The following is a 55962-nucleotide window of genomic DNA, read 5'->3' on the forward strand; positions in this document are numbered from 1 at the left end:
CCGTCCGGCTGAATCGTGAACTGCTCGGCTGGCGTCTTTGCGCGCAAGTCCTGATTGGTGAAGTCGAAAAAGCCTTCGCCCTCGAACCGGTTGGTGCCCGATTTGGTGATCGCGGTGATCGCGACCGATCCGACCTGACCGAATTCGGCCTTGTAGTTGGAACTGATGACCCGGTATTCCCCGACCGCAAGCTGCGGGAACGGGTTGCCCTGCGACGAATCCTGGCCGGTGATCCCGTTCTTCAGGACGAAATCCTTCTGGCTGACGCCGTCGATATAGACGTTTACCGTGCTGGGCGAGTTCGCGCCGCCACGCAGGCTGCTGTTGCCTCCGCCATCGGTGTTGAACTGAACGCCGGGCGCCAGATCGGCGAAGGCCAGGAAGTTGCGATTGTTCTGCGGAAGCTGGTCGATCAGCCGCTGCGAAATGGTGATGCCGACTTCGCCGCCTTCCATTTCGCGGATGCGCGTGCCGGTGACGACGACGTCGCCGCCTTCGGCACCCAGATCGGCTTCGGTGGTGTCTCCGCTCGGCGCGGCCGTGGCGTCGATCCCGCCTTGCGAGAAATCGAAATCGAGTTGCGCGTTCTGCGCCACCGACAGGGTGAAGGCGTCAGTGGTGCGCGGACCACTGGAAAGCACGAATTCGAGGCGATATTCACCCGCACGCAGCGAAGGGAAATTATAGGCACCCCCAGCGCTCAGCGTCGCATTGCGACGAATATTCGTAGCGATTTCGATAGCTGTCACGCTGGTGACCGTCACGCCGCCATCGGTGGTGACCGTCCCACGCAGCGATGCGTTCGACTGTTGCGCATGGGCGGGCGCGATCGCGATGGCGGACGCCGCGGTGCCCAGCATCAGCGCGGCGGCAAGGCGTACCGCAGACGTGCGGTTGCGGTTGTGGCGGCGGTCAACTCGTTCGAACGTCATCGAAAACTCCCCTGTGGCTCTTGTTAGCGCGAACATCTTCAGCGTGCCGCTTGTGACATACGTATGCCCGTTTAATCCCCGCTCTACCCCTTATTGGTCAAGCAGATTTCGCCGGAATATGCCGCTAGCGATTCGACTTAGCAAAAAGCCAATAAAAACATCGCGTTAACCGAAAACAATGGGACTGCACTTGCCAATGCCGGGCTTGATTGGCAAGACCAAGGGGCCTTTTCGAGCCGCATTCCACGTCGATTGCGGGATTTTAGTCACACCTGCCATTCGTCTTTTCAGGAGAAGGATCCCGCATGATCGCGCGTCCATATATCGGGGCCGGGCTTACTGCCCTCGCCGCCGCACTCGCCCTTTCCGCCCCGCTTCAGGCCCGTCCATCCGACGACCAGCAGCGCCGGACCTCCTCCACAAAGCAAGTCGATGCAGCCAGTTGGCAACGCGATGATAGCGCTAAGATGGACAAGTTCATCGCCGACCTGATGGCCAAGATGACCTTGGAAGAAAAGATCGGCCAGATGACGCTGCTCACCAGCGATCTGGAATCGACCGGCCCCACCCTTCGTGAAGGCTATCGCGAGGATGTTCGCGCGGGCAAGGTCGGCGCGCTGTTCAACGCCTATACCGTCGAATATACCAGCGAACTCCAGCGCATGGCGGTCGAGGAAACGCGGCTGAAAATTCCGCTGCTGTTCGGCTATGACGTGATCCACGGCCACCGCACGATCTTCCCGATTTCGCTGGGCGAATCGGCGTCGTGGGACTTGGTCGCGATCGAACGCGCGGCGCGAGTCGCGGCCGAGGAAGCGACTGCGGAAGGGCTGCACTGGACCTTCGCACCGATGGTCGACATCTCTCGCGATGCGCGTTGGGGCCGGGTGTCCGAGGGGTCGGGCGAAGACGTCTATATGGCGAAGAAGATCGCCGAGGCGCGCGTTCGCGGGTTTCAGGGCGACGACCTGTCCGCGACCAACACGATGCTGGCGACCGTCAAGCACTATGCCGCCTATGGTGCCGCGCAGGCGGGGCGCGATTACCACACGGTCGACATCTCCGAACGCGTGCTGCGTGACACCTATCTGCCCCCGTTCAAGGCAGCCATCGATGCCGGTTCGGCCTCGATCATGACCGCATTCAACGAACTGGACGGCGTGCCTGCATCGGGCAGCAAATATCTGCTGACCGACGTGCTGCGCGATCAGTGGAATTTCCAGGGCTTCGTCGTCACCGATTACACCTCGATCAACGAAATGATCCCACACGGCTATTCCAAGGACCTGAAACAGGCGGGCGAACAGGCCGCCAATGCCGGGGTCGATATGGACATGCAGGGCGCCGTCTTCATGGGCAGCCTGGCGCAGTCGGTGAAGGAAGGAACCGTGCCGATGGCTCGCGTCGATGCCGCGGTGAAGGGCATCCTGGAGATGAAGTACCGGCTTGGCCTGTTCGAAGACCCGTTCCGCTATTCGAACCTAGAACGTCAGAAGACAGGGCTCTACAAGCCCGAATATCTGGAGGCTGCACGCGACGTCGCGCGCAAATCCATGGTGTTGCTGAAGAACCAGAACAACGCGCTGCCGCTTGCAGCGTCTGCAAAGCGCATCGCCGTCATCGGCCCGCTGGGTAATTCGAAGACCGACATGATCGGTAGCTGGTCGGCCGCGGGCGATCGCCAGACCCGGCCCGTGACCTTGCTCGAAGGATTGCAGGCACGCCGGAACGCACCGCAGATCACCTATGCCAAGGGCGCGGCGTACGAACTGGGCAGCACCGACACGTCGGGCTTTGCCGAAGCGATTGCGGCGGCGCAGAATTCGGACGTGATCGTCGCCGCGATGGGCGAGAAATGGGATATGACCGGGGAAGCGGCGAGCCGCACCGATCTGGACCTGCCGGGCACGCAGCAAGCCTTGCTCGTGGAATTGAAGAAGCTGGGCAAGCCGATCATCCTGGTGATGATGTCGGGCCGTCCGAATTCGATCCAGTGGGCGCACGACAATGTCGATGCGATCCTCCACGCCTGGTATCCAGGCACGATGGGCGGCCATGCGATCGCCGACGTGCTGTACGGCGACTACAACCCGTCGGGCAAATTGCCGGTCACCTTCCCGCGCAATGTCGGCCAAGTGCCGATCCATTACGACATGAAGAATACCGGGCGTCCGTACAGCGAGGATAACAAGGAACAGAAATATCTGTCGCGGTATCTGAACACGCCCAACTCACCGCTCTACGCATTCGGCCACGGGCTGAGCTATACGACGTTCAACTATTCGCCGGTGACGTTAAGTGCGGCAACGGTGCGCAAGGGTCAGCCTCTTACTGCGACCGTGACGGTCACCAACACCGGCAAGCGCGCGGGCGAGGAAGTCGTGCAGATGTATGTCCGCGATCTGGTCGGATCGGTCACGCGGCCGGTGCTCGAGCTGAAGCGCTGGGACAAGATTGCGCTGAAACCGGGGCAGAGCCGCCGGGTGACGTTCACCATCACCGATGCCGACCTGGCGTTCACGCGCCAGGACATGAGCTGGGGATCGGAAGCAGGCGACTTCAAACTGTTCGTCGGCACCGCTTCGGATCAGCTTCAGGAAGCGAACTTCACGCTGACCGAGTAAACCACCCCTCATCTCCCCTCCAGCGCCCGGTCGGATTGGTCTGACCGGGCGTCTTTTTTGCGCGACGCAGGCGGGTTGGCTTGTTAGGGTCGCGTGAAAGTAAATTGCGTCGCGCAAGTGGCGGGCTTGGTCTTCAACGACTTAGCGCGATCGATGCACGCGAGAGGGGTGGGAATGCGGCGGTTATACCAGCAGGTTGCGGAGCATTTGCGCGAGCAGATCGCGTCCGGCACCTATACGCTGGACCAGCGGATGCCCGCCGAACGCGATCTTGCCAAATTGTTCAACGTGTCGCGCCCCACCGTTCGCGAAGCCATCATCGCGCTGGAAATAGAGGGCCTGGTCGAGGTCCGCACGGGTTCGGGCGTCTATGTGATCAGCACCGAGCCGACCAGCGCAGGCCCGACCGATTACGATGTCGGCCCGTTCGAACTAGTCGAGGCGCGGCGCGCGATCGAGGGCGAGATTGCGGCGGCCGCAGCCGTCCACATCAACGACACGCAACTCGCGCGACTGGAACATTTGCTCCACGAAATGCAGGTCGAATATGCCACGCCGACGATCGGCGAAAATTCCGACCGCGATTTCCACATGACGATCGCCGATGCGACGCAGAACCCGGCCTTCGTCGCGGCGCTGGAACAGTTATGGAAGATGCGCGACACCAGCCCGATGCTGATCGCGATGCGCAAGGCACGCCAGGGCGGCATCGCCCCGCGTTTGCGCGATCACGAGAATATCCTGCGCGCATTGAAACGTCGCGATCCCCATGCGGCGCGAAACGCCATGCATTCGCACCTCAACCGCGTGCTGGAAAATCTGCTGCGCCAGACCGAGGTCGAGGCGATGAAGCGCGCCAAGGGCGAAGCCAATGCGCTGCGCAACCGATTCCGGGTGCCGCCGAAGAAAACTGAGGCCAATGACGCGGCTTGAGGATGGGCGAGCGGTCCGCGACCGAGCCTCAGCTCCACGTCCGCTCGAAACAAACGGGTTTGGGTTTTGCGCGGCCGTGTGGATCCGCAAACCCTAACCCCCGTTCGCACTGAGCTTGTCGAAGTGCTGCCCTTCTTCGTGCCGAACAGCGCGTGGCACGAAGAAAATAAGGACAGTGCTTCGACAGCGCTCAGCACGAACGGGGTTAAGGTAGCGTGCCTTACCGCTCGTAAGCCTTGGGCAGCGCGCCCTCCGCGGGGTTCAGATACCGTTGCAGCAACCGGTCCTGGCGATCGACCGTCGGCTGTTCCACGCCGTCGATGAACACCAGTTGGGCCGCGGTGCCAACCTGGAGCGGATCGCCGTCCCAGATCACCACGTCGCCGCGGCGACCGGCGCGCAGCGATCCGAATTCGCCGCCCATGCCCATCGCCTCTGCGGGGCGCGAACTGATGGCGGCAAAGGCTTCACCCCATTCGACCCCGGTCGCGCCGGGCACTTTGGTCAGCGCCACCAGATTGCCGGCATATTGTTTGACCAGCCGGGCCTGACGCGTCTCGTCGTCGTTGATCATGCCGATTCCGACCAGCACGCCCGCCGCCTTCATCCGCCCGACGTTCGACTGAGTGGCGCCGAGTTGCTCGAAGCTGTTGGGCAGGTCGGTCAGCGCGCTGGCGATCACCGGCACTTGTGCGGCGGCGATGTCGCGCGCCACGGTCCAGCCTTCGCTGGCGCCGACGAACACCAGATTGAGCCGAGGCATTTCGCGCTTCAGGTCGATCAGGGTCAGCATGTCGGAGCCGCGTTCGACATGGATGAGCAACGGCACGCGACCCTCGACCACCGGCACCAGAGCGTCGGCGTCGGCGCGGGTGAGCAGCGATTCCTTGCCACGGTCGAGAAAAACCGATGGGTTGCGGGCATAGGCAGCGACTTCGAACAACGTGTTCCGCAGCGACGCAAAGGCTGCCGGACGGCTTCCGCCTGCCGCACCCGCACCGGTTTCGCCATATTCCATAAACTGGAAGGCGCGCGGTCGAGTGACTGCGTCCATATCGGCCGCAAGATCGATGACTGCGCCCTGCCCGCCAAAGATCGCACCCGATGCACGCGGTGCGACGACCGCGCGGGTCAGACCCTCCGCCCGGCTGATGCCGATCGACAGGTTGCGCGGATTGACTGCAGGCACGACGTCGAGCGCGGCGTTGAACGGTGACGTGCGCGCGCGGCTGTCGTCGGTTTCCTGCACGCCGTCGACATCGACGATGCCCAAGCGGCTGAACCCGGCGAAGATACCGGGTGATACCCAGCGTCCCTCCGCGTCGATGGTGCGGACCCCTGCGGGCACCGCGACGCCGGTGCCTGCCGCAACGACGCGACCGCCGCGAATGACGACGGTGCCGCCCTCGACCGGACCCGATCCGTCACCGATGACCAGGCGGGCGTTGGTGATCGCGACGTCCTGCGCAGCGGCGGGAAGTGCGAATGCAGTCGCGGTGAGAAGCGCGGCCAGTTTCAGCTTGAAGCGGCTCATTTCACGTCTCCCTCGCCGGGCTGGCCCAGCTCGAAATCGGATACCGGGCGCAGGCGCGGGTTATTGGCGTCGAACAGCAATGCACCATCGACCCAGACGCGGTCGGGGCGGGTATAGACGCTGAACGGATCGCCGTTCCACAGCACGATATCGGCCATCTTGCCCGCGCGCAGCGAACCAGTGACATCATCGATGCCCAACGCCTTGGCGGGCGTGATCGCTGCCCAGCGCCAGGCCTGTTCCTTGGAGATGTTGATGCCCGAACGCGTAGCCGCCGCGACGACCTTGGCGATCTCCTGGTTCAGCCGCTGGATGCCGTTGGCGTCGTCCGAATGGATCAGTCCGCACGCGCCCTCTTTTTCCAGGATCGCGAGGTTTTCGGTGATCGCGTCATAGGACTCCATCTTGAAGCCCCACCAGTCCGCCCAGACCGCCGCGCAGGTGCCGTTGGCCTTCAGCAGGTCGGCGATCTTGTACGCCTCCACGGCGTGGTGGAACGCCGTGACCTTGTACCCGAACTCCTTGGCCATATCCATGACCAGCGCCATCTCGTCCGCGCGGTAGCAATGATTGTGGACGAGGATGTCGCCGTCGAGCACGCCGCGCAGCGTTTCCATCTGGAGGTCGCGCGCCGGGGCAGTGCCGCCGTCTTCCTCATACTTCACCCATTTGGTGCGGTATTCGGCTGCCTTTGCCCAGGTCGCGCGGTTTACCGCCATATTGCCCATCCGGGTGGAGGGCATCCGACCCTTGCCGCCATAGACGCGCTTGGGATTCTCGCCGCACGCCATCTTCATGCCATAAGGCGCGCCGGGGAATTTCATCGCCTGAACGGTGCGGCCATACACATTCTTAAGCGTCACCGAGCGACCGCCGAACAAATTCGCCGATCCGGGAAGGATTTGCAGCGTGGTGACGCCGCCATTGGCGAGCGCGCGGGCGAAGCCGGGGTCTTGCGGCCAGACGCTATGCTCTGCCCAGACCTCTGCCGTGACCGGGTTGGTCGCCTCGTTGCCGTCCGAATGCGCGGCAACACCGGGAGAGGGATAATTGCCGAGATGGCTGTGGACGTCGATCACGCCGGGGGTCAGCCACTTGCCTTGCCCGTCGATCACCGTCGCGCCGTCGGGTGCGGCAATCGACTGCGCGACCTCGACGATCTTGCCGTCGGCAAACAGGATCGATCCGTTATCGATCCGACCGCCTTCGCCATCCAGGATCGTGACGTTGGTGACCAGGGTCGGCTGGCCGGGAAACACACGGTACGTGCTGGGATACGGATCGCGTGCGATCGGCGTACCCTTGGTCCGGGTACCGGAATTGGACGACGCGGATTGCGTGCCCGTGTCCGGATTGGCGCAGGCGCCCAGAGCCAGCACGGCGGCCATCGCCGCGGTGGCGGTGAAACTACGAATCACGCGAAACCCCCTTATCCCTGCAGTTGGGCTTTTTCCGAGCGCGGCCATCGAACCACGCGCTGCCCTTTCCCCTAGGGTAAGCGCGAAAGGCGTTGCGTGCAAAGCGCTGATTTGCTCCAGTCGTCGCGACCGGACGGTCGGGGGGTGAATGGCGTTTCAGGGTCGATTGCCGGAGGAAAGCGCGGATACCGCGCCACCCGAAGTCGATCCCGCCGCGATTGCGACCGCACACGATGCGGTGAGAGCCGACGACACCATCCAGTTCGATCTCGCCGACCCGCCGGTTGAGGAGCCGCCGCCCGACTGGTTGCTCGCGCTGTTCAACTGGCTATCCGAATTGGGGCCGGTGTGGCGGGTGATCTTCTGGGGGCTGATCGTGCTGGCCGTGGTCGCGCTGATCGTGGCATTGGTGCCGCCGCTGCGCGCATGGGTATTGGACCGCTGGACGGGGCGACCGCGCGACGTTGATGAGGCAGACGGCGGCGAATGGATGCCCGAACAGAACCGCGCCCGCGCGCTGCTCGCCGATGCCGATGCGTTGGCGCAAGCCGGGGATTATGATGCGGCGGTCCACCTGGTCCTGCTGCGCAGCATCGATGATATTGAGGCGTGGCGCGGTGACCGGCTCGCCCCTGCCCTGACCGCGCGCGACATCGCCGCTGCGCCCGACTTGCCGGGCGCAGCGCGCGGCGTGTTCGAACGTCTGGTCGCGGCGGTCGAACGCAGCCTGTTTGCCGGTCACCGGCTCGGCGCAACCGATTGGGAAAACGCTCGCGCCGATTATGCCGCAATCGCGCTGGGCACGCCATGAGCGCTTCCGCCGCTGCACCGTTCGGAGGTCGCGCGCTTAGCGTACTGATCGCGCTTGGCGTGTTGCTGATGCTCGGCTTCCTGCTGATCAGCGGGTTCGGCAATGCGCTGACGCCGGCCAATCCGCTGCATCCCAGCGCTACCTCGCGCGCGGCGATCGGGTTCGCCGGCGTGCGCGATCTGGTCGAGCGGCTGGATCTGGCGGGTGAGGACGGCGATGCGATCGGCGACTGGGATCATCCCGGCCTGCTGATCCTGACGCCGCGGGTCGATACCACCCCCGAACAGATTACCGACATCATCACCTATCGCTCGTCATCCGAACTTGCGACCTTGGTCGTGCTGCCGAAATGGGCGGTTTCCCCTGCCGAGGGGAATAGCGACTGGGCAGAGGGACACGGCCTGCTGCCGATCGGATCGATCAACGCGATCTTTCCTCAGGTCGATGACGGGATGCGGTCGACCATCGGTCGAACCGGTCCAGCCGAAACGCTTGGACCGGAAGGGTTCGTCCTCCCCGCCACCGTGCAGGCCACCCCACTCGATCCGTTCAACGAAACCGAGGCGCGCAACACCGTCGTCATCCTGACCGATCATCCGGGCGAGGTGTATTTGATGACCGACCCCGACCTAATCAACAATATCGGAATGAAATCGGCTGCCAACGCTGCAGCGGCGATCCGGTTGTTCGGGGAATTGTCCGAACTGTCCGGACCGACCGAGATCGCATTCGACCTATCGTTGCCCAAGGGTGCGGACGAGCGCAACCTGATCCAGTTGATGTTTACCCCGCCCTTTCTTGCCGTCACGATCGCGGTGTTCGCCGCCGCCTTGCTCGCCGGTCTCGCCAGCGCCAACCGGTTTGGACCCGTGCGCCGCGAAGCGCGCACGGTCGCGTTCGGAAAGGCTGCGCTGATCGACAACATCGCCAATCTGACTCGCGCCGCCGGGCGAGTCACGGGCGGCGGCAGCGCCTATGCCGATGCGTTTCGAGAGCGGATGCGAACGCGACTGCACGCCCCGCCCGCGCTCGATGGCGATGCGCTCGATGCCTGGTTTGACGCGCGTCATCCGACGCGGCGCTATAGCGAGATCGACCGGCGGCTACGCGCCGCCCGTACCGAAGCCGCGCTGCTGAATGCGGCGCGCGACATGCACGATTGGCAAAGGGAAGTTCAGGGATGAAGGTTGAAGACGTCGCCGCGCTGGGACGCGCGATCGAGGATGAGGTCGCAAAGGCCGTGATCGGCCAGGCGCCCACCGTCCGCTTCCTGAGCATCGCGCTCTTGTCGATGGGGCATGTTCTGCTGGAAGGCCCGCCGGGCACGGCCAAGACGTTGCTCGCGCAGAGCTTTGCGCGCGCGCTTCATCTCGATTTCGGGCGCATCCAGTTCACCCCCGATCTGATGCCCGGCGACCTGATCGGATCGAACCTGTTCAATTTCCAGACCAGCCAGTTCGAACTGACGCGCGGGCCGGTATTCTGCGAAATCCTGCTCGCGGATGAAATCAACCGCACCCCGCCCAAGACGCAAGCCGCGCTGCTGGAGGCGATGCAGGAACGCAGCATCACGCTCGACGGGCGGACCGAGCGATTGTCGGATCGCTTCACCGTGATCGCGACGCAGAACCCGATCGAACAGCAGGGCGTCTATCCGCTGCCCGAAGCACAGCTCGACCGCTTCCTGTTCAAACTCTCGGTCGATTATCCCGATGCCGATGCCGAGCGCCAGATCGTCGCGCGGTACGGCACGCGCAGCGGCACGCCCCGGCCGGAGCAAAGCGGCGTGGGGGCAGTCGCCGACGCCGCGCAGATTGCCGCTGCGATCGACGCGGTGGCAGAAGTGCGGCTGGCGGATGAAGTGATCGATTATGTCGTGGCGCTGGTCCGCGCCACGCGGTTGCATCCCGACCTGACATCGGGCGCATCGTCGCGGGCGGCGGCGGCGCTGGCGGGGGCGGCGCGAGCGGCGGCAGCGCTCGACGCGCGCGATTACGTCATCCCCGACGATGTGAAGGCGCTGGCACCCGCATTGCTGCGCCACCGGCTGATCCTGTCGCCCTCGGCGGAAATCGACGGGCGACGGATCGACGACATCGTCGCCGAACTGATCGACGCGACGGAAGCGCCGCGTTGATCTATCCCACCCAGCGTGCGGTGGTGCTTGCCGCGCTCGGCGCGCCCGCCGGGCTGGTCATCGGCGTGGCGTCGCCGGGCGGCTGGGCAGTGGCCTTGTTATGGGTTCTGTTGATCGTCGCGCTGACTGTCGTCGATGCGGTGATGGCACGCCCGATCGCCGGCACGCTGGCGGTCGATATGCCGGGCGTTGTCGGGGTCGGCGATCGGTTCGACGTGCGTCCCTCGCTGGTGGGCGGCGATGCTCAGCGAAGCGCATTCGCGGGCGATCTCGGCCCACCTGCCGAACCCGCCGATCGGACGACCTACCGCGCGACGCGTCGTGGTACGGCACGGCTGAACGCCGCATGGGCGCGGCGCGCGGGGCCGTTGGGGCTGGCATGGCGACAGAAACGCGCACGCGGCGAAGGCAGCGTCGCGATCCTCCCCAATCTGCGCGCGGTGCGCGAACAGGGCATGAAGCAGTTCCTGCGCGCGCAGCAACACGGCCTGCGGATGCGGCCCGAAGCGGGCGACGGCAACGAATTCCAGGCGCTGACCGAGTTTCAGCCCGGCATGGCGCGGCGCGCGATCGACTGGAAGGCATCGGCCAAGCATCTCTCGCTGCTCGCCCGCGAATACCGCACCGAGCGTGCCAACAATCTGGTGTTCGCGATCGATGCTGGTCGCGCGATGAGCGATCCGGTCGGCGACGTGCCGCGCATCGACCGCGCCGTGTCCGCCGCATTGCTGTCGGCATTCGTCGCGCTGCGGTCGGGCGATCATGTTCGCCTGTTCGGCTTTGCCGGGCGGCCCAGTATCGATAGCGGCAATCTGGCGGGGATGCGCGCCTTTGCCCAGCTGCACCGCGCCGCTGCCGAGATCGATTATGCCGCCGAGGAGGCGAACTACACATTGTCCCTGGTGACGCTCGACCAGCGATTGCAGCGCCGATCGATCGTGCTGCTGTTCACCGAATTCACCGATCCGACCAGCGCCGAACTGATGATCGCAGCGGCGCGCCGGATGGTCCGGCGACACCGGGTGGTCTTCGTCCTGTTCGCGGACACCGAGCTCGACGATATCGCGACTGCCTATCCCCAGGCTGCCGACGACATCACGCGCGCCAATGTCGCGGCCACGCTGCTGCGCGAACGCCGCATCGTGATCGAACGGTTGAAGCGGCTGGGGATCGACGTGGTCGAGGCGGCACCCGATGCGATGCCGCTGGCGCTGGTCGAACGCTATCTGACGTTGCGGGAACGCGCATGACCGACGCTGCCCGCCCGCTTTTTTCCGCCGCGCTGTTCCGCGCCGAGCGCGAGGCCGATTGGTCGCGGCTGGAGGCATTGCTCGACCGGGTCGAGAAAGGATCGGCGCGGCGCTTGTCCGACGACGACCTGACCGATTTGCCGCGGCTCTACCGCGCGACGCTGTCGGCGCTGTCGATCGCGCGCGAAACCTCACTCGACGCAGCCCTTATCGCCTATCTGGAGTCGCTCAGCCGACGCGCCTATTTCATCCTCTATTCGGCGCGCGAGCCTTGGGGGGCAAAGCTCCGCAGCTTTGCCGCACGCGGGCTGCCCGGTGCCGTGCGCGCGATCGTGCCCGAGACGCTGGTCGTCGCCCTGCTGTTCTTCGCCAGCGCGCTCGGCGGCTATTTCCTCGTCACCGCCGACCCCGAATGGTTCGGGGGCATCGTGTCCGCCGACATGGCCAGCGGACGCGATATGGAGGCGAGCGCCGACTATCTCCGTTCGACGCTATACGATCCGCCCGAAGGCGGCGGGCTGGAGGTGTTCGCGACGATGCTGTTCACCAACAATGCCGGGGTGGCGATCCTGGCATTTGCGCTGGGCTTTGCGTTCGGCGTGCCGACCCTGTTGCTGATCGCGGCCAATGGCGCGCTGATCGGCGCGTTCTATGCAGCCTTCGTGCCGCACGGACTGGGACCGAACCTGACCGGATGGCTGATGATCCACGGCACCACCGAGATATTGGCGATCATCCTGTCGGGTGCGGCAGGTCTGCATATCGGGCGCGCGGTCGCCTTTCCGGGGGATCGCACGCGGATGGCGGCGGCGTCGGATGCCGGACGGCGCAGCGCAAAGGTGATGATCGGCGTGGTCGCGATGATGGTCGTCGCCGGACTGCTCGAAGGGTTCGGACGTCAGCTGATCAGCCAAGATTTGCCGCGTTATGCGGTCGGGATCGTGATGCTCGCGTTCTGGACGGTCTATTTCTACGGACAGCGCAGCGCGCGCGATCATGGCTAGGCCGCCTCGCACCCTGGACCGCGCACTGGTGACGCCGGAGGGCGTGCGGCTCGACATCCGCCTGGCGAGCGTATCGGCACGCGCGGGCGCATTGCTGATCGACCTGTTGCTGATGGTGGTCATCCTGGCGCTGCTGACCTGGGGAGCGGTGTCGCTGGCGCAGACCGGCACCGCGCAAAACCTGGTCCAGATCATCTGGATGCTGGGCTTCTTCACGCTTCGGAATTTCTATTTCATCGCCTTCGAAAGCGGCGCGCGCGCCGCGACGATCGGCAAGCGACTGGTGAAATTGCGCGTCGTTGCGCGTGACGGCGGGCGGCTGACGACCGGCGCGGTGGTGGCCCGCAATTTGATGCGCGAGATCGAGTTGATGCTCCCCCTCCTCACCATGCTCTATGCGATCGGGACCGACAATGCGGCGGGCTGGTTCGCGCTCGGCTGGTGCCTGTTGTTCGTGGCATTGCCGCTGTGCAACCGCGACCGCCTGCGCGGCGGCGATATCGTCGCGGGCACCTGGGTCGTCGAACATGAGCGGCACAAGATCGGCATCGACCTGCTCGATCGCGTGACCGAGACTGACGACGCGCCGCGATTCAGCGCCGAGGACCTCGCCGTTTACGGCGCATTCGAACTCCAGAAACTCGAAGCGGTGCTGCGCCGAAACGACGAAAAAGCGATCGAAGCGGTGGCGACGACCATCCGGGGGAAGCTGGGACGGACCGACTGGGGCGACGACCGTTTGTTCCTCGATGCCTACTACGCAGCGCTGCGCGTCGAGCTTGAGGGCGGATTGCTGATGGGACGCCGCAAGATCGACAAGTTCGATACCACTTAACGCCTCGCCCTCCGGGAGAGGGCGCGCACGCCAATCGCGTATTGATCGCGGTCGATGACGCGACACCGCAGATGCTGCCGCCACACTCGGGGTTGATTATCGACCTTGGCGCGTGAACAGATAGGCCTGACCAATCGACACAATGACCAGGGAGAGTGAACGAGTGATCCGCACCCTTTTGCCGCTTGCGGCGATGACCATCGCCAGCCCCGCGCTTGCGCAAATCGACCAGGGACCGGCGGCCGCGCCGGTGCCGCCCGAACGGATGGCCAGCGCAACGTCGCCCGACGGACAAATTCGGGTCACGCTTGTTATCGATAACGAGGGCCGTCCGCATTACTGGGTAACCCGCGCGGGCAAGCCGATCATCGCGCAGTCCGCACTCGGCTTCCTGTTGGCGGACGCGCCCAAATTGCAGCGCCGCTTCGCGATCGAGAACCGCACGACGCTTAGCCGCGACACGACATGGGAACAGCCTTGGGGCGAATGGCAAAATGTCCGCGACAATCATGTCGAACTGAAGGTGCGGTTGAAGGAAACCACCGCGTTGGCGCGGGTGATGGATGTCACGTTCCGCATCTTCGACGACGGGGTTGGCTTTCGCTATGAGATCCCCGACCAGCCGAACCTCAAGACCGTCAATATCACCGACGAGCTGACCGAATTCGCAGTCGCCGAGGATGGCGATGCATGGTGGATTCCCGGCGGCGAGTGGAACCGCTACGAATATCTCTACAACAAGACGCCGATCTCGGGCGTCGGCACCGCGCACACGCCGATCACGGTGCGGTTCAAAGACGGCACGCATATCGCCTTCCACGAAGCGGCTTTGGTCGATTATTCGGGGATGTGGATGCGCCGGGTCGAGGGGACGAAATTCCGCGCGCATCTGTCGCCAGCGGCCAAGGGTCCGAAGGTGGTTCGCAACACGCCCTTCACCACGCCGTGGCGGACGATGCGGATCGCCGACTCCGCGCCGGACCTCTATATGTCGCAGCTCGAATTGAACCTCAACGAGCCCAACAAATTGGGCGACGTCAGCTGGGTGAAGCCCGGCAAATATGTCGGCGTGTGGTGGGAACTGCACCTCGACCAGACCAGTTGGGGCGGCCCGAAGGTCGGCGCGACGACGGACAACGTAAAGCGCTACATCGATTTTGCGGCAGATAGCGGCTTCGACGGCGTTCTGGTCGAAGGCTGGAACGTCGGGTGGAACAGCGACTGGTTCGGCAATGGCGATGCGTTCGATTTCGCAAAGCCCATCCCGCAATTCGATATGACCGAACTCAGCCGTTACGCGACGGCCAAGGGTGTTCACCTGGTCGGGCATCACGAAACCGGCGGTTCGATGACGCATTACGAACGCCAGGCCGACCGCGCCTATGCCTATGCCGCGAAGAACGGGATCGAGGTCGTCAAAACGGGTTATGTCGCAGACGCAGGCAGCGCGCGGCGGGTCGGCCCCGACGGCAAGCTGATGATGGAATGGCACGACGGCCAGTATGCGTCGAACCACCATCTCAACATCGTCAGGATCGCGGCCAAGCACAAGGTATCGGTCAATCCGCACGAGCCGATCAAGGACACCGGCCTGCGCCGCACCTATCCCAACTGGGTCACGCGCGAAGGCGCGCGCGGACAGGAATACAACGCCTGGGGCGAGCCGAAGAATCTGCCCAATCACGAAGCGAATTTGATCTTCACGCGGATGCTGTCGGGACCGTTCGACTTCACACCGGGCGTGCTGAGCCTGGAGGGCAAGGGCGGGACGCCGATCCTGTCGACCATCGCCAAGCAATTGGCACAATATGTCGTCCTATATTCGCCACAGCAGATGGCAGCGGATCTGCCAGAGAATTACGCGAAATATCCTGAAGCGTTTCAGTTCATCAAGGACGTCCCCGCGGACTGGTCGGACACGATCGTGCCGAACGGCGAGGTCGGCGATTACGCGACGATCGTTCGCAAGGAACGCGGCGGCGACGGCTGGTATCTGGGTGCGGTCGGCGACGAACAGGCCCGGCGGTCGAGCGTGAAGCTCGACTTTCTGGATGCCGGGCGCACTTACCGCGCGGAAATCTACCGCGACGGCGAGGATGCGGATTACCGGACGGACAAGCGGCATTCGATCCGGATCGAGCAGCGCAACGTGCGCAAGGGGGATACGCTGGACATACGGCTCGCCCCCGGTGGGGGTACGGCAGTGCGGATGGTGCCGGTGGGATGAGGTTGCCAGGGCGGGCTTCGGTCCGCCCTTTTTTTGCGCACACAAAGGCACGAAGGCGCCAAGAGGCTGTGCAGCTTTCCGCGTAGCGGCTTTATCTCAAGCGCGTGCCGCGCTGCGTCGGTTGGTGATTGGAAGGCCGCTATCGCGGCAAGCGAAACCTCTTTGCGCCTTTGCGCGAACCACTCCTTCTTACTTGTTCGTGCCTTCGTGTGAGCAAAAACCAAAAAGGCCCGGCATCGCTGCCGGGCCTTTTCGTTTGCACGTCTGCCGAAGCGATCAGTGTCCGGCGGCAACCACGCGTTCGCCATCGCCGATCGCATGGATCGGCGCGCGCTTGGCCGAGATCGCGAACAGGCAGATCAGCACGTAGCAGATCGCAGGCACCACGAAGGCGAAGCCGTATCCGGTCGCGCCCGACACCAGCCCGACGACCGGCGGGATCACCGCGCCGCCGACGATGCAGGTGCACAAGAAGCCCGAGGTTGCCGCCGCACTGGCGCTCGAGCGTTCCAGCGTCAGGGTGAAGATGGTCGGGAACATGATCGAGTTGAACAGGCCGATGCCCAGCGCGATGAAACCCGCGGGCACACCGCCGACGCCGAAGATATACACGCACATCGCCGCGGCGATCGCGGTGAAGATCGTCAGCAGCGTGGCGGCATGGACCCGCGCGAGCAGTGCAGTGCCGATGATACGGCCGACCATCGCCCCGCCCCAATAGAGCGACACCGCCTTGCCCGCCTCTTGTAACGAAACACCGGGCGTCGAATCGAGCGCCATGAAACGGGCGAGCGCTCCGACCGTGCCGGGGGCATCGGACTGGCCCCAGACTTCGGGTGAATTGAGGAACAACGCCATCTGGGTGCCGATCGCGACTTCGGCGCCGACATAGAGGAAGATCGCCGCACCGCCGAGGAGCGCCCAGCGTGACGACAGCGCATCGCGCAGCGTCTCTGCGATGCCGACGCGCGGATCGCCGATCGGCGGGGCGACCGCATCGACGCGCTTCTTTTGCAGCATGAAGAACACGAACAGCATGACGATCAGGCCGGCGAGCCAGAAATAGGCGATGTCGATGCCAATCAGGGCGTTCGCGCGCGCGGCTTCGCTGACGACTTCGCCTTCCTGAACTTCAAGCCCCTCAAGGAACAGCACCGCGCCGATATAGGGGCCGATGAACGTACCCAGGCTGTTGAAGGTCTGGCTGAGCGTCAGGCGGAAATGGCTGTATTTCGGATCGCCCAGCGCCGCCGCCAGCGGATTGGCAGCGACCTGGAGGATCGTGATCCCCGCCGCCAGGATGAACAGGCCGAGCAGCACCAGCGCATAGACCGCGACATTGGCCGCCGCCAGCATCACCAGACAACCGACGATCATCATCGCCAGCGCGATCAGGATCGACGGCGCGGCGCGTTTGCGCGCGACCAGCACCGCCGCCGGTAGCGATACCAGACCATAGGCAATAAAAAAGGCCGAGGCCGAAAGCTGCGCCTGGAAATCGCTCAGGCTGAACACGCCCTTCACTGCGGCGACCAACGGGTCGATCAGCGAGGTGATGAACCCCCAGGCGAAGAACAAGGTCGTGACCGCGGCGAATGCGCCGATGGTCGATTGGCGTTGGGCTGTCATGCACGCTCCCCGAAACGATTTTACCGAACGGTCAGGCCGGTTTGCCGCCGCGCGAATCACAGCGGTTTGCAACAGAAGATCGGCGATTGCCAGCCTTTGTACGCTGGCGTTCGGGCAGGCGGCTCAGCGCCATTGGTCTTACCGCCGCGAATCAGGGCTGAATTTCACGCCCGTCCCAGGCGAACAAGTGCCCATTTGCGGCCACGTCCAGCCCGTCGATCACCGACAACAGGGCGTGTACCGATCGTTCGGGGGTGAACAGCCTGCCCGCGGGGACGCCCGTCTGAAACGGGGTACTCAGCGCCGTATCGACGGTGCCGGGATGTAGTCCGACGACCAGCGCCTTGGGCCGCGAACGCGCGATTTCGATCGAAGCGGAGCGAACGAGCATGTTGAGCGCCGCCTTGGACGCGCGATAGCCGTACCAGCCGCCGATGCGGTTGTCCGATATGCTCCCCACCCGCGCCGACAGCGCCGCGACGACGCTGCGTCGATCGCGCGGCAGGCGGGGCGCGACATGCTTGATCGCCAGCGCCGGGCCGATCGCATTGACGGCGAAATTGCGCGCCATCCAGTCGGCGTCGAGTTCGCGCAAGGACCGTTCCGGTCGGCGCGCGCCATCGTGCAGGATACCGCTCGCGATCAGCAACAGGTCGATGTCACCTGCCATGCGATCGAACGTGGCGGCGATGCTCGCTTCGTCCGTCAGGTCGATGGTGCCCGGTATCGCGCCGTCCACGCCCCCGTCGCCGCGGCGCGACAAGGCATGGACGGCGGGGTAGCGCGCGTCGGCAACCAGCGCGCGCACCAACGCCGTGCCGATTCCGCCGCTTGCGCCGATCACCACTGCCGATCCGGTCATTCTTCTCGCTCCTGCTCGTGCCAACCGGTTGCGATCGTCACGAACGCCCTTGTTCGCACGGAACCGCTTCGCCAAGAAGGGGACAGAGAATTTGAGGGGATATTGTCACATGAAACTGATCGCACTGCCGCTTGCCGCGCTGACGCTGATCGTCGCCGTCGATGCCGATGCCCAGCGCATGGTCGAATTCGCCGCGACCGCGCCGACCACCGGCACGCTGGTCCTGCCGCTGTCGAGCGCTGCCGATATCGCCGCCCGCGTGCCCGGCCTGGATGCCGCCGCGCGCGACGCGGTGGCGCGGGCGCTGACCGCGCAAGAATTCGACTTCGATCAGGGATCGACTGTCACCGTCCCTGCTGCCGGAGGGTATCGATCGATCGTCGTGGTCGGCATCGGCAGCGACGCGCTGGCCGCGACCGACCTGCACCAATTGGGTGCAGTGGCAGCGCGCGAAACCAAAGGCATGACCGGCCCGGTCGCGATTGCGGCGGGTGGGCTACCTGAAGGTGCCGCTGCTGAAATGGCGCTTGGCGCGCGTCTGGGGGGCTATTCGTTCGACACGTACAAGGCGAAGGACGCCGATGCGACCGCGCCTGGCGCGATCACCGTGATCGGTGCGGGCGGTGCGAATTGGGACCGGCGCAATGCGGCGCTCGCCGACGGCGTGGCACTGGCGCGCGACCTGATTTCGGAACCCGCCAACATCATCTATCCCGAAAGCTTCGTCGAACGGACGCGCAAGGCGTTTGCGAACACACGGGGCGTCACCATCGAAGTGCTGGACGAAGCGCAGATGGAGCGGATGGGGATGGGCGCGATCCTGTCGGTTGGCAAGGGATCGGCGCGCCCGCCGCGGATGCTGGTGGTGCATTATAGGGGGTCAAGCGCGCAGCCGATCGTGCTCGCCGGCAAGGGTATCACGTTCGACACTGGCGGGATTTCGATCAAGCCAGCGTCGGGGCTGTGGCGGATGAAGGGCGATATGGCAGGAGCCGCCGCGGTCGTCGGCACGGTCCATGCGCTCGCCAAATCGGGCGCACAGACCAACGTCGTCGCAATCGCCGCGCTGGCCGAAAATATGCCCGGCGACGCCGCGACGCGCCCCGGCGACATCGTTCGCGCGATGAATGGCAAGACCATCGAAGTGCTCAACACCGATGCCGAAGGGCGTATGGTGCTGGCCGATGCAGTGGCGTACGGCGAACGCCAGTTCAAACCCGCCGCAATCGTCGATATCGCGACGCTGACGGGGGCGAAGGTTACGGCGCTGGGAACCGATCACGCGGCGCTGTTCGCGCGCAACGACGGACTGGCCGACCAGTTGGAAGTGGCAGCGGACGCGACCGGGGAGAAGGTCTGGCGGCTGCCGCTGACCGATGCCTATTCGGCGAGCATCAAGTCGCAGTTCGCCGATTATGCCAATGTGTCGGACGGCGGCGGCGCACCGGGTGCGGCTTATGGTGCGGCGTTCATCGGCGCGTTCGTGACGCCTGCCACGCCGTTCGCGCATCTCGACATTGCGGGCATGCAGTTCGGGATTTCCGGTCCGCTGACCCCAACCGGGGTCGATGCGTTCGGGGTGCGGTTGCTGGAGCAGTTCGTGCGCAATTTCCAGCCGGTCGCGGGGGAATAATCCTTACCCGTTCGTGCTGAGCCTGTCGAAGCACTGTCCTTTCTTGCTTAGCCAAGAAGAACAGTGCTTCGATACGCGCCTGCAGCGCTACTCAGCACGAACGATTTTGGGGTGTAGTCGCTACGCACTCACCCCTTGCGGCTGGCCTCGAACAGGAACCAGGCGCGTTCCTCGGCCTGGTCGGTCCAGTCGTCGAGGATACCGCTGGTCGCATTGTCCTTGGCCTCATCGACGATGTCCTTGGCTTCACGCAGCAGTTCGACGAGCTTGAGGTTATCCTCGCGCAGTTCGGACAACATATCTTCCGGCTTCACGAACTCCTTGTCGTTGTCCTTGATCGTCTGATGCCGGGCGATGTCGCCGATCGACCGTAGTGTCGTGTTGCCGGTCTTGCGCACGCGCTCCGCAATGTCGTCGGTAGTCGCCAATATCTGCGTGGCCTGATCGTCGAGCATCAGGTGATAGTCGCGGAAATGCGGGCCGGAGACGTGCCAGTGGAAATTCTTGGTCTTGAAATACAGCGCATAGCTGTCGGCGAGGATGCCGTTCAGCGCCTGCGCCACCGTCTTGGTCGCGTTGGCCTTCAGATCGGTCGGCGTGTCGAGTGCGGCGTTGGTCATGATGCCCTCCATAAGCGTGAATTCGGTTCGCTAATGTAACGAGGGTGCGGGCGATTGGCTCCGCTTGTGCCTAACAAGTTTCACCGGTTTCGGTGATCGACGCGCTAGATCAGGCCCCAGGCGGACAGCGCGAGCAAGATGCCGGTCAGCGCGAAGACGGCGGCGGTCCCATAGCGGACCCCGCGATGCGGCAGGCGCGCCCAGGCCGCCTCTCCCATCATCACCGCGATGGTTGTCGGGATCATTGCGCCGATCGTGGCACCGATGGCGGGAAGCACCGGACTGGCGCTCCATGCCGAAAAGCCGAGCGCGAGAAACTGGGTGCGGTCGCCGAAGGCGAGGATGAACGCGCCGAGAAATGCGGTAGCAATCGACCCGATCCGCCAGCCCTCAAGCCGGTCGAGCCGTCCCTGCCGCCAAGCCATGCCGAAGGCGCCGAACAGAAAGGCCAGGCCCAGGATCAGGCGGCGCGCCTCCGGCGTCATCACATTGGCCATGATGAGGCCTGCGCCCGCGGCCAGCGCGAACCCGATAAGATGCGCGGCGGCAAAGGCCAGCAGCACGCGGCGCGGCGCGGCGTGGCGATCGGAGAGAACCGCCGCGAGCATGGGCGCACGGTCGGAAAATTGGGCGAACGCAGCCGCGACCAGAACCGGTAGGAATGCGTCCATCTTATCGGCGCATCAGCCGCCGTAGCGGACGATGCAGGCGGCAGCGAAGGCCGCGTCGGCATCGGCGTCGCGCCGGTCGCATCCCACGGCATCGCGCAGAATCGACAACCAGCCATGGATCATCGCCCGGTGTTCGCCGCGCGCCAGTGCCGAATCGATGGCGTGGATGACGGTCACCGCGGGCTGGATGCCGTTGGCGTGCGCGAGCCTGCGAATCGATTCGAGTTCGGATGCCAGATCGTTCGGTCGGCTATGGTCGGCGCGCGCATCGATCAGGTCGATACGGGCGGATAGTTCGGCAACGATCGCCGGTTCGACTGCTCTGGCGGCCATCATGCTCACCCCCCAAACCCGCGAAAGTGCGGGCAGGATCGATCTTGCGCCCACATGGTAAACGAAGGATGAAGCATGGAACGTCCTGTGCCGACGACTTGACTTTGCAAGCGCGATATCGCATCGGCTCGCTTCTGTTGGGCGGCCGCGGTTTGCGCGCGCCGCTCTTTGCCGTTTTTCACAGTTTAGTTTTCATCGTTCCAGGGGTTAAGGGTCATGGCCAAGCCGACCACCGTCAAGATCAAGCTCGTCAGCTCGGCCGACACCGGCTTCTTCTACGTCACCAAGAAGAATCCGCGGACCCAGACCGAAAAGCTGTCGTTCCGCAAATATGATCCCGTCGTGCGCAAGCATGTCGATTTCAAGGAAGCCAAGATCAAGTAAGCGCGTCCGGGCGATCCTGATCGCCTGACCAGCCTGCCTGAATCGATTCGGCCCGCCTGCTCCACCGATTTCCCGGTGTGGCGGCGGGCCGATTCGCGTTTGTGGTTGTATCGCTGCAAGTCTACCCGGCCGAAGTGCCGGGGTGACGGAGTGGGTTTGGCCGCGCGCCAACTAAATCTTTATATTCCTGCCTTCGCGGCAGCGCGACGTCGCCTTAGACATTGGTCGGATGCAACGTCGATGTCGGGCCGAAACCGGTTCCGACACCACGCGACTCACATCAGCGCGCGAACCTCGTCGATAAAGCGGGCGAGCGAAATCGGTTTGGTGACATAGGCGTTGGCCCCTGCCGCGCGCACGCGTTCCTCGTCCTCGCGACCAGCATAAGCAGTGACCGCCATGACCGGCACGGGCTTCAGCTTGGCATCCGCCCGCAGCGCGCGGATCAGATCGGTGCCCGACAGAAACGGCAGTTGAATATCGGTGATGACCAGGTCCGGTTCGAACACGCGCGCGCGGCTTACCGCTTCGCGACCGTCACGCACCGGCTCTACAGCAAACCCATGAACCCGCAGCAAATCGCTGAACAGCTTCAGATTGAGTTCGTTGTCCTCGACAACGAGCACTTTCCCCACGATGTGTTCGACCCCCAAAACGCAACTACCCCCGACTCGCCATAGCGGACCTGTCGCCATTGCACTAGGACAAAGCGCACCATGCGCACGACGAAATGAAAATACGGAATCTTGACGATATGGATGCATCGGCACTCGCGCTGCTCGCGCTGGCCTGGATTTTAGCCGATAATGGGCGAGCCGAGCGGCTGCTGGCCCTGACGGGACTAGATGCGGATGAGCTTCGCCTGCGCGCGACCGATCCCTCCGTATTGGCCGCGACGCTGGCGTTTCTCGAATCGCACGAACCCGATCTGGTTGCCTGTGCCGATGCGATCGGGCATCCGCCGCTGGCGCTGGTCGCGGCGCGCCAGCGATTGGAGGATGCGTGAAACCCCTGCTTATTTGTGACTGCGACGAAGTGCTGCTCCACATGGTGCGGCATTTCGGAACCTGGCTGGACGAGGCGCACGACATCGACTTCAATCTGGCGGGCGGCGATTTCACGACGTCGATGCGACGGCGTACGGGCACGCCCGAACTGGCGCGCGAAGAGATGTGGGGGCTGCTCGACGGTTTCTTCCCCGACGAAATGGCGCGCCAGACTTTGGTGCCGCATGCGCGCGAGGCTCTGGCGACGCTGGCCGAGCGCGCCGACATCGTCATCTTGACCAATTTGAAGGATCATTGCCGCGACGCGCGGATCGAACAATTGTCGGCGTACGGCATCGCCCACCGCGTCGAATGCAATCAGGGTGGCAAGGGCGGTCCGGTGGCCAAGCTGGTCGCCGAACATGGCGCGTCGGTGACGGTGTTCGTCGACGACCTGGCGGTCCACCACGATTCGGTCGCGCGCCATGCGCCGGGCGTCCACCGCCTGCACATGGTGAGCGAGCCCGATCTCGCCCCGCACATCCCGCCCGCACCCACCGCTCACGCCCGCATCGACGATTGGCGTGAGGCGCAGGCGTGGATCGAAGAACGATTTGAAGAGGCAGTTGCCGCAGCCTGACCCCTTGACCCCGCCCCCTCGCCCGTGTTGAGCAGGGCGCATGACCGATCTGATCAAAGCAAAACTCGCCGAACGTGGCCTGACCCTGCCTCAAGCCGCCGCCCCCGTCGCCGCCTATGTTCCCGCTGTCCAAGCAGGTGGGTTGCTCCATATTTCGGGGCAATTGCCGTTCGAGGACGGCGCGCTGATGACCGGGCGGCTGGGTGAGGACCGCGATCTCGATTACGGGGTCCGCGCCGCAGAACGCTGCGCACTCATGCTCGTCGCGCAGATCGAAAAGGCGCTGGGCGATCTTGGCCGCGTCAAGCGGATCGTCAAACTCGGCGTGTTCGTCAACTCCGCCGCCAGCTTCACCGATCAGCCAAAGGTTGCAAACGGGGCGTCGGAAATGATGCAGCACCTGTTCGGCGATGCGGGGCGTCATGCCCGCAGCGCAGTGGGCGTGCCCGTCCTGCCGCTGGGTGCCGCAGTCGAGGTGGATGCGATCGTCGAGATCGCCTGACTGACGGCCCCTGCCTGTTGCGGCAGCGCCACAGAGCCGTAACAATTCTTCGCAGTTGCAGCGAAATCTTATTGTGCGGTGCGCTGAAATTCGGCAATCTTCTAATTGCGAGCGACATTGCGTGCGGCGCCCATGGGCGGACAGACGCGCGAGCCGACTTGCGACAGGAGGGAATCGTCGCTTTAGATTTTGCGAAAGGATTCCGATGCGTTTCTATACCCCCAGCCTGACGGCTCTGGCGCTTGCCGCCACTGCCACGCCTGCGTTTGCGCAGGATACCGATGTTCCCGAGCCCGTCACCGTCAGCAGCACCATCACGCTGACCTCCGACTACAGGTTCCGCGGCATTACTCAGTCCGACGAAGGCCCCGCCGCGCAGGCCGGCATCGTCGTGAACCACGAATCGGGTTTCTATATCGGTGGCTGGGCATCGTCGATCAGCAACGATTCGCTGCCCGGCTATGGTGAGGCCGAAACCAACTTGTTCGGCGGATATTCGACAGAGACGGCAAGCGGCGTCGGCTTCGACGTCGGGCTGCTCTATTATCTGTATCCCGATGCCGCATCGGGTGCGCAAACCGACTTCTTCGAACCCTATGCCGCGATCACCTATTCGATCGGCCCGGTCAGCACGAAGGTGGGCGCGGCCTATGCCTGGGGTGGCCAGGACGGGCTCGACTTCACCGGTGGCAAGGACGACAATCTGTACCTTTACGGCGATGCCAGCGTCGGCATCCCGACCACGCCCTTCTCGCTCAACGCGCATGTCGGACGCAGCGAAGGATCGCTAGCGTTGCTCAACATCGATTCGAGCGATGTCTATTGGGACTGGTCGGCGGGCGTCGAATGGTCGGGCGGGCCGATCGTCGGCGGTCTGAAATATATCGACACCGACATCTCGAACGATGGCGAGTTCGCGCAGTCGCTGGGTCGGGGTTCGACCGTGATCGGCTATGTGGGTTTCAGCTTTTAAGGCGTAATCCCCTACCCGTTCGTGCTGAGCCTGTCGAAGCAATGTCCTTCTTGGCTACGCAAGAAAGGACAGCATTTCGACAAGCTCAATGCGAACGGGTTTGAGGTTAAGCCACGCAAAAAGAGCCCGGAAGGATCGTCCTTCCGGGCTCTTTTCGTTTGTTGGTGTGTCAGTAGCGGGCTTATTCGCCGCCGGGCGTGGTCACGCGCGTCGCCTGCCCGTCGCCGGGGGGCGCCGCGATGATGTCGCGGGTCGTTTGACCCTTGTCGATCACATTGGTCTGCGGATCGCCGACCGCCGAGCGAACGCCGGGTTCAGCCGTCGTCTGGCCCGCGGCATTGAGGGCGTTGCGTTCGGCATCGCTACGTTGCGCAGGGCCACCGAACAGGGCTTGCAGCGCCTGGGTCTGCGCGGTGCCGTCGGACGGACGAGTCGCACCCGTCTGGGGCGGCGCGAGGCCGAAATCGGGCGGGATCACCAACGGTGCCTGACGCGCGACCGCGAATTCGTCGGGACGCTGACGGTCGCCAAGGCCGAGCGAGGCGCAGCCCGACAGGGCGACGGCACCAGCCGACAAAGCAAGAACAGTAACTTTACGCATTGGAATTCTCCATATCGGCCGAGGCCGTCTCGGGCTTTTCGCGCACGAAGATCGCTCTGGCAAGCAGGATCACGACGCCGATGGTGATCGCGGCATCCGCGACGTTGAAGATCAGGAACGGCCGCCACTCGCCGAAATGCAGGTCGGCATAGTCGACGACATAGCCGAACCTCGCGCGATCGACGATGTTGCCGAGCGCCCCGCCCAGGACGAGCGACAGCGCCAGCACGTCGAAGCGATTCTTCTCACGCAGCATCCAGATGCTGACCCCGCCCGCGATCAGGCCGGTCATCACCACCAGCCCCCATCGCATCGCGTCGCTGTTTGCGGGCAGCAGCCCCAGCGACACCCCGATATTGGGCACGAAGCGCAGGTCGAAGAAGGGCAGCAACTCCATCACCGCGCCCTGATAGCTGATGCCCAGCGGCTCGGTGACGATGTATTTGATGAGCTGGTCGATACCGAAGATCAGCGCGGCGATGCCGAAACCGAAGCGTGCGTTGCTGGTCATGCCGCGATCTCCCGTCCGACGACGCTTTCGCAGCGACCGCACAGCGCGCCGTCCTCCGATACGTCGGGCAGCAGCCGCCAGCAGCGGCCGCATTTGTTGTGATCGGTGCGGGTGACCGCGATGTCCTCACCGCCCTCGGCTACCTTCGCAACGATGAAGATTTCGGCGAGCAGGTCGGCGTCCTCGATCATGTCCGGCACGGTGACTTCGGCCTCCAGGCTTGATCGCACGGTCTTTTCACGGCGCAGCGGCTCGATCGCCTCGGTGACGCGCTCGCGAAGCCGGCGAACGTCTTCCCATTCGGTGGAGATCGCATCGTCGCCGGGTAGCGCGGGCAGATCGGGCCATTCGAGGAAATGCACCGATCCGTCTTCGGACGGGAAGCGCGCCTGCCACACTTCTTCCGCAGTGAAGGGGATGATCGGCGCGGCGTAGCGGACCAGTGCGTGGAACAGGTGATCGAGCACGGTGCGATAGGCGCGACGCTTGGGATCGGTGGCCGCGTCGCAATAGAGCGAATCCTTGCGGATATCGAAGAAGAAGGCCGACAGGTCTTCGTTCGCGAAATCGGTCAGCGCGCGGATATAGCGGTTGAACTCGAACGCCTCGGCCGCCGCGCGCAGCTCGACGTCAAGCTGGCCCAATTTGTGGAGGATATACAGCTCAAGCTCGGGCATTTTTTCGACCGGCAGGCTTTCCGCATCGGTGAAACCGTCGAGCGCGCCGAGCATGTAGCGGAAGGTGTTGCGCAGCTTGCGATACGCATCGCCGGTCCCCGCCAGCACTTCCTTGCCGATCCGCACATCCTCGAAATAATCGGTCTGGGCGACCCACATGCGCAATATGTCCGCGCCGCTCTCACCAATGATTTTCAGCGGATCGACGACGTTGCCGAGCGATTTCGACATTTTGCGCCCATTGCCGTCGAGCGCGAAACCGTGGGTCAGGACCGCACCGTATGGCGCACGCCCGCGCGTGCCGCAGGATTCGAGCAGCGACGACTGGAACCAGCCGCGATGCTGGTCGGAGCCTTCGAGATACAGGTCGGCGCGGACGCCTTCGCCGTAACGCTGTTCGATCACGAAGGCATGGGTCGAACCGCTGTCGAACCACACGTCAAGGATGTCGGTGACGACCTCATAATCGTCGAGGGCGTAATCCGGGCCGAGCAGTACCTGATGGTCGGCAGCATACCAGGCGTCGGCCCCACCTTCACGGAAAGCCGCGAGGATGCGCGCGTTGACCGCCTCGTCGCGCAGGTAATCGCCCGTCGCGCGGTTGACGTAGAGCGCGATCGGCACGCCCCAGGCGCGCTGGCGGCTGATGACCCAGTCTGGGCGCCCCTCGACCATTGCATGGATGCGATTGCGGCCCTTTGCGGGGACGAAGCGGGTGTGCTCGATCGCGTCGAGCGCGAGGTTGCGCAAGGTTGGGGCGTTGCCTGCGGCACGGTTGTCACCACCCGTCACGCCAATACCCGTCATCCCGGCGAAAGCCGGGATATCAAGCGGCTCCTGCTCCGCGCCATCGCCTGATGCCCCAGCCTGCGCTGGGGCGACGGAGGTGGCAGGACGGTCCATCGGAATGAACCACTGCGGCGTGGCGCGGAAGATCACCTTCGCCTTGGACCGCCACGAATGCGGATAGCTGTGCGCGAAATCGTCCGACGCGGCGAGCAGCGCGCCCGCCTCCCGCAGGTCGCGGCAGATCGGCCCTTCCTCCAGCTTGCCGCCGTTGCCGGACGCGACGAACTTCGGGTTGATGACGCTCCCCTGCCCGCCCAGCCACAGCCAGTCGTCGCGATACTTGCCCTCGCCGGTCACCGCGAAGACGGGGTCAAGGCCGTTCGCCTTGCACAGCAGGAAATCGTCCTCGCCATGATCGGGCGCCATATGGACGAGCCCGGTGCCCGCGTCGGTGGTGACGAAATCGCCGGGAAGGAAGGGGCGCGGCTTAGCGAAGAAGCCGCCGAGATGCTGCATCGGGTGGCGGGCGGTGGCTCCGGCGAGGTCCGCCCCCCAAACCTCGGCTTCGACATCCAACCATACTCCGTACTCGGCGTTCGAGGCTCGTGCCTGCAGGGCAGCTACAAGCGGCTCAGCGACAACAACCCGCTCGATATTGTGCCAAGGGTGGTTTCTCTGGCTGTCTGAAACGTGCTGACTGAGATCCTGATCGACGGCGCCGGATACCGAACCCGTCGGAGAAACGCGGCAAATGACGTATTTGACTTCCGGCCCATACGCCAAAGCCTGGTTCACCGGGATCGTCCACGGCGTCGTCGTCCAGATCACCGCATGCGCGCCGACCAGTTCCGGCGCGTTCGGCGCGTCGAAGATCTCGAACGCGACGTCGATCTGGGTCGACACCACATCCTCATATTCGACCTCGGCCTCGGCGAGTGCGGTCTTTTCGACCGGGGACCACATCACCGGCTTCGCGCCGCGATAGAGCTGGCCGCTCATCGCGAATTTCAGCAGCTCGCCCGCGATCACCGCTTCGCTGGCGTAGTTCATGGTGAGGTACGGGTCTTCCCAGTCGCCCATCACGCCCAGCCGCTCGAACTGCGCGCGCTGGATGCCGACCCAGTTGGCGGCATATTCGCGGCATTCGGCGCGGAATTCGGCCTGGGGCACCTCGTCCTTGTTCAGCTTTTTCTTGCGATAGGCTTCCTCAATCTTCCATTCGATCGGCAGGCCGTGGCAATCCCAGCCGGGGATATAGGGCGCGTCCTTGCCCATCAGGCTCTGGCTGCGGACGACGATGTCCTTCAGCACCTTGTTCATGGCGTGGCCCATATGGATGTCGCCATTGGCATAGGGCGGGCCGTCGTGGAGGATGAAGCGCTCGCGGCCCCGGCGCTGTTCGCGCAGCCGATCATACACGCCGATCCGCGCCCAGCGATCGAGAATCGCGGGTTCCTTGGCGGCGAGGCCCGCCTTCATCGGGAAGTCGGTCTTCGGCAGGAAGACGGTGTCGCGGTAATCGCGTTGGGCGCTGGTTTCGTCGGTCATTTGGGGCGGGGATTAGCTTGTGTTCGGCTTTGGGGGAAGAAGGAAGGTTATCGGTTCACGCAAAGGCGCGAAGGCGCAAACTGCCTCTGCGCCTCCCCTTCCTCTCCGCGCCTCTGCGCGATGCCCTTCACTTCGCGCCTTTGCGCCTTTGCGTGAACTAACCTTCTTTCAACGCCGCCCGAGCCGTATCGCAATCCTTCGCCATCTGAACCTTCAGCGCATCCAGATCGTCGAACTTCGCCTCAGGTCGCAGGAAATCGATCAGCTCGACCTCGATCTTCTGACCATAGAGATCGCCGGAGAAATCAAAAAAATAGGGCTCGAGCAATTCCTCCGCCTGTCCTGCGATGGTCGGACGGATGCCGAGATTCGCGACCCCGTTCAACGCGCGCCCGTCGGGCAATCGCCCGCGCACCGCATAAATGCCGTAGCGCGGGCGCAGATAAGCGCCGAGCCGCATATTGGCGGTCGGATACCCAAGCTTGCGGCCGAGCTGTGCGCCATGCTCCACCACCGCCTGTACCGCGAAGGGACGTGTGAGCAGCGCGGCGGCCTCGCGCGGTTCGCCTGCGGTCAGGAAATCGCGGATGCGGCTGGAGGAAATGGTGCCTGCGCCGTCATCGACCGGCGCGACGGTCTGCGCGCCGAAGCCCATTTCCCTGCCCAACGCGGCGAGCACATCGACATCGCCGTCGCGTCCCTTGCCAAAGGTGAAGTCCGCGCCGGTGACCACGCCGCCAATCCGTAGGCGCTCAACCAGCCGGTGTTCGGCGAACGCGCGCGCGGGCAGGCTCGCCAGATCGCCATCGAACGCGAACACCAGCATGGCGTCGGCCCCGGCTTGGGCAAACAACCGTTGGCGCTGGTCGAGCGTGGTCAGTCGGAACGGCGGCGTGTCGGACCGAAAATGACGCATCGGATGCGGATCGAACGTCGCGATGACCGCGGGGCGGTTCTCGGCGCGCGCCCGGTCGATCGCGCGGCCCGCGACTGCCTGATGCCCGGCATGAAACCCGTCGAAATTGCCGAGCGCGACGATCGCGCCCGCCAGATGGTCGGGGATAGGGGTGTTGCCGTCGAGCCGCTCCATATCGGCGCGGCTATAGGGGCGCGGGGTGCGGGGTGGAAGTCCCAACAATTCCTCCCCCACCGGGGGCGGGGGACCAGCCATAGGCTGGTGGAGGGGTTCGCCGCACACGCTGCGTCTCATGGCTCGCCCCCCTCCGTCAGCGCTTCGCGCTGCCACCTCCCCCGATGGGGGAGGAATTTAGAGCGGCTCCACCCCTGCCCTCAGCAACCGCAACACATTGCCGCCCATCACCTGCGCGATCTGGCGTTCGCTGAAACCCCGGTCGATCAGTTCCTGGGTGATCGCGACCAACTGGCTGGTGTCGAAGCCGGTGGTCACCGCGCCGTCGAAATCGGATCCCAGCCCGACATGATCGATTCCCACCAGATCGCGAACGTGCGTGATCGCATCGACGATGTGGCGGGGCGAGGTGCCGCACACCGCCGCATCCCAGTAACCGATGCCGATCACGCCACCGGTTGCCGCAACGCCGCGAATCTCCGCATCGGACAGGTTGCGGTTGACGTTGCAGGTCGCCTGTACGCCGCCATGGCTGGACACGACCGGACGGCGTGCCACGCCCAAGATTTCGGCGACCGACTGATGGCTGGCATGAGCGATATCGACGACCATGCCCAGTTGCTCCATCCGCGCGACCACCTGGCGCCCCAGCGGAGTGAGCCCGCCCTTCGCTTCCCCATGCATCGACCCCGCGACTTCATTGTCGAAGAAATGGGTGAGCCCGGCCATGCGAAAACCCGCGGCGTGGAGCCGGTCGAGATTGTCCAGCCGCCCTTCCAGATTCTGCAATCCTTCGATCGACAGCAGCGCGCCCGTGACCGGTGCGCCGCCGCGCCGCTGGGCGAACAAAGAATCGATATCGGCAGCGCTGCGGATCACGCGCAACTGGCCTTCAGACGCGCGCGACTGGCGGTCGAGTTTGGTCGCGTGCCATAAAGAGCGCTCGAGCAGCGAGCCCCAGGTGCGGATCGGCTGTAACTGGCCGACCGCCAGCATCGTGATGTTGTCGGTGTCAGCGGAATTGGCGTCGTAATTCTGGCCCTTCGGTGTCTTGGTGACCGAGGAGAAGACCTGAAGCGCTACGTTCCCCGCCTGCAGCCGCGGCAAATCGATCTGGCCGCGTGTCGCGGCGTCGAGCAGGCTGCGCTTCCACAGCAACGTATCGCCGTGAAGGTCGGCGATCGCGAGCCGCGCGTGCAATTCCCGCGCTTCGAACGTGATCTCGGGCAGGTCGGTCGGCTCGACCTTGTTCATCGATCGCTCGGCCATGCCGGGCGCGAGCAGGAAGAACATGCCCGCCGCGACGAGAACAAGTGCGGCAAATCCGAACAACCATTTGCGCATCGACCAAACCCCCATTCCCGATTCCCATCGTAGCTCGGCAAGGGTCGGCGTCCAGTCGCGATTGCGCCGCAGCGTGCCATCGCGAAGCGCCGTGCGATCTGAAATCCGCAGGCGGTCAATCGTTGAAAAGGCCCAGCCCGGAATAAAGCCAGCGCATAGCATACAGGAATGATCGGAAAAGCTGGCGCACCCGACAGGATTCGAACCTGTGGCCTCTGCCTTCGGAGGGCAGCGCTCTATCCAGCTGAGCTACGGGTGCCTGGGTTCGAGCGCCTAGCAAAGCAGTGCGGGGTACGCCAGCGGTTTTGAGATCACGCCGATCGCTTGGCCGTGCGCGATTTCGGCTCGGGCGTCTTGGGCTTGTAGGCGCACAGGTCGGCGACCGGACAGCGCCAGCATTCGGGGGTGCGCGCTTTGCAGACATAGCGGCCGTGGAGGATCAGCCAGTGATGCGCGTGGAGGCGGAACGGCTGGGGGGTTGCTTTGTCGAGTGCCTTTTCGACCGCCAGCGGGGTTTTCCCACGCGCGAGCCCCGTACGGTTGCCGACGCGAAAGATGTGGGTATCGACCGCGAAAGTTTCGTGCCCGAACGCGGTGTTGAGCACGACGTTTGCGGTCTTGCGCCCGACACCGGGCAATGCTTCCAGTGCCTCGCGTTCCGGCGGTACTTGACCGCCATAATCGGCGATGAGCGCTTCGGACAGCGCGATGACGTTCTTCGCCTTGGCGTTGAACAGCCCGATCGTCTTGATGTGCTGTTTCAGCCCGTCTTCGCCCAGCGCGACCATCTTTTCGGGCGTATCCACTTCTTGGAAGAGCAGCCTGGTCGCCTTGTTGACGCCGATATCGGTCGATTGCGCGGACAGCGCAACCGCGACCAGCAGCGTGTAGTCGTTGACATAGGCAAGCTCGGTTTCGGGATGCGGATTGGCCTCTGCCAGCCGGGCGTAGAATTCGACGACGTCTGCCTTCTTCACCGCGTCAGAGCCCGAGCACCTGGTCCATCGTGTAGCGGCCCGCGGGCTGATCCTTCAGCCACAGTGCCGCCTTCACCGCGCCGCGCGCAAAGATCGCGCGGTCCTCTGCCCGGTGGATCAATTCGATGCGCTCACCGTCGCCCGCCAGCACGACGCTATGGTCGCCCGCCACCGTGCCTCCGCGCAGCGACGCAAAGCCGATCGTCCCCTCGGCGCGCGACCCGGTCAGCCCGGCGCGACCGATGACCCCGCATTCGGACAAAGGCGTCCCCAGCCCTTCGGCCGCCGCTTCCCCCAGCATCAGCGCGGTGCCGCTGGGGGCATCGACCTTTTGCCGGTGATGCATCTCGACGATTTCGACGTCCCAATCGGTGCCCAGCCGCCGGGTCGCATCGCGGACCAGCGCGCACAGCAATGCGACGCCAAGCGAGGTGTTACCGGTTTGAAGTACCGCGATATCGCGCGCGGCGTCGTCGATCAGGTCGTGGTGCGGCCGGGCAAGGCCCGTCGTTCCGATGACCACCGGCGTGCCGCCCGCGCGCGCCGCGGCAAGATTGGCCTCGAGTGCGGCGGGGGCGGAGAAATCGACCAGCACATCGGCCTCGCGTGCCAACGGGACGGGGTCGTCACCAATATCCACGCCCCCCGCAATGCGCGCGTTCAACGACGGCGCGACATCGGCGATCGCCTGGCCCATGCGCCCGAGCTTTCCAAAGATGCCGATGCTCGTCATGCGATCCTCACGTCCCAGATTTGCGTCAAGCTGTGGCAGAAAGCGGCGGCGGGGGCCAACATATATCAGGTTTTCGAGCAAGCAATCCGACCGATCGAGGGCGTGAGGCTTGCCTTGACAATGCCCCCATCCGAATGAGGGCGGCAGGGAGCGATGCGATGCAAGTCAAAGGAATATCCTGGGTCGGGGTAGGCACCGATGCTTTCCAGCCAACGCTGGACTTTTTCACCACCGTCCTAGGTCTGGAGACGAAAATCGTCGACCCGCGCGGCGTGGCGATGCTGACGGTAGGGGACGGACAAATTCTGGAGTTGTTCGGCCCCGGTACGGGCGGACGGGCGCTTACGTCGCCACCGGTCATCGCATTCGAAGTCGACGACGTCTGCGCCGCGCACGCCGAACTGATCGCCAAAGGCGTGGAAGTCATCGGTGATATAGGTACGTGGAACGGGTTCGAATGGCTTTATTTCCGCGGTCCCGACGATCATATTTATGCGGTGAAGAAGACGCCGCCGCCCGGCTGGGAGGAAACGGCATGACCCAGAACATCGTCGTCCTGACTGGCGCGGGGATTTCCGCCGAGAGTGGCGTCGCGACGTTTCGCGGGCCTGGTGGCTTGTGGGAAGGGCACCGGGTCGAGGATGTCTGCACGCCCCAGGCATTGGCACGCGATCCCGAGTTGGTTCACCGGTTCTACGATCTGCGGCGCGCGGCGCTGGCGACGGTCGAGCCCAATGCGGCGCACCGTGCGCTGGCGCGGCTCGATGCCCAATGGACCGGCGGTTTGCTAATCGTGACGCAGAATGTCGATGATCTGCACGAGCGTGCCGGAGCGGCGCGCATGGTGCATATGCATGGCGAACTGAACGCAGGTCTGTGCGCTGCGTGCGATACGCGGCGACCCTGGACGGGGAACATGGCTCCGAGGACGGTGTGCGCGGCGTGCGGTGCGCCTGCAATGCGGCCAAACATCGTTTTTTTCGGCGAAATTCCGTATGAAATGGAGCGGATTCAGGCGGCACTGTCCGACTGCGACCTGTTCGTGTCGATCGGTACGTCTGGGGCGGTCTATCCTGCGGCAGGATTCGTCCAGTTGGCGAATGCGGTCGGCGCACGGACGCTGGAACTCAACCTCGATCCATCGGAGGGCAGCGACTGGTTCGACGAAAGCCGGTTGGGCAGCGCAGGCGTATTGGTACCGACCTGGGTGGAGGAAGTGTTGGGCGAGACGCGTTCAGGCTCAGCGGTGGTTTAGGGACTGGATGCTAAAAGCCCTCCGTCACCCCGGCCATAGTGCCGGGGTCCACCGGGCGGCATGGCTCTCGGATAGAGGCTCTCTCGGTGCGCGAGCGGTTTAGTGGACCCCGGCACTTCGGCCGGGGTGACGGTTGGGAGGGGCGATCACTCGGCCTAGATCATTATCAGTCAGCCGCGGCCAACGCGCCTCAATGCCCCCGGCAGGCCATCGCCTCTAGGATGTCGTCGATCCGTGCCGGGTCGCCCGCAGCGATGACTTCGCCGATGCTGCCGGCGTGCAGCGGATCTCCCGCCCAGTCGCACATGCGCCCGCCCGCGCCCTCGACCACCGGGACCAGCGCCGCGAAATCGTGGAGCTTCAGTCCGGCCTCGACCACGATGTCCAGGTGCCCGCTCGCCAGGCAACCGTAATTATAGCAATCGCCCCCCAGCACGGTCGACCGCACCTGCGCGTCGAGATGTTCGAACGCATGCAACTGGCCGTCGTCGAACAAGGCAGGGGAGGTGGTGGCGAGCAGCGCGTCGGTTACCGCACGACAGCGACGGGTGGTCGCGGGCTTGCCGTTCAGCGTCGTCGGCTGGCCGACCACCCCCAACCAGCGTTCGCCGATGATGCCCTGATCGATCACCCCCAGCAGCGGCCAGTCGCCCTCGATCAACGCGATCAACGTGCCGTAGATGGGGCGTCCGGCGATGAACGACCGCGTGCCGTCGATCGGATCGAGCACCCAGGTCCGCCCGCTGCTGCCTTCGCGGGGCGCTTCCTCTTCGCCGATGATCCCGTCCATCGGGCGTTCGGCGATCAGCAACCGGCGCATTGCGGCCTCCGCGGCCTTATCGGCGAGCGTCACGGGAGAGGCGTCGTCCTTTACCTCAAGCCCATGTTCGGCGCGGAAATAGGGGCGGATCGCGTGGCGGGCGGCATCGGCGAGACGCCCGGCGAGTTCGATGTCGGAAGGAGAGATGGCCATGATTCAACCGCCTAGCGATCACGAGCGCGGCGGGCTAGGGTATGTTCGGCAAAAGGCCCGGCGAGCGAGAGGATGAACGAAATGCGTAACGGATTGATCGGACTCGTCGCGGTGGCGGCAATGGCGCTGCCCGCACAGGCAGCGCTCACCCCCGGCACGCGCGCGCCAGATTTCACGACGCAAGGCGCGATGGGCGGCAAGGCGTACCGCGTACACCTGGCCCAGCAACTGAAGAAGGGGCCGGTGGTGCTGTATTTCTTCCCCGCCGCCTTCACCTCGGGCTGCAACGCAGAGGCCAAGATGTTCGCCGACAAGGTCGATGCGTTTCGCGCGGAGGGTGCGACCGTGATCGGCATGTCCGCCGACGGGATCGAGCCTTTGAAGAAATTCTCGACCGAACATTGCGCGGGCAAGTTCGCGGTGGCGACTGCCAGCCCCGCCGTGCTCAAAGGCTATGACGTGGTGCTCGCGACCAAGGGCAAGGACGGCAAGCCGCGGGTCATCAGCAACCGCACCAGCTATGTCATCGCCCCCGACGGCCGCATCCTCCACGCGCACAGCGACATGAGCCCGGCGGAGCACGTCAATTCGACGCTGGCGGCGGTCAAGAAGTGGCGGGCGTCACGGGGCTAAGTCCTCACCCGGCGTTGGAAGTTGAAGTGGCCGACCGATCGAGCAGATCGTCGGTCACTTCCATCGCGAACGCCACCCCGCCTTCCTCCACCGCCTCGACGAACACGCGGCGGGTGTCGGGGGCGTCGTACACCATCTTCACGTCCATTGCCGCCTGCCACGTCGCCTCATCGGGCCATTCTGCGGTGCCGACGAAACGCCCGTCCTGCGCGCGGTGGAGCCGCGACCCCAGGCTGCCATAGCGGGCGCGGATCAATTCGGTGCCGTGTCGCCATGCCGTGCGGAACCGATCTTCCTCGCCGGGCTTTATGCGCCACCAATAGACTGCGACGAACATGTTGGCGGCCTTTCCACTTGGTAAACCGCAAAGTCACTGGATTTTAGCAACTGACTTGGTAGTCAGGAGACAAGGTTTCATCGGCATCCACCGAGCAGAAACCCGGTGGGGATCAATGACCAGCGCGAATGCCATCCGCAGTGTAGGGGACAATGACGCAGCCGCGCGCCTGTTCCAGGCTGTAGGGATTTTCCTTCGCGACCAGCGGCTTGATCCCAACCCCACCAACTATACCTTTGCCTGGCATGTGCTTGCCAACCCTGCGGGACCGCTGGCGCAGGCGGTCAATCAACTGACCGATGGCGGCATCCGCCTGACCCAAAAGGACATCGATTCGCTGGGCGCGGATGTCGATACCACGACCGAATCGGCGACAATCGAAGGATTGGTCGCGCGCACCCAGATGAAGGTCGAGACGTTTGCCGACATGATGGGCAGCCTTCATGAAGAAACGCGCGGCTTCGGTCGCGACCTGCAGGCAAGCGCTGAGGCGATCGCGGCGTCGCGCGAGCGACCCCAGGACGGCATCGCATTGGAGGAAGTCGCGCGGATCACCGCGTCGATGATCGAACGCGTCCATGTCGCCGAGGCCCAGCTCGAATCCGCCACGAAGGAAGCCAACGGCCTGCGCGAGGATTTGGAAGCCGCACGCAAGGATGCGCGCCGCGATCCGCTGACCGGCCTGCCCAACCGCCGCGCCTTTGCCGAGGCGTTCGCCGCGCAGATCAATGCCGGGAGCCAATTGTGTCTGGCGATGTGCGACATCGACCATTTCAAACAGGTCAACGATCGCTTCGGGCACCAGGTCGGTGATCGCGTGCTGAAGGCGATCGGCGACACCATGGCCAAACATTGCGGCGGACAGCTCGTCTCGCGCTATGGCGGCGAAGAGTTTGCGATCCTGTTTTCAGGCCTGACATTGGAGCAAGCCGACGCGATGCTGACGATCGCGCGCGAAGCCACCTCGGAACGTTTTTTCCGGACCCGAGACGGCGATTCGCCGGTCGGCCATGTCACCTTTTCCGCCGGTCTGATCGCATTGCGCGATGGCGAGGTGCAGAGCGACGCGTTTCATCGCGCCGACCGCAACCTTTATGCCGCCAAAAGCGCCGGTCGGAACTGCATCGTCAGCAATTAGCGAATCGCGCTACATGAACATGGCGCAACTTGACATCCGTCTGGCGTAAATTGCGAAATACAGCCGGTAGGCGTAGCCGAAGCCCGAAAAAACCCGCCCTTTTCGCAATTGGCATGCTCCCTGCAACTCCCTCAGCATCGGCGGACGGATGGTCCGGTACCGCCGAACATCAGGGAGTTTCCACCATGTTCGTCCGTATCGAAAACGTCTCGCGCAATGCCGTCGCTCTGGTCGGCTCGGTCTTCTTCACCGCGATCCTCGTCGCTGCATCGGCACCCGGCCTGCCGCTGGCGTAACCCGGTGAAGCTCCGTAACCCGGCGGCGCGCACCGCGCTTCGCCCCGTCCTGATCGGTATCGGATCCTTTTCGACCACGATCCTGCTGATCCTCGGCACCCATGCGCAAGGGCTGGCCATTCTCGCCTGACCCTTGCGCCACCGCCGTCCTTATGTTGACGGAACCTTCGACCCGGTCCCTCGCTTCACAGGCACAGCCTGAACAGGAGCGCGCGATGACCGAGACGTCGAAATGATCCATGAAGATCAATTGCCTGGCCATGAATCGGGACTCGATCCGAAGCCCGAATGGCAGCCGCGCTATCCTGGTTCCGGCCGTTTGAAGGGCAAGGTCGCCCTCATCACCGGTGCCGACAGCGGGATCGGTCGCGCCGTCGCTGCGCTCTATGCGCGCGAGGGCGCGGACATCGCCATCCTCTACCTGTGCGAGCATGACGATGCCGAAAAAACCGCACAGATCGTCCGCGACGAAGGGACGCGCGCGCTGACCATCGCCGGGGACATCGGCGACAAGGCATTCTGCAACGACGCGGTGGCGCGGGTGATCGCCGAGTTCGGCAAGCTCGACATCGTGGTCAACAATGCAGGCGAGCAGCATCCCGATCAGGACATCACCGACATTACCGAGGAACAGCTGAAACGGACGTTCCAGACCAACATCTTTGGCATGTTTTTTCTGGTCCAGGCTGCGCGACCGCACCTGAAATCGGGCGCGGCGATCGTCAATTGCACCAGCGTCACCATGTATCAGGGGTCGAAGGAGTTGCTCGATTATTCATCGACCAAAGGCGCGATCACGGCGTTTACCCGATCACTGTCCGAAAATCTGATCGGCGACGGCATTCGCGTGAATGCCGTGGCGCCGGGGCCGATCTGGACGCCGCTCAACCCGTGCGGTGGCGCGTCGCCCGAAAAGCTCGAGACGTTTGGCGAAAGCACGCCGATGGGTCGTCCTGGCCAGCCCAACGAAGTCGCGCCCAGTTTCCTGTTTCTGGCGTGCAACGATGCCAGCTATATGTCGGGGCAGGTGCTGCATCCCAATGGCGGGATGATCGTCAACGGGTAGCCACTTTACGTCATCCCAGCGAAAGCTGGGATATCGGGCCGTAATGCGGGGTGACGTTGTGTCCCATCGCCTGATATTCCAGCTTTCGCTGGAATGACGGGTTTGGCGGTGAGGGTTGGCTCAGCCCCCCACAGGAACCGCCGCGCCGACCGGGCCACTCGGCTTTTCCTCGCCACGCGAATAGGTGCCGGTCAGGATTCCCGCCGCCAGCACGCGGCCCTTCATCGCCTTCAGGATCGCCGATCGACTGGGGGTGGTGCCGGGATCGGGGCCATCCGAAATTGCGAACAACTGGAATGCGTAATGATGCGCGCCGTGGCCGGTCGGCGGATCGGGGGCGAGCCAGCCTTCGGTGAAATAGCTGTTGCGGCCGACATCCGGCCCGCCGACTTCGCCTTCGCCATCGCGTCGGATCGCGCCCTCGACCAAGTCGCCATCCGCTGCCGCCAGATCCCACACGATCGCGTGGACCAGCGGCTGCAGTGCGGGCGCGTCGGGGTCTTCGACCAGCAACACCAGCCGCGCGGTCCCCTCGGGAACGCCGGTCCAGAACAAGGGCGGCGACACGCCCGCGCCGTCGGCGGTGAATCGCTCGGGCAGGCGCGCGCCGTTCGCGAAGGCGGGGCTAGCCAGCCGCAACGGTTCGAAACTGCCTAGGCCGGGCTGAACGATCGCCAGCTTTTCCTCGCCCGCGCGCAGGCCCTTCATCGCCTTGCCAAGCCAACCGGGTACGTGTTCGAGCATCCGCGCCTTCCCTCGGGTTTAACGATTAACTCGAAATTCGGCCTACAGGTCCAGATTTTCGTAGTCGGCGGGCGGGCTGATGACTTCCATCCGTTCCGCCAGCAGTGGTCGCATCGACGGACGGCTCTTCATGCCGACATACCAACGCTTGGCCTGTTCGTGCCCCTTCCAATCAATTCCGCCCAGATAGTCCGCGACCGAAATATGTGCCGCGGCGGCCAGATCGGCGAGACTCATCGTCGCCCCCGCCAGCCAGGCACGGTGATCGAGCAGGAAATCGATATAATCGAGATGCGCGATCGCGGACTTCATCGCTTCGCGCAGCGCGCCTGAATCGGGTGCGGCGCGGTGGACGAGCCGCTTCTCCATCCGCTCGAACAGCAGCGGCCCGGTCACGTCGCGGTAGAAGGCGGTATCGAACCAGATCGTCAGGCGGCGGATTTCGGCACGATCGGCAGCGGTCCCGTTGATCATCGCCGCCTTGTCGACCGTCTCTTCGAAGTATTCGCAGATCGGGCCTGAATCGATCAGCGGCATGCCGCCGCGCTCGACATCGACCATCACCGGGGTCTGCCCTGCCGGGTTCAGGTCGAGATATTCGTCACGCCGCAGCCACGGCGATTCGCGTACCGGCGCATAGGGGACGCCCTTCTCACCCAGCAGCAGCCGGACCTTGCGCGAAAAAGGGCATAGGGGGAATTGGTAGAGCGTCCACATGGCACCCAGCAATAGCGAGGCGATGCGGTGAGCGGAAGTTGGTAGCGAGCGTTTTGTTTGGCGCACACGCGCCCTCACCCCGGCCGCAGTGCCGGGGTCCACTAAGCCGCTTGCGCCGCGCTCAACTCTCGTGCCGCGTTGTTTGCCGCTCGGTGGACCCCGGCACTGCGGCCGGGGTGACGGCGTGGGATCTTACTCCGCGGCGACCAGTTCGCTCGCCTCATCCTCCAGCGGATGCGCCAATCGCGTCAGCATTTCCTTAGGCACCACCTGCCAGAAATCGCCGACGATCCGGTCCCAATCCTCGATCAGGCCGCGTGAATGCTTGCTGTCGGTCGCCGCCGCATGGGCCGCAACCAGTTCCTTGAGCACGCCTCCCCAATGTGAGGACGCGATGCGTTGCCAGGTGATGTTTTCCGGGTTGGCCCGCGCGGCGAATGTGCCTTCGCGATCGTAGATGAAGGCCATGCCGCCGGTCATCCCCGCGCCGAAATTGGCACCCGTCGCACCCAGGATCACCGCCGTCCCGCCGGTCATATATTCGCAGCCGTTCGCGCCGCAGCCCTCGACGACGACGTTCGCGCCCGAATTGCGCACCGCGAACCGCTCGCCCGCCTGCCCCGCCGCGAACAGCCGACCGCTGGTCGCACCGTACAGCACGGTGTTGCCGATGATGGTATTGTCCTGACTGACCAGCGGCGAACTGACCGTCGGACGCACGACGATGACGCCGCCCGACAGCCCCTTGCCAACATAATCGTTGGCGTCGCCGAACACTTCCAGCGTGATGCCCTTGCACAGGAACGCACCCAGCGACTGCCCGGCGGAGCCGCGCAGACGGACATGGATGTGCCCGTCAGCGAGCTTGTCCATCCCGAATTTGCGCGTGACTTCGCTCGACAGGCGCGTGCCGACCGCGCGGTGGGTGTTGCGTACGGTATAGGTGAGCTGCATCTTCTCGCCGCGGCTGAACACCGCCGCCGCATCGCCGATCATCTGCGCGTCTAGGCTGTCGGGCACCGGATTGCGCCATTGGCCCTTGTCCGAACGGCGATCCTCGTCCGACGCATCGACCTTGGCGAGGATCGGGTTGAGATCGAGATCGTCGAGATGCTCGGCCCCGCGGCTGACCTGACGCAGGAGTTCGGTGCGTCCGATCACTTCGTCGAGGCTCTTGACCCCCAGCTTGGCGAGAATCTCGCGGACTTCCTCGGCGATGAAGGTCATCAGGTTGATGACCTTTTCGGGCGTCCCGACGAACTTCTTTCGCAGCGCCTCGTCCTGGGTGCAGACGCCGACCGGGCAGGTGTTCGAATGGCATTGGCGAACCATGATACAGCCCATCGCGACGAGGCTAAGCGTACCGATGCCATATTCCTCCGCGCCCAGGATCGCGGCGATGACGATGTCGCGCCCGGTCTTCAGCCCCCCGTCGGTGCGCAGCGTCACGCGGCCGCGCAAATTGTTGAGCGTCAGCGTCTGGTTGACCTCACTCAGCCCCATTTCCCAAGGGGTGCCGGCATACTTGATGCTGGTCTGGGGCGACGCTCCGGTGCCGCCGACATGGCCGGACACGAGGATGACGTCGGCATGCGCCTTCGCCACGCCCGCCGCGACCGTGCCGATGCCCGCAGAGCTGACCAGTTTTACGCACACCCGCGCGCGCGGATTGATCTGCTTCAGGTCATAGATGAGCTGGGCGAGATCCTCGATCGAATAGATGTCGTGGTGCGGCGGCGGAGAGATGAGGGTGACGCCGGGCGTCGCGTGGCGCAGCTTGGCGATGAATTCGGTCACCTTGAACCCCGGCAATTGCCCACCCTCGCCGGGCTTGGCCCCTTGGGCGACCTTGATCTCGATTTCATCGCAAGCGTTCAGATATTCCGCCGTTACGCCGAAGCGCCCGGATGCGATCTGCTTCACCCCCGAATTGGCGTTGTCGCCATTGTCGTACGGCGAATAGCGCGCCATGTCCTCGCCTCCTTCGCCCGACACCGCCTTCGCGCCGATGCGGTTCATCGCGATGGCGAGCGTCTCGTGCGCCTCCGGCGACAGCGCGCCCAGCGACATGCCCGGCGTCACGAACCGCTTGCGGATTTCGGTGATCGCCTCGACCTGATCGATCGGTGCGGCTTCCGCCGGATAGTTGAATTCGAGCAGATCGCGTAAGTAGACCGGCGGCAGGTCGCGCACCCCGCGCGCGAATTGCAGATAGGTCGAATAGCTGTCGGTCGAAACCGAGCTTTGCAGCAGGTGCATGAGCTGCGCCGAATAAGCGTGGGTCTCGCCCGAATGCCGCTGGCGATAGAATCCGCCGATCGGGAGCGTGACGACTGCACGGTCGAAGGCCGCCTCGTGCCGCATGATCGCGTTGAGGTGGAGCGAAGCATAGCCTTCGCCCGAAATCTTGGCGGGCATCCCCGGAAACAGATCGGCGACCAGCGCACGGCTCAACCCCACCGCTTCGAAATTATACCCGCCGCGATAGCTGGAGATGACTGCGATCCCCATTTTCGACAGGATCTTGAGCAGCCCTTCCTGAATCGCGGTGCGGTGCCGCTCCAGACAATCCTCCAGCGACAAGTCCCCGAACAGCCCGCGTGCCTGGCGATCGGCGATCGACGCTTCGGCGAGATAGGCGTTCACCGTGGTCGCGCCCACGCCGATCAGCACCGCGTAATAATGGGTGTCGAGGCATTCCGCCGTCCGCACATTGACGCTGGCATAGGAGCGCAGTCCCTTGCGGACGAGATGCGTATGCACCGCCGCTGCCGCCAATACGCCTGCAATCGCGATGCGGTCGGGACCGACATTCTCGTCGGTCAGGAATAATTCGGTCTTGCCCTCACGCACCGCCTGTTCGGCCTGCGCGCGGATGTCGGCGATCGCGGCGCGCAAATCCTCCGCTCTGCCCCCGGTCGCAAAGGTGCAATCGATCTGCGCGGTCTGGTCGGCGAAATAGGCCTTTAGCCTGTCCCAGTCGGCGTTGGTCAGCACCGGGCTTTCGAGCACCAGCACCGGGTTGGCGCGCTCTTCGCTTTCCAGGATGTTCGACAGATTTCCGAACCGCGTCTTGAGCGACATCACATGACGCTCGCGCAAGGGATCGAGCGCGGGATTGGTGACCTGGCTGAAATTCTGGCGGAAGAACTGGCTGATCAGGCGCGGCTTGTCGGAAATGACCGCCAGCGGCGTATCGTCGCCCATCGATCCGATCGCTTCCTTGGCCATCTCGACCATCGGCGACAGGATCAGCTCCATATCCTCCAGCGTCTGTCCCGCCGCGACCTGACGCCGGGTCAGCTCGGCGCGGTCGAAGCGGCAGGATGAGGCATCGGCTTTCGGCAGATCGTCGATGGTCAGGAATTCGCCGATCATCGACGCATAATCATGCTCGCCCGAAATCCGGTCCTTGACCGCGCGGTCATGCATCAGCACGCCGTCGTCGAGGTCGACCGCGATCATCTGCCCCGGCCCCAGCCGGCCCTTTTCGAGCACGCTCGCCTCTGGCACCACCACCATGCCGGTTTCCGATCCGACGATCAGCAAGCCGTCATTGGTCAGCGTGTAGCGAAGCGGGCGCAGCGCATTGCGGTCCATCCCCGCGACCGCCCATCGGCCATCGGTCATCGCCAGCGCGGCGGGGCCGTCCCACGGCTCCATCACCGAGGCGAGATATTTGTACATCGACAGGTGTGCGGGCGGCATGGCGTCGCCGCCCTGCCAGGCTTCGGGGACGAGCATCAGCTTGGCAGTCGGCGCATCGCGGCCCGAACGGCAGATCGCCTCGAACACCGCGTCCAATGCCGCGGTGTCGGATGCGCCCGCCGGGATCACCGGCTTGATGTCCTCCGAGCGATCGCCGAATGCGATGCTCGCCATCTTGATCTCGTGGCTCAGCATCCAGTTCTTGTTGCCGCGGATCGTGTTGACCTCGCCATTATGCGCCAGACATCGGAACGGCTGCGCCAGCCACCATTGCGGGAAGGTGTTGGTCGAATAACGCTGGTGAAAGATCGCGACGCGGCTTTCGAACCGGTCGTCGGTCAGGTCGGGATAGAAGACCGACAGCGATTCCGCGAGGAACAGGCCTTTGTAAATTATGGACCGGCACGACAGCGAACAGACGTAGAAGCCCGCGATCTGGGCGGCGATCACCGCCTTCTCGATCCGGCGACGGACGAGATAGAGTTCCTTTTCGAATTCCGCCGCGCTCTGCTCGTCGGGCATTGGCCCGGCGATCATGATCTGTTCGATCTCGGGCCGCGTTTCCTGCGCCTTGCGCCCGATGACCGAGACGTCGACCGGCACCTGACGCCAGCCATAGATGGTGTAGCCCGCGCCGATGATCTCGGCCTCGACGATGGTCCGGCACGTCTCCTGCGCGCCCAGGTCGGTGCGGGGCAAGAAGATCATGCCCACCGCCAGCCGGTTGGGCAACGCCGCATGGCCCGATGCGGCAATGGCATCGTCGAAAAAGCGGTGCGGCAAATCGATATGCAGCCCTGCACCGTCGCCGGTCTTGCCATCGGCATCGACCGCGCCGCGGTGCCATACGGCCTTCAGTGCATCGACCGCCGACTGAACGACGCGGCGGCTGGCCTTGCCATCGGTCGCCGCGACCATGCCGACGCCGCAGGCATCGCCCTCGAACTCGGGGCGGTACATGCCGTCACGGGCGAGGCGGCTGCGTTCGGATGCCATGTCGCGGACCATCATGCCGCCTCCTTCTCGCGCGCGGGCGCAGCCTTTGCCTTGGTCTTCAAATAGCGGTGCATGTGGTCGCTGACATCGCGACCATCGCGGATCGCCCACACGACGAGGCTCGCACCGCGCACGATGTCTCCCGCGGCGAACACGCCGTCCAGACTGGTCATCATGCTGCGCGCATCGACCCGAACGGTGCCCCAGCGATTGACGCCCAGTTCAGGGGCTTCGAACAAAGCGGGCAGGTCTTCCGCGTCGAAGCCGAGCGCCTTGATCACCAGATCGGCGTCCAGCGTGAAGTCGCTGCCCGGATCGGGCTCGGGCGCGCGGCGGCCGGAGGCGTCGGGCGCACCGAGGCGCATCCGCTGACCGCGAACGCGCGCGACATTGCCGTCTGTATCCTCGAACGCTGCGGGTGCCGACAGCCAGACGAACTGGACGCCTTCTTCCTCGGCATTGGCGACTTCGCGCTGCGATCCTGGCATATTGGCGCGGTCGCGGCGATAGAGGCACTTCACCGACTTCGCGCCCTGGCGGATCGCGGTACGCACGCAGTCCATCGCGGTGTCGCCGCCGCCGATCACGACGACGTCCTTGCCAGCGGCATTCAGGCTGCCATCCTCGAATGCAGGCACTGCGTCGCCGAAACTCTTGCGGTTCGACGTGGTCAGGAAATCGAGCGCGTCGACGACGCCGTTCGCGCCGATGCCGGGTGCCCGAATCGCGCGCGGCTTATACACGCCGGTCGCAATCAGCACTGCGTCGTGACGGTCGCGCAATTCGTCCAGCGTTGCATCGCGCCCGACCTCGAAATTCTCGTGAAAGACGATGCCGCCTGCCTTCAACCGGTCGACCCGGCGCATCACCACCGGCTTTTCCAGCTTGAAGCCCGGGATGCCGTAGGTGAGCAGTCCGCCCGCGCGATCGTAACGGTCATAAACATGGACTTCATAGCCCATCAGCCGCATATATTCCGCCGCCGCCAGCCCCGCCGGCCCAGCGCCGATCACCCCGACCGATTGCCCGCGCGCAGTACCCGGCACCAGCGGCTCGACCCAACCTTCCTCCCACGCCGTGTCGGTGATGTATTTCTCCACCGACCCGATCGTGACCGCACCGTGACCGGAAAATTCGATGACGCAATTGCCTTCGCACAACCGGTCCTGCGGACAGATGCGGCCGCAGATCTCGGGCATGGTCGATGTGGCGTTGGACAGTTCATATGCCTCGCGCAGCCGCCCTTCCGCCGTCAGCCGCAGCCAGTCGGGGATGTGGTTGTGAAGCGGGCAATGCACCGAACAATAGGGGACGCCGCATTGCGAACAGCGCCCGGCCTGCGCCTCTGCATCGGGCGTCGCATAACGATCGGCGATCTCGCGAAAGTCGTCGGCGCGCAATTCGGCTTCGCGCTTGGCGGGATATTCCTGCCCGAGCTTTACGAATTGCAGCATCTTTTCGTCGGCCATTTCGCGCTCGCCCCTTGTTCTGAGGCCGCGAAATATGCGCGAAACCGGGGCGAGTCACGCCAAAACCGACAATTAGGTCAGGCTTAGCACCCTATCGAAAGAATGTTGCGACGCAGTGAAATGTTTTGTGGACTGCGCAGCGCGATGTTGGTGCCGTTCCGGCCCTATCGCGCCAGCAGCCACACCAGCGCGACCGATCCGATGACGATCCGATACCAGGCAAAGGGCGCGAACCCGAACCGTCCGACGATCGCCACGAACGCCTTCACGACCAGCAGCGCCACCAGAAACGCGACCGTAAATCCGATCGCGATGGCGTTCAGGTCGTCGAACGTCAGCACGTCGCGATCCTTCCACAACGCATAGACGGTTGCGCCGATCATCGTCGGCACCGCCAGGAAGAAACTGAACTCCGCTGCGGTCTTGCGCTCGACCCCCATCAGCAGAGCGCCCATGATCGACGCGCCCGAGCGGCTGACCCCCGGTACCATCGCCAGGCACTGGACGATGCCGATGCCGATCGCGGTTTTCAACGGCATCGCCTCGACGCTCTCGACGGTCACGTGCTTGACCATCCGTTCGATCGCTAGGATCGCGAGCCCGCCTAGGATCAGCGCAATCGCGACCGTCACCGGCGACTGAAGCAGCACTCGAATGCCTTCATAGGCGAACGCACCGATCACCATCGCGGGCAGGAATGCGATCAGGATGTTGCGTGTGAACATCACCGAGTCGCGGTCGGCACGCATCAGGCCATGCCCGACATTCCAGAAGCGCCGCCAATAGGCGATCAGGATCGCCAGGATCGCACCCAACTGGATCGATATCTTGAACGCCGCCGATCCTTCTCCGGTAAAGCCGAGCAATTCGCTCAGCAGGATCAGGTGCCCTGTGGACGATACCGGGATGAACTCGGTCAGCCCCTCGATGATGCCGAGCAGGATGATGGTCAGCAGGTCTTGCATATCGTGCCCCTCAGGGTCGTTCGTACATCAGGGATGGGCGGTACGGTTCAGGCCGCGCGATGCGTGCCGAACCGCCCTTGCTTGCGATACTGCACCAGCCAGCCAGGCGCGACCGTCGCCATCGGCACCGGATCGATGTTCAGGTCTTCAATGCCTAGCGCGGCGCCTGCGACGACATTGTCGGATTGCAGCATCTTCCACTGATCGCGGGTGATCGGCGCGCCAGGCAGGAAACCCGCGCCCGCGATCAGCGATCCGATCTGGTCGGGCAAGTCCACGATGGCGGGATCGCGCCCGATGGTTTGCGCGATCCAGCGGATCAGCGCACCCATGGTGATGACGTCGGGTCCGCCTAGTTCGATCGTCTTGCCCGCAAAGCGCGTCGGCTCCGCCAGCACGCGGCCCACGGCTTCGGCGACATCGGCAACATAGATGGGTTGAAACTTCGCCTCTGCGCGCAGAACAGGCACGACCGGTGCGCTCTGGATCATCCGGGCGAAGCGGTTCACGAACTGGTCTTCGCGCCCAAAGATGATCGAGGGGCGCAGGATGGTGGCCCCCGCGAATTCCCCGGACACCGCTTGTTCGCCCAGCGCCTTCGATCGACCATAGGCCGATTCGGATTCGGGATCGGCACCGATCGCCGACATCTGAACAAAGCTGGCCGCCCCCGCCGCATCGGCAGCCGCCGCGGCAGCCCGCGCGCCGCGCACGTGATATTTCTCGAAATCTCCCGACAGAATGCCGACCAGATTGACGACTCCATCCGATCCTTCGACCGCGCGCGCCAGCGTTTCGGGACGCGCGATGTCGGCGGCGACAAATTGCGTCTGGCCCAAGCCGCCCTGCGGTTTAAGGAACAGCGCCTGGCGGGGATCGCGCTGCGCGATCCGCACCCGCGCACCGCGCGCAAGCAGCGCCTGGACGACATAGCGGCCGACGAAACCGCCGCCGCCGAACACCGTGATGAGCTTGTCCTTCATGTGCCTTTGCCGTGTCTCGGTTGGTCATGGGCGCGTGCCCGATGCGGTGTCCAATGCCCCTTGTCACCGCGAAGGGCAAGGTCGCGCTGGGAATGCGCGCGCTCCTGCTCCGAAATCCGCACGACCCCAGTTGACACCCCCCGGTCCGCCGCCTAGTTGCCGCCGCCTACCCTGTGCCCGGATGGCGGAATTGGTAGACGCACCAGCTTCAGGTGCTGGCGATCGCAAGGTCGTGGAGGTTCGAGTCCTCTTCCGGGCACCATTCGCAGAAACCCGCAGAACAGCGCCGCTTTCTGCGACCCCATAGAGGACTATCTGAGAACCGGAGCCGTTCGACCGACAGCTTAGCGTCCCATAATCGGCCGTTCGGCGAGATTAAGGCTGTCCCCAAAACCTGCCGTTCGTTTGCGCCTCAACCGCAGCATGCTCGATCTGGCAGCGGCCGATCCCGAATTACAATGCGATGCTGATGCAAACTTGAACGCGCAACAATATGTAGGTTTTGTCGGAGACCTTTCTGCGAACTCCGCGATCACTGGCGTCGCGCCGCCAGCCATGGATTGATCTCCGCGATTTCAGGGCGCAGCTTCACCTAATCTCTAGACGCTATTGGGTTAGCGGACGCACGTCCGCGATAGCGGCGGAAGCAAGTCCCACAATGTCGACGCGTGCCTTCAACCTCGCGCCGAGCAGCGCTGTTCCGCTGACCTTGCGCTGCACGAACAGCGTTTCGACGTTGGGTACGTGCCAAGTTGCCCGGTCGCCCAACAGTGCCGAAGCCTCATCGCGAATGACCGGCACGAACGCGCGGTCGCCGAAGTCGAACGGTCCCGGTCGGCCAAGGGTGTCGTCGACTGCTGCGATGATGCGATCGACCGTCGCCCGGTGCGCCGCGACTGCGCCTGCACCCAAGAAGCCAGTTTCCACAGCGATGTCGCGTATGCGGTCGCGGTCATGCGCGAGCCCCGCGGCGATCAGCGCCCGATAGGACGCCGCTGTTCGCGGCGGCACATCCCGCGTCGCGCCGAAGTCGAGGAGCACCAGCGCTCCGGATTCAGGTTGCCAGCGATAATTGGCGAAATTGGGATCGGTCTGCATGACGCCGAACTCGAACAGTTCGCGCAGCACCAGCTCGATCAACATCGCGGTTGCGAGGTCGCGCTCGTCCTGCGGTGCATCAACCAACGCTTCGATTGGCTGCCCCCCGACAAATTCCATCGCCAACACCTCCGGTGTCGTCAGTTCAGGATGGAGCGTAGGTACCACATAGCGCGCGTCGTCGCGGAGCCGCTCGCCATAGGCCCGCATCTGTTCGCCCTCACGGAGATAATCGGCCTCGTCGGCGAGCTGCCTTTTCGCCTCGTCCAGCAGCGCTGAGAGATCAAGCGTCGCGGGCAGCACATTGGACAAGCGCAGCAATGTCGCGACATTGTCCACATCGGCGTTGATGCTGGCGCGCACGCCGGGATACTGGACCTTGATTGCCAGAATGCGGCCGTCCGGCAATTCTGCGCGGTGGACCTGTCCAATCGATGCCGCCGCCATCGGGGTTGCATCGAAGCGCTTGAACCGCTGTCGCCAGTTTGCGCCCCATTCCCGCTTCAGCACGCCGTCGAGTTGCTGAGGCGGCATCCGGTATGCCTGGTTGCGGACGGTTGCCAAGATCGTCGCAAGCTCGGGCGGGAGGAAATCGCCAGCGTCCATCGAGATCATCTGACCGAGCTTCAGCGCGGCTCCGCGAAGGTGCGACAGCCGATCGGCCACGCGCTTGGCGTTGGCGGGCGTTAGCAACAAGTCACCAAGCCGCGGCCGTTCACCCGCTGCGAGCCGCCGGGCGCCCTCAGCCGCCATTCCTCCCGCGACGCCACCAGCCAGCCGTCCGAAATGGCCTAGCCTGGAAAGGCGCCCACGAGGGATCGAACGGCTAAGCCGATCGCCGTTATCTCTGCTCATCCGGTCACCAGCCCATGCTGCCAGGAACGCCCTTGAACGGACCCGAAAGGTCCGACGTGATCCAACCGCCGTAAAAACTGCCAGGTTGCGGCGTCACGATCTCGCCATCGACCCAGCAATGGTCGAGTGGCCCGGCGTAGAACGCGATGTAGTTGCGAAGCAAAGCAAAGGCGGGGGTTGGAGACGGATAGCTCCATCCGACGCGTGGCAGCGCCGCGCCGTCTACAACGACGTCCCAGTAGCGCGCCGCGCCCTTCCATTCGCAGAATGAGCCGCCACCCGCAGGGCGCAACAGTTCCATCGTGATATCCTCGGGCGGGATATAGTAGCTGGGGGGATGGCTTGTTTCGAGTGTACGGACGGCGCGACGGGTATCTGCAATAATCCTGTCACGGTGCTTGATGACGATGTGCGCATCCCTCGGCTCGGCAATGGCCGGTCGAGGATAAGCCCATACGCTCTCCTGTCCGGGACGAATCGGGTCGGGGCGGGGTCTCATGCGGACGCCGTGTGGCCGACCAGCCGCTGGAGCGTCGGCCGAACCCTGAGGAACATCACGTAACACCGCTCCAGCAAGGCGAGGACAAATCGGGATCTCGCGATCAGGCCAAACGGCCGCAGTACCGGGATCGCGCGCCACATTGCGGCAAAGGCCGCCGCGCCGGATAGCATAACGCCGTCCTCGCGAGCTTGAAACCGAGCGAGAAGCTCGGCACGATCGACGGGACAATCGGCCATAAGCGGATTTGCAACGTCAATGAATTCTATGCGGTCTTTTGTGTCGAGCCGACGCATTACGGCAATCTCTGCGCGGCAGAGTGGACATCCGCTATCGTGCCATACGGTAAGCTTCGACATCTCGTGGATATGGGTGGCAGGGCCTAGTTTACATCCCCGATGACCGATCCCGGACTGGCTGTGCGTACCGGCGGCACCCTGAAGTCATTGGCTGCCTTGCGCCGGCTACAGCGGGTGGTGGGCACAGCCTCTGAACGCGCTGGATCAGACATCGATCTCGTAATGGCATTAAATTCGAGCCGTGGCGTCGCAATGGCTGCGCACCGATTAAACGCGCGCAGGAATTTAGCCGACGATGCGTGGCACACCTTTCTGGCCAATCGCACAGGACAGATTTTCTTCCCAACCAGCCAGACCCGCAGCAGCATCGTAGGTTGACTGAAGGAATTCCAGCAGCGCCGCGCGTGGATGCGGTGCCAGCCGGACAGCTTCGTATGGAAGCACGAATTCGCCCAGCTTCTCGTCGAACCTTGCTGCCTCCGGTTTGACAGGCTGCTCGGAAAAGCCATCCGGCGTAGGATATGCGTAGGAATAGAAGCAGGGCTCTTTGATATCGCCCCCGCCGGGCCAGAAACCGGCTGAGCTCACTTCGTGGCTATAGGCTTCCTGCGTGATCGGATCCGGCAGGTTGGGAATGCCGCCGGGGTGCAGCGGGGCGGATCTGCCTGAGAAACGGGTGGCCGCCAGGTCGAAGCTTCCCCAGAACAGATGCACAGGGCTGACCTTGCCGAGAAATCCTGTGCGGAACTCGTTGAAGACCCCGTCAATCTGCACCAAAGCGCGATGGAATCGAGATACGGCGTCGGCGTCCCACGGACGTTCCGCGACATCGTTGGCAAACGGTGTGGCCTCAGCAAGTTCGTTCGGACGACCGTGATAATTGGGCGAACCGCCCAGTGTGGCGATCGCTTCTTTAAATCTGAGGTCAAACTCGGCGACCGACATGGGTTCCAAGGCGAAGCCGCTAGTGGTTCCGGTCGCGCACGACGCGACAAGCCTTTGCCGCTGGAGGTCGAACTGAATGGTAACACCTGGGCCATCGGGAATGAGCCCGGTCGTTAGCCCATCGGCGTTGACGTACAGTGTTGCGTGCCAAGAATGATTGACCCACGGCGTGTGGGCGAGGCGATATTTACCGACGATTTGTGTATAGAGGTGCAGCGCAGAACAGGTGTCCATCCACGGTTCGAAGGGAATGGCTGGCCATTCCTGACTATCGGTCATCACATCGGCCCTCGATCTTCACTGTCTTGCATCGATAATGATTTTAACTGCTTGAGTTAGTAGGGCGGCGGTGTCCGCTCTCTCTGATGCTTTGCGGCGGCGGTCCACCAGGCGAGGTCATCGGCGAAGCGTGCAAATGCGCGGTCAAGGGCTTGGCCTGCCTCGCCAATGGGAGCGCCATTTTCGTCAAGCGTCTTGACGATAGGCCCGACCGCCACGGTGCTGGGAATGACGACCATGCCCATCTCGGACAACGTTCCGTGCCAGGCGAGGTTGGCGCGCACACCCGACAACCTGCCCGCCGAGTAACTTGCTACTGCTGCTGGTCGCCAGAACCACTCCTCAAGGAAATGGTCCGTGAGGTTTTTTAGTCCTGGCTGAACGCCCCAATTATATTCCCCCGCCACGAATACGAACGCATCGGCGATGCGAAGCTGCTCAGCTAGGGTTTGCATCGCCTGGGGTGCGTCTCCCGGTGCGTATTCCTTGTACATCCGGTCAAGCATGGGAAGTCCGATTTCGCGCGCGTCCAACAGCTGGGCATCGTTCCCCCGACCCTTGAGCCCTCGAACGAGATAGTTTGCCAAACGAATGCCCGTTCGATCGGAGCGATACGAGCCGTAAAGAACAAGAATCCGGTCTGGCATGCTTCACAACCCTAAATCTGTTGCGCCGATTGTCTCCATAGTGGCGGTAGCAGTCAGCCGGGGCAATCGTTCGCTGCCGGGACGTCAAACACATTCCCCATTTGTCGACCGCGGAGGATGGCTTCGTAACGTTGCGGATCCATGCCGATTGCAAAGCGCCCCAGGAATTCTCAATTCAAACTCTGAAACTTGCTGTTGAGGCGCAGCTTGTGTTTGCAAACAGTTGCCCGCATGCCGTGCAACCGACGTCACGTGCACGCCTTCTCAGCAGAAAGGTCGCACAGCGCCTAACGACACTGGCAGCAATCAACGCGGTCGGAACTGCTCAGGCTTGCCACTTCGCGTCGTCCCTTTGGGCGTTTAAGTGGTTGCAATTCCAAGCCAGTCTATCGCTTTTTCTTCTGTTGATCTAATCGGACGGTCGTATGCCGTCGTGATAAGCAATTGCGCGAGGTAAGATGCCGACCCCTATCGCGGGAGATGATCTGTGACAAAGCATGACGTGGCCACACAGGCGGAGACTGGGATTGGCGGGCTGGACGATGTGCTCGGAGGCGGTTTCGAACGCGGCCGCGTCTATCTGCTCGAAGGGAGCCCCGGCACTGGCAAGACCACCATCGCCCTCCAGTTCCTAATGACCGGGGCGGCACTCGGCGAAAAGTGCCTCTACGTCACCTTATCCGAGACCGAAGACGAACTGCACATGACGGCCAAGTCGCATGGCTGGACACTGGACGGGCTCGACATTTTCGAACTGGTGCCGCCTGAAAGCTTGCTGGACGACGACCAGCAACAGAGTCTGCTTTATTCGTCCGACCTTGAACTGGGGGAAGCGACCAAGCGCATCTTTGAGAATTTCGAGCGCGTAAAGCCTTCGCGCGTAGTCATCGACAGCCTATCCGAAATCCGCCTGCTCGCGCAAAGCTCGCTACGGTATCGGCGTCAGATCCTGGCGCTGAAGCATTATTTCGCGCGTAGCGGTGCGACGGTGTTGATGCTCGACGACATGACCACCGAGGTCAATGACAAGACCGTGCATTCGGTCGCGCACGGCGTAGTCCGGCTGGAGGAGCTTGCCCCCGAATATGGCGCGGAGCGGCGGCGGATGCGGGTCGTCAAATATCGTGGGCGGCGGTTCCGGGGCGGCTATCACGACATCGCCATCCACACTGGCGGGGTAAAGATTTTCCCGCGCTTGATTTCGGCTGAGCATCACAAGGAATATGACCGGCAAGTTTTGAGCACCGATACGCCGGAACTTGATTCCTTGCTCGGTGGCGGTGTCGAACGTGGGTCGGGCGTATTGTTGCTTGGTCCCGCTGGCACCGGCAAGTCGCTGCTCGCGCTGACCTTCGTTAAGACCGCGGTGGCACGTGGTGAGCGCGCGGCAATGTTCGTGTTTGACGAAGAAATTGGATTGCTAACCCAGCGTGCGCTTGGGCTGGACATCGATTTGAAGGCGATGATTGCCTCCGGCAACCTGGTTCTGGAACAGGTTGATGCGGCGGAATTGACCCCTGGCGAGTTTTCGGCGCGGGTGCGCGAATGTGTGGAGGCGCACGGCGCGCGCACGATCGTCATCGACAGCCTGAACGGCTATCAGGCAGCGATGCCAGGCGAAGGGGCGCTGATCCTGCACATCCACGAGCTGTTGCAATATCTCAACCGGCGCGGCGCGACGACGTTTCTGACGGTGGCGCAGCACGGACTCGTCGGTGACATGAAGTCGCCGGTCGATGTCACCTACCTTGCCGATACGGTCATACTCTTGAGATATTTTGAGGCGGTGGGGCGCGTCCGAAGGGCAATCTCGGTCGTTAAGAAACGCATGAGCGCCCACGAAGATTCGATCCGGGAATATCAGATCAACAGCCAGGGTATACGCCTCGGCCCACCGCTTACCGGTTTCCAAGGTATCCTGCGTGGGGTGCCCGAACTGATCGAACCTGTCGCATTGCTGGGCTCCGGCCCTGCGTGAAACGCACGACGCTCTCCGAACGGGCTCTGATCCTCGCACCTCGCGGCAGGGACGCCGCGATCGCAGCGGTCATATTAGGCGAAGCTGGCGTCGAAACGCACATCTGCACTTCTCTACCTGCTCTGATCGAGGAACTAAATGCCGGGGCAGGCTTCGCGCTGTTCACTGAGGAAGCGCTGATCAACGCTGACCTCCGGCCGTTCGTCGATTGGCTGGCCGACCAACAGGAATGGTCGGACATGCCGATCATCCTCCTGACCAATCGCGGCGGTGGCCTGGAACGCAATCCGGCGGCGACCCGACATCTTGAGACGCTCGGCAATGTGACGTTTTTGGAGCGGCCCTTCCACCCGACGACCTTGGTTAGCCTGGCACGATCGGCGCTGCGCGGTCGCCGTCGGCAATATGAAGCCCGTACCCGCCTGGTCGAACTGCGCGAAAGCGAGGCGCGTTATGCGACGCTGTTTGACACGATGGACGAAGGGTTCTGCGTCATCCGCTTCGTCGATGGCCCCCATGGCCCGTTGAGCGATTATGTCCACGTCCAGGCCAACAGCGCCTATGCGCGCCATGCCGGGATCGAGAATGTCGTCGGCCAGCGTGTCCGCGAAATGGTCCCTGAAGAGGCGGCATCGTGGGTCGAACGATATCGCGGCGTGCTTATGACTGGCGAGCCGATCCGTTTTGAGCAGGAACTGGTTGCGACCGGCCGTCATCTCGAGCTGTCAGCGTTTCGAGTCGAACCGGAGGGAAGCGACGAGGTCGCCGTGTTCTTTCAGGATGTGACCCAGCGCAAGCGTGCCGAAATTGCGCTGCGCGATCTTAACGAAACACTTGAGCGACGTATCGATGCAGCGGTCGCCGAGCGACAGGC

The 55962-nt window shown here is 63.9% G+C and carries 53 protein-coding genes and 2 tRNA genes (2 of these 55 cut by a window edge); 25 read left to right on the plus strand and 30 right to left on the minus strand.

Features of this window, described 5'->3' with window-relative positions:
* Positions 1–932, minus strand: the 5' portion of a protein-coding gene (locus tag ENHY17A_RS02790) for a TonB-dependent receptor domain-containing protein (protein WP_159709866.1). It extends 2224 nt beyond the left edge of the window; 932 of the gene's 3156 nt are visible here — the first part of the coding sequence; it begins with the start codon at positions 930–932; its stop codon lies off the left edge, out of view.
* A gap of 305 nt (positions 933–1237) precedes the next feature.
* On the opposite strand from ENHY17A_RS02790, the gene bglX reads away from it, so the two are divergent.
* Together bglX and ENHY17A_RS02800 are read left to right on the plus strand one after the other, a co-directional pair.
* Positions 1238–3556: a beta-glucosidase BglX gene (bglX, locus tag ENHY17A_RS02795; protein ID WP_159709868.1), complete on the plus strand. Its 2319-nt coding sequence runs from the start codon at positions 1238–1240 to the stop codon at positions 3554–3556.
* Between the two features lie 174 nt (positions 3557–3730).
* On the plus strand, positions 3731–4489 hold the full coding sequence (locus tag ENHY17A_RS02800) for a FadR/GntR family transcriptional regulator (RefSeq protein ID WP_159709870.1): 759 nt from the start codon (positions 3731–3733) through the stop codon (positions 4487–4489).
* A gap of 220 nt (positions 4490–4709) precedes the next feature.
* On the opposite strand, the gene ENHY17A_RS02805 is transcribed toward ENHY17A_RS02800, so the two are convergent.
* Positions 4710–6023, minus strand: coding sequence for an amidohydrolase family protein (locus ENHY17A_RS02805; RefSeq protein ID WP_236547712.1), 1314 nt, complete (start codon positions 6021–6023; stop codon positions 4710–4712).
* Positions 6020–7411, minus strand: coding sequence for an amidohydrolase (locus ENHY17A_RS02810; RefSeq protein WP_201296423.1), 1392 nt, complete (start codon positions 7409–7411; stop codon positions 6020–6022). Before ENHY17A_RS02810 ends, ENHY17A_RS02805 begins: the two co-directional genes overlap by 4 nt.
* A gap of 178 nt (positions 7412–7589) precedes the next feature.
* Here ENHY17A_RS02810 and ENHY17A_RS02815 point away from each other — a divergent pair, with 178 nt between their 5' ends.
* The 7 genes from ENHY17A_RS02815 (at position 7590) to ENHY17A_RS02845 (ending at position 15705) form a co-directional block, all read left to right on the plus strand.
* Positions 7590–8252 (plus strand): hypothetical protein, encoded by a 663-nt coding sequence (locus ENHY17A_RS02815; RefSeq protein WP_159709874.1) that lies wholly within the window; start codon positions 7590–7592, stop codon positions 8250–8252.
* Positions 8249–9436: a hypothetical protein gene (locus tag ENHY17A_RS02820; RefSeq protein WP_159709876.1), complete on the plus strand. Its 1188-nt coding sequence runs from the start codon at positions 8249–8251 to the stop codon at positions 9434–9436. Before ENHY17A_RS02815 ends, ENHY17A_RS02820 begins: the two co-directional genes overlap by 4 nt.
* A complete protein-coding gene (locus ENHY17A_RS02825; protein ID WP_159709878.1) occupies positions 9433–10389 on the plus strand; it encodes an AAA family ATPase in 957 nt (318 codons plus the stop codon). The genes ENHY17A_RS02820 and ENHY17A_RS02825 overlap by 4 nt, the downstream gene beginning before the upstream one ends.
* Positions 10386–11639 carry a DUF58 domain-containing protein gene (locus ENHY17A_RS02830; RefSeq protein ID WP_159709880.1) on the plus strand — a complete coding sequence of 418 codons (1254 nt, stop codon included), beginning with the start codon at positions 10386–10388 and terminating at the stop codon, positions 11637–11639. The genes ENHY17A_RS02825 and ENHY17A_RS02830 overlap by 4 nt, the downstream gene beginning before the upstream one ends.
* Positions 11636–12643, plus strand: coding sequence for a stage II sporulation protein M (locus tag ENHY17A_RS02835; protein ID WP_159709882.1), 1008 nt, complete (start codon positions 11636–11638; stop codon positions 12641–12643). Before ENHY17A_RS02830 ends, ENHY17A_RS02835 begins: the two co-directional genes overlap by 4 nt.
* On the plus strand, positions 12636–13478 hold the full coding sequence (locus tag ENHY17A_RS02840) for an RDD family protein (protein WP_159709884.1): 843 nt from the start codon (positions 12636–12638) through the stop codon (positions 13476–13478). Before ENHY17A_RS02835 ends, ENHY17A_RS02840 begins: the two co-directional genes overlap by 8 nt.
* Before the next feature lie 142 nt (positions 13479–13620).
* Complete coding sequence (locus ENHY17A_RS02845; protein ID WP_159709886.1) at positions 13621–15705, plus strand: glycoside hydrolase family 97 protein; 2085 nt, start codon at positions 13621–13623, stop codon at positions 15703–15705.
* A gap of 276 nt (positions 15706–15981) precedes the next feature.
* Here ENHY17A_RS02845 and ENHY17A_RS02850 read toward each other — a convergent pair whose 3' ends face one another.
* On the minus strand, positions 15982–17334 hold the full coding sequence (locus tag ENHY17A_RS02850; RefSeq protein WP_159709888.1) for an MFS transporter: 1353 nt from the start codon (positions 17332–17334) through the stop codon (positions 15982–15984).
* A gap of 151 nt (positions 17335–17485) precedes the next feature.
* Positions 17486–18196 (minus strand): SDR family NAD(P)-dependent oxidoreductase, encoded by a 711-nt coding sequence (locus tag ENHY17A_RS02855; protein WP_159709890.1) that lies wholly within the window; start codon positions 18194–18196, stop codon positions 17486–17488.
* A 109-nt stretch (positions 18197–18305) separates the two neighbouring features.
* On the opposite strand from ENHY17A_RS02855, the gene ENHY17A_RS02860 reads away from it, so the two are divergent.
* Entirely contained in the window at positions 18306–19829 is a 1524-nt protein-coding gene (locus ENHY17A_RS02860; RefSeq protein ID WP_159709892.1) for a leucyl aminopeptidase, read from the plus strand.
* Positions 19830–19957: 128 nt separating this feature from the next.
* Here the strand turns inward: ENHY17A_RS02860 and ENHY17A_RS02865 are convergent, their stop codons facing one another.
* The 3 genes from ENHY17A_RS02865 to ENHY17A_RS02875 form a co-directional block, all read right to left on the minus strand.
* Positions 19958–20449, minus strand: a complete 492-nt coding sequence (locus tag ENHY17A_RS02865; protein ID WP_159709894.1) for a Dps family protein — start codon at positions 20447–20449, stop codon at positions 19958–19960.
* Positions 20450–20553: 104 nt separating this feature from the next.
* Positions 20554–21120 (minus strand): TMEM165/GDT1 family protein, encoded by a 567-nt coding sequence (locus ENHY17A_RS02870; RefSeq protein ID WP_159709896.1) that lies wholly within the window; start codon positions 21118–21120, stop codon positions 20554–20556.
* 12 nt (positions 21121–21132) lie between these two features.
* Positions 21133–21456, minus strand: coding sequence for a hypothetical protein (locus ENHY17A_RS02875; RefSeq protein WP_159709898.1), 324 nt, complete (start codon positions 21454–21456; stop codon positions 21133–21135).
* Positions 21457–21669: 213 nt separating this feature from the next.
* On the opposite strand from ENHY17A_RS02875, the gene rpmG reads away from it, so the two are divergent.
* A complete protein-coding gene (rpmG, locus tag ENHY17A_RS02880) occupies positions 21670–21837 on the plus strand; it encodes a 50S ribosomal protein L33 (RefSeq protein ID WP_019516727.1) in 168 nt (55 codons plus the stop codon).
* Positions 21838–22112: 275 nt separating this feature from the next.
* Here rpmG and ENHY17A_RS02885 read toward each other — a convergent pair whose 3' ends face one another.
* The gene (locus ENHY17A_RS02885) at positions 22113–22475 is read right to left on the minus strand and encodes a response regulator (protein ID WP_159714064.1); all 363 of its coding nucleotides are present in this window, start codon (positions 22473–22475) and stop codon (positions 22113–22115) included.
* A gap of 92 nt (positions 22476–22567) precedes the next feature.
* Between ENHY17A_RS02885 and ENHY17A_RS02890 the strand changes: the two genes are divergently transcribed.
* The 4 genes from ENHY17A_RS02890 to ENHY17A_RS02905 all read left to right on the plus strand — a co-directional run bounded on the left by ENHY17A_RS02890 (position 22568) and on the right by ENHY17A_RS02905 (position 24938).
* Positions 22568–22843, plus strand: coding sequence for a DUF3572 family protein (locus ENHY17A_RS02890; protein WP_159709900.1), 276 nt, complete (start codon positions 22568–22570; stop codon positions 22841–22843).
* Positions 22840–23463, plus strand: coding sequence for an HAD family hydrolase (locus ENHY17A_RS02895; RefSeq protein WP_159709902.1), 624 nt, complete (start codon positions 22840–22842; stop codon positions 23461–23463). Before ENHY17A_RS02890 ends, ENHY17A_RS02895 begins: the two co-directional genes overlap by 4 nt.
* Before the next feature lie 40 nt (positions 23464–23503).
* A complete protein-coding gene (locus tag ENHY17A_RS02900; RefSeq protein ID WP_159709904.1) occupies positions 23504–23965 on the plus strand; it encodes a RidA family protein in 462 nt (153 codons plus the stop codon).
* Positions 23966–24170: 205 nt separating this feature from the next.
* Positions 24171–24938: a TorF family putative porin gene (locus ENHY17A_RS02905; protein WP_159709906.1), complete on the plus strand. Its 768-nt coding sequence runs from the start codon at positions 24171–24173 to the stop codon at positions 24936–24938.
* Positions 24939–25119: 181 nt separating this feature from the next.
* Here ENHY17A_RS02905 and ENHY17A_RS02910 read toward each other — a convergent pair whose 3' ends face one another.
* The 8 genes from ENHY17A_RS02910 to dapB all read right to left on the minus strand — a co-directional run bounded on the left by ENHY17A_RS02910 (position 25120) and on the right by dapB (position 33208).
* On the minus strand, positions 25120–25539 hold the full coding sequence (locus ENHY17A_RS02910; protein WP_159709908.1) for a DUF3035 domain-containing protein: 420 nt from the start codon (positions 25537–25539) through the stop codon (positions 25120–25122).
* Entirely contained in the window at positions 25532–26050 is a 519-nt protein-coding gene (gene lspA, locus ENHY17A_RS02915; RefSeq protein WP_159709910.1) for a signal peptidase II, read from the minus strand. The genes ENHY17A_RS02910 and lspA overlap by 8 nt, the downstream gene beginning before the upstream one ends.
* Positions 26047–29064 (minus strand): isoleucine--tRNA ligase, encoded by a 3018-nt coding sequence (ileS, locus tag ENHY17A_RS02920; RefSeq protein WP_159709912.1) that lies wholly within the window; start codon positions 29062–29064, stop codon positions 26047–26049. The genes lspA and ileS overlap by 4 nt, the downstream gene beginning before the upstream one ends.
* 157 nt (positions 29065–29221) lie before the next feature.
* Positions 29222–30154, minus strand: a complete 933-nt coding sequence (locus ENHY17A_RS02925; RefSeq protein WP_159714065.1) for a bifunctional riboflavin kinase/FAD synthetase — start codon at positions 30152–30154, stop codon at positions 29222–29224.
* Positions 30155–30331: 177 nt separating this feature from the next.
* Complete coding sequence (locus ENHY17A_RS02930) at positions 30332–31498, minus strand: dipeptidase (protein ID WP_159709914.1); 1167 nt, start codon at positions 31496–31498, stop codon at positions 30332–30334.
* 182 nt (positions 31499–31680) lie between these two features.
* Positions 31681–31757 (minus strand) — tRNA-Arg (locus ENHY17A_RS02935).
* Positions 31758–31809: 52 nt separating this feature from the next.
* Entirely contained in the window at positions 31810–32475 is a 666-nt protein-coding gene (gene nth, locus ENHY17A_RS02940; protein WP_159709916.1) for an endonuclease III, read from the minus strand.
* A 4-nt stretch (positions 32476–32479) separates the two neighbouring features.
* Positions 32480–33208 (minus strand): 4-hydroxy-tetrahydrodipicolinate reductase, encoded by a 729-nt coding sequence (gene dapB / locus ENHY17A_RS02945; RefSeq protein WP_159709918.1) that lies wholly within the window; start codon positions 33206–33208, stop codon positions 32480–32482.
* Between the two features lie 158 nt (positions 33209–33366).
* On the opposite strand from dapB, the gene ENHY17A_RS02950 reads away from it, so the two are divergent.
* Positions 33367–33747 (plus strand): VOC family protein, encoded by a 381-nt coding sequence (locus tag ENHY17A_RS02950; protein ID WP_159709920.1) that lies wholly within the window; start codon positions 33367–33369, stop codon positions 33745–33747.
* Positions 33744–34463 (plus strand): NAD-dependent deacylase, encoded by a 720-nt coding sequence (locus ENHY17A_RS02955; RefSeq protein ID WP_159709922.1) that lies wholly within the window; start codon positions 33744–33746, stop codon positions 34461–34463. Before ENHY17A_RS02950 ends, ENHY17A_RS02955 begins: the two co-directional genes overlap by 4 nt.
* A 190-nt stretch (positions 34464–34653) precedes the next feature.
* Here the strand turns inward: ENHY17A_RS02955 and ENHY17A_RS02960 are convergent, their stop codons facing one another.
* Complete coding sequence (locus ENHY17A_RS02960; protein WP_159709924.1) at positions 34654–35436, minus strand: inositol monophosphatase family protein; 783 nt, start codon at positions 35434–35436, stop codon at positions 34654–34656.
* An 81-nt stretch (positions 35437–35517) separates the two neighbouring features.
* Between ENHY17A_RS02960 and ENHY17A_RS02965 the strand changes: the two genes are divergently transcribed.
* Positions 35518–36069 carry a peroxiredoxin gene (locus tag ENHY17A_RS02965; protein WP_159709926.1) on the plus strand — a complete coding sequence of 184 codons (552 nt, stop codon included), beginning with the start codon at positions 35518–35520 and terminating at the stop codon, positions 36067–36069.
* Positions 36070–36073: 4 nt separating this feature from the next.
* Here the strand turns inward: ENHY17A_RS02965 and ENHY17A_RS02970 are convergent, their stop codons facing one another.
* A complete protein-coding gene (locus ENHY17A_RS02970; RefSeq protein ID WP_159709928.1) occupies positions 36074–36406 on the minus strand; it encodes an antibiotic biosynthesis monooxygenase family protein in 333 nt (110 codons plus the stop codon).
* Between the two features lie 115 nt (positions 36407–36521).
* Between ENHY17A_RS02970 and ENHY17A_RS02975 the strand changes: the two genes are divergently transcribed.
* The 3 genes from ENHY17A_RS02975 to ENHY17A_RS02980 all read left to right on the plus strand — a co-directional run bounded on the left by ENHY17A_RS02975 (position 36522) and on the right by ENHY17A_RS02980 (position 38906).
* Positions 36522–37544 carry a GGDEF domain-containing protein gene (locus tag ENHY17A_RS02975; RefSeq protein WP_159709930.1) on the plus strand — a complete coding sequence of 341 codons (1023 nt, stop codon included), beginning with the start codon at positions 36522–36524 and terminating at the stop codon, positions 37542–37544.
* 300 nt (positions 37545–37844) lie between these two features.
* The gene (locus ENHY17A_RS14805; RefSeq protein WP_268893985.1) at positions 37845–37970 is read left to right on the plus strand and encodes a hypothetical protein; all 126 of its coding nucleotides are present in this window, start codon (positions 37845–37847) and stop codon (positions 37968–37970) included.
* Positions 37971–38072: 102 nt separating this feature from the next.
* A complete protein-coding gene (locus ENHY17A_RS02980) occupies positions 38073–38906 on the plus strand; it encodes an SDR family oxidoreductase (protein WP_159709932.1) in 834 nt (277 codons plus the stop codon).
* 120 nt (positions 38907–39026) lie between these two features.
* Here the strand turns inward: ENHY17A_RS02980 and ENHY17A_RS02985 are convergent, their stop codons facing one another.
* The 6 genes from ENHY17A_RS02985 to ENHY17A_RS03010 form a co-directional block, all read right to left on the minus strand.
* Positions 39027–39650, minus strand: coding sequence for a YbhB/YbcL family Raf kinase inhibitor-like protein (locus ENHY17A_RS02985; protein ID WP_159709934.1), 624 nt, complete (start codon positions 39648–39650; stop codon positions 39027–39029).
* Positions 39651–39692: 42 nt separating this feature from the next.
* On the minus strand, positions 39693–40367 hold the full coding sequence (locus ENHY17A_RS02990; protein WP_159709936.1) for a glutathione S-transferase family protein: 675 nt from the start codon (positions 40365–40367) through the stop codon (positions 39693–39695).
* A 192-nt stretch (positions 40368–40559) separates the two neighbouring features.
* On the minus strand, positions 40560–45086 hold the full coding sequence (gene gltB / locus ENHY17A_RS02995) for a glutamate synthase large subunit (RefSeq protein WP_159709938.1): 4527 nt from the start codon (positions 45084–45086) through the stop codon (positions 40560–40562).
* The gene (locus ENHY17A_RS03000) at positions 45083–46540 is read right to left on the minus strand and encodes an NAD(P)-dependent oxidoreductase (RefSeq protein ID WP_159709940.1); all 1458 of its coding nucleotides are present in this window, start codon (positions 46538–46540) and stop codon (positions 45083–45085) included. The genes gltB and ENHY17A_RS03000 overlap by 4 nt, the downstream gene beginning before the upstream one ends.
* A gap of 164 nt (positions 46541–46704) precedes the next feature.
* Entirely contained in the window at positions 46705–47505 is an 801-nt protein-coding gene (locus tag ENHY17A_RS03005; RefSeq protein ID WP_159709942.1) for an undecaprenyl-diphosphate phosphatase, read from the minus strand.
* 47 nt (positions 47506–47552) lie between these two features.
* Positions 47553–48488, minus strand: a complete 936-nt coding sequence (locus ENHY17A_RS03010) for a complex I NDUFA9 subunit family protein (protein WP_159709944.1) — start codon at positions 48486–48488, stop codon at positions 47553–47555.
* A gap of 175 nt (positions 48489–48663) precedes the next feature.
* Between ENHY17A_RS03010 and ENHY17A_RS03015 the strand changes: the two genes are divergently transcribed.
* Together ENHY17A_RS03015 and ENHY17A_RS14675 are read left to right on the plus strand one after the other, a co-directional pair.
* Positions 48664–48750: transfer RNA gene (locus tag ENHY17A_RS03015), tRNA-Leu, on the plus strand.
* A 161-nt stretch (positions 48751–48911) separates the two neighbouring features.
* Positions 48912–49052 (plus strand): hypothetical protein, encoded by a 141-nt coding sequence (locus tag ENHY17A_RS14675; protein ID WP_236547713.1) that lies wholly within the window; start codon positions 48912–48914, stop codon positions 49050–49052.
* 42 nt (positions 49053–49094) lie between these two features.
* On the opposite strand, the gene ENHY17A_RS03020 is transcribed toward ENHY17A_RS14675, so the two are convergent.
* The 5 genes from ENHY17A_RS03020 to ENHY17A_RS03040 form a co-directional block, all read right to left on the minus strand.
* Complete coding sequence (locus ENHY17A_RS03020; protein ID WP_159709946.1) at positions 49095–50441, minus strand: ABC1 kinase family protein; 1347 nt, start codon at positions 50439–50441, stop codon at positions 49095–49097.
* Positions 50442–50445: 4 nt separating this feature from the next.
* The gene (locus tag ENHY17A_RS03025; protein ID WP_159709948.1) at positions 50446–50940 is read right to left on the minus strand and encodes a DUF427 domain-containing protein; all 495 of its coding nucleotides are present in this window, start codon (positions 50938–50940) and stop codon (positions 50446–50448) included.
* Positions 50937–51299 (minus strand): DCC1-like thiol-disulfide oxidoreductase family protein, encoded by a 363-nt coding sequence (locus ENHY17A_RS03030; RefSeq protein ID WP_159709950.1) that lies wholly within the window; start codon positions 51297–51299, stop codon positions 50937–50939. Before ENHY17A_RS03030 ends, ENHY17A_RS03025 begins: the two co-directional genes overlap by 4 nt.
* Before the next feature lie 225 nt (positions 51300–51524).
* Positions 51525–52463 (minus strand): DUF5996 family protein, encoded by a 939-nt coding sequence (locus ENHY17A_RS03035; protein WP_159709952.1) that lies wholly within the window; start codon positions 52461–52463, stop codon positions 51525–51527.
* Between the two features lie 56 nt (positions 52464–52519).
* Entirely contained in the window at positions 52520–53110 is a 591-nt protein-coding gene (locus ENHY17A_RS03040) for an NADPH-dependent FMN reductase (RefSeq protein ID WP_159709954.1), read from the minus strand.
* 487 nt (positions 53111–53597) lie between these two features.
* Between ENHY17A_RS03040 and ENHY17A_RS03045 the strand changes: the two genes are divergently transcribed.
* Together ENHY17A_RS03045 and ENHY17A_RS03050 are read left to right on the plus strand one after the other, a co-directional pair.
* Complete coding sequence (locus tag ENHY17A_RS03045; protein WP_236547714.1) at positions 53598–55088, plus strand: ATPase domain-containing protein; 1491 nt, start codon at positions 53598–53600, stop codon at positions 55086–55088.
* Positions 55085–55962: the beginning of a hybrid sensor histidine kinase/response regulator gene (locus ENHY17A_RS03050; protein WP_236547715.1), read on the plus strand. Its footprint extends 1132 nt past the window's final position; the window shows 878 of its 2010 coding nt (coding positions 1–878); its start codon is at positions 55085–55087; the stop codon falls past the right edge of the window. Before ENHY17A_RS03045 ends, ENHY17A_RS03050 begins: the two co-directional genes overlap by 4 nt.

Source organism: Sphingomonas sp. AX6, from assembly GCF_902506605.1.
In the GTDB taxonomy this organism is placed as follows: Bacteria; Pseudomonadota; Alphaproteobacteria; order Sphingomonadales; family Sphingomonadaceae; genus Sphingomonas.

What these genes read in the sequence shown, in the direction of transcription:
- bglX (WP_159709868.1), top strand. Translation starts at nt 1,238, where the DNA reads ATGATCGCGCGTCCATATATCGGGGCCGGGCTTACTGCCCTCGCCGCC.
- ENHY17A_RS02800 (WP_159709870.1), top strand. Translation starts at nt 3,731, where the DNA reads ATGCGGCGGTTATACCAGCAGGTTGCGGAGCATTTGCGCGAGCAGATC.
- ENHY17A_RS02805 (WP_236547712.1), bottom strand. Translation starts at nt 6,023, where the DNA reads ATGAGCCGCTTCAAGCTGAAACTGGCCGCGCTTCTCACCGCGACTGCA.
- ENHY17A_RS02810 (WP_201296423.1), bottom strand. Translation starts at nt 7,411, where the DNA reads ATGGCCGCCGTGCTGGCTCTGGGCGCCTGCGCCAATCCGGACACGGGC.
- ENHY17A_RS02815 (WP_159709874.1), top strand. Translation starts at nt 7,590, where the DNA reads ATGGCGTTTCAGGGTCGATTGCCGGAGGAAAGCGCGGATACCGCGCCA.
- ENHY17A_RS02820 (WP_159709876.1), top strand. Translation starts at nt 8,249, where the DNA reads ATGAGCGCTTCCGCCGCTGCACCGTTCGGAGGTCGCGCGCTTAGCGTA.
- ENHY17A_RS02825 (WP_159709878.1), top strand. Translation starts at nt 9,433, where the DNA reads ATGAAGGTTGAAGACGTCGCCGCGCTGGGACGCGCGATCGAGGATGAG.
- ENHY17A_RS02835 (WP_159709882.1), top strand. Translation starts at nt 11,636, where the DNA reads ATGACCGACGCTGCCCGCCCGCTTTTTTCCGCCGCGCTGTTCCGCGCC.
- ENHY17A_RS02840 (WP_159709884.1), top strand. Translation starts at nt 12,636, where the DNA reads ATGGCTAGGCCGCCTCGCACCCTGGACCGCGCACTGGTGACGCCGGAG.
- ENHY17A_RS02845 (WP_159709886.1), top strand. Translation starts at nt 13,621, where the DNA reads ATGACCAGGGAGAGTGAACGAGTGATCCGCACCCTTTTGCCGCTTGCG.
- ENHY17A_RS02850 (WP_159709888.1), bottom strand. Translation starts at nt 17,334, where the DNA reads ATGACAGCCCAACGCCAATCGACCATCGGCGCATTCGCCGCGGTCACG.
- ENHY17A_RS02855 (WP_159709890.1), bottom strand. Translation starts at nt 18,196, where the DNA reads ATGACCGGATCGGCAGTGGTGATCGGCGCAAGCGGCGGAATCGGCACG.
- ENHY17A_RS02860 (WP_159709892.1), top strand. Translation starts at nt 18,306, where the DNA reads ATGAAACTGATCGCACTGCCGCTTGCCGCGCTGACGCTGATCGTCGCC.
- ENHY17A_RS02865 (WP_159709894.1), bottom strand. Translation starts at nt 20,449, where the DNA reads ATGACCAACGCCGCACTCGACACGCCGACCGATCTGAAGGCCAACGCG.
- ENHY17A_RS02870 (WP_159709896.1), bottom strand. Translation starts at nt 21,120, where the DNA reads ATGGACGCATTCCTACCGGTTCTGGTCGCGGCTGCGTTCGCCCAATTT.
- ENHY17A_RS02875 (WP_159709898.1), bottom strand. Translation starts at nt 21,456, where the DNA reads ATGATGGCCGCCAGAGCAGTCGAACCGGCGATCGTTGCCGAACTATCC.
- rpmG (WP_019516727.1), top strand. Translation starts at nt 21,670, where the DNA reads ATGGCCAAGCCGACCACCGTCAAGATCAAGCTCGTCAGCTCGGCCGAC.
- ENHY17A_RS02890 (WP_159709900.1), top strand. Translation starts at nt 22,568, where the DNA reads ATGAAAATACGGAATCTTGACGATATGGATGCATCGGCACTCGCGCTG.
- ENHY17A_RS02900 (WP_159709904.1), top strand. Translation starts at nt 23,504, where the DNA reads ATGACCGATCTGATCAAAGCAAAACTCGCCGAACGTGGCCTGACCCTG.
- ENHY17A_RS02905 (WP_159709906.1), top strand. Translation starts at nt 24,171, where the DNA reads ATGCGTTTCTATACCCCCAGCCTGACGGCTCTGGCGCTTGCCGCCACT.
- ENHY17A_RS02910 (WP_159709908.1), bottom strand. Translation starts at nt 25,539, where the DNA reads ATGCGTAAAGTTACTGTTCTTGCTTTGTCGGCTGGTGCCGTCGCCCTG.
- lspA (WP_159709910.1), bottom strand. Translation starts at nt 26,050, where the DNA reads ATGACCAGCAACGCACGCTTCGGTTTCGGCATCGCCGCGCTGATCTTC.
- ileS (WP_159709912.1), bottom strand. Translation starts at nt 29,064, where the DNA reads ATGACCGACGAAACCAGCGCCCAACGCGATTACCGCGACACCGTCTTC.
- ENHY17A_RS02925 (WP_159714065.1), bottom strand. Translation starts at nt 30,154, where the DNA reads ATGGAGCGGCTCGACGGCAACACCCCTATCCCCGACCATCTGGCGGGC.
- ENHY17A_RS02930 (WP_159709914.1), bottom strand. Translation starts at nt 31,498, where the DNA reads ATGCGCAAATGGTTGTTCGGATTTGCCGCACTTGTTCTCGTCGCGGCG.
- dapB (WP_159709918.1), bottom strand. Translation starts at nt 33,208, where the DNA reads ATGACGAGCATCGGCATCTTTGGAAAGCTCGGGCGCATGGGCCAGGCG.
- ENHY17A_RS02950 (WP_159709920.1), top strand. Translation starts at nt 33,367, where the DNA reads ATGCAAGTCAAAGGAATATCCTGGGTCGGGGTAGGCACCGATGCTTTC.
- ENHY17A_RS02955 (WP_159709922.1), top strand. Translation starts at nt 33,744, where the DNA reads ATGACCCAGAACATCGTCGTCCTGACTGGCGCGGGGATTTCCGCCGAG.
- ENHY17A_RS02960 (WP_159709924.1), bottom strand. Translation starts at nt 35,436, where the DNA reads ATGGCCATCTCTCCTTCCGACATCGAACTCGCCGGGCGTCTCGCCGAT.
- ENHY17A_RS02965 (WP_159709926.1), top strand. Translation starts at nt 35,518, where the DNA reads ATGCGTAACGGATTGATCGGACTCGTCGCGGTGGCGGCAATGGCGCTG.
- ENHY17A_RS02970 (WP_159709928.1), bottom strand. Translation starts at nt 36,406, where the DNA reads ATGTTCGTCGCAGTCTATTGGTGGCGCATAAAGCCCGGCGAGGAAGAT.
- ENHY17A_RS02975 (WP_159709930.1), top strand. Translation starts at nt 36,522, where the DNA reads ATGACCAGCGCGAATGCCATCCGCAGTGTAGGGGACAATGACGCAGCC.
- ENHY17A_RS02980 (WP_159709932.1), top strand. Translation starts at nt 38,073, where the DNA reads ATGATCCATGAAGATCAATTGCCTGGCCATGAATCGGGACTCGATCCG.
- ENHY17A_RS02985 (WP_159709934.1), bottom strand. Translation starts at nt 39,650, where the DNA reads ATGCTCGAACACGTACCCGGTTGGCTTGGCAAGGCGATGAAGGGCCTG.
- ENHY17A_RS02990 (WP_159709936.1), bottom strand. Translation starts at nt 40,367, where the DNA reads ATGTGGACGCTCTACCAATTCCCCCTATGCCCTTTTTCGCGCAAGGTC.
- gltB (WP_159709938.1), bottom strand. Translation starts at nt 45,086, where the DNA reads ATGATGGTCCGCGACATGGCATCCGAACGCAGCCGCCTCGCCCGTGAC.
- ENHY17A_RS03000 (WP_159709940.1), bottom strand. Translation starts at nt 46,540, where the DNA reads ATGGCCGACGAAAAGATGCTGCAATTCGTAAAGCTCGGGCAGGAATAT.
- ENHY17A_RS03005 (WP_159709942.1), bottom strand. Translation starts at nt 47,505, where the DNA reads ATGCAAGACCTGCTGACCATCATCCTGCTCGGCATCATCGAGGGGCTG.
- ENHY17A_RS03010 (WP_159709944.1), bottom strand. Translation starts at nt 48,488, where the DNA reads ATGAAGGACAAGCTCATCACGGTGTTCGGCGGCGGCGGTTTCGTCGGC.
- ENHY17A_RS14675 (WP_236547713.1), top strand. Translation starts at nt 48,912, where the DNA reads ATGCTCGATCTGGCAGCGGCCGATCCCGAATTACAATGCGATGCTGAT.
- ENHY17A_RS03020 (WP_159709946.1), bottom strand. Translation starts at nt 50,441, where the DNA reads ATGAGCAGAGATAACGGCGATCGGCTTAGCCGTTCGATCCCTCGTGGG.
- ENHY17A_RS03025 (WP_159709948.1), bottom strand. Translation starts at nt 50,940, where the DNA reads ATGAGACCCCGCCCCGACCCGATTCGTCCCGGACAGGAGAGCGTATGG.
- ENHY17A_RS03030 (WP_159709950.1), bottom strand. Translation starts at nt 51,299, where the DNA reads ATGTCGAAGCTTACCGTATGGCACGATAGCGGATGTCCACTCTGCCGC.
- ENHY17A_RS03035 (WP_159709952.1), bottom strand. Translation starts at nt 52,463, where the DNA reads ATGACCGATAGTCAGGAATGGCCAGCCATTCCCTTCGAACCGTGGATG.
- ENHY17A_RS03040 (WP_159709954.1), bottom strand. Translation starts at nt 53,110, where the DNA reads ATGCCAGACCGGATTCTTGTTCTTTACGGCTCGTATCGCTCCGATCGA.